Source organism: Cryptocyanus atlanticus LEGE 06306 (assembly GCF_056633155.1).
The window spans coordinates 1-55,707 of sequence record NZ_JBSJOZ010000014.1; the positions used below are offsets into that span (position 1 = coordinate 1).

The following is a 55,707-nucleotide window of genomic DNA, read 5'->3' on the forward strand; positions in this document are numbered from 1 at the left end:
CTATTGCATCCTTAACAGGCTGCCAGGGCGCGACGAAGATTTTTCGAGGTGCCCTCTACTTGATCGTCTACCAGGCATCGATTTAAAGCACCCGTTTTCAACCCGCTATTTGAAGATCTATACTTGTTAATATTGTCTCATGGCCCTCGAATTCTCAGACTTCAGGAGTGCCTAAAATGGGTGTAGATCGCTGAATTACTTGGTTAAAAATAGACCTAAGGCTCGTGGCTGAGCCGCCGCCAGTGGTCCGCTTGCCTCCGGCCCTGCGCACTCCAGGGGGCTCCGGGCAGGTCCAGGCCGAACAGCTGGTGCAGCTGATCCCCCAGCCCCAGGCAGCTCACCCCGAACCGGCGATGCAATTCGGCGCACAGGGGCAGCCGGTACGCCCCTGGCCCCACCAGCGCCAGGCTGAACGGCGTCTGCCCCTGCAACCGCTCCACCCCCTCCAGGCAGTGCTCCAGGCTCTGCTCGAACCCCTGGTGGGGTCGCCGCGGTGGCCTGGATTCCGGCGGTGCCAGGCAGCGCAGGCCGTAGGTCCCGATCTCCAGATCCTGATAGAGCCGCAGGCTGCGGCCGGATCGGTGCTGCTCCTCCACCGCTTCCGGCAACGGTCCGAGATACAGAATCTCTTCTCCCGCCATTCGTGCATGGAGCTTCTCCAGCGCCGGTGCGCGATGTACCCAGTGCAGCCGGCCGCTGCCTGCGGCGATCGCCTGGGCCAGGGGCAGATAGAGCCAGGGGGTGGTGTGGTTGTTTGCCCACACGGCCCCCTCCCCCCAGAGCGCCACGCGGGTGAGGCAGGCCAGCGCCCCCCGGCTCCAGCACTCCAGGCTCTCCAGGGGGGCGGAGCGGTTGGCGTAGAAGCCGCCCTCCAGCTGAAAGTGCCGCAGCGCCTGCTCCGTGTCGATCGCACCCAGGCCCATCGCCTGGTTGGCTTCGCTCCAGCCTGGCGGTCTGGCCTCGTCCTGCGCCAGACGATCGAGGGCCAGCCCCAGGGTTTCCGGTGCCAGCAGGACCCGCTGCAGCACGGCCAGCTCGATGGCGTCGAGCTCCAGGGCCAGCGGCTGGGGATCCAGGGGCAGGGGTGCGGGCGTAGGGCTCACGGGCGTTGCGTCCAGCCCGGCTGGCCCCACCAGACGCGTCCATTCCGTGGCTGCTGTTCCAACCTGTTCGAATTGCTCGAGGCTGAGCGCCTCGCCCAGGCGCCAGAGCAGATTCACCCCACGCATCAGGCTGGTGGTGGCCTCCTCCGCCTTCAGCTCGCCAGTGGGCTCGGTGGCGGACACCTCGCTGACGTAGCGATCCAGCAGTTGCTTCAGGGGGGCCGTGTCACCGCTTTTCAGCTGCTGGAGGTGGGGGGCAAGATTGCAGGCGAGGCGATCGGCGCTGTGCAGCACGGCCGCGGCCCCGGGCTGGATCACCAGAGCCAACCGCACCGGTGGAGCGCTCGTCTCATTCGTGACCGGCAGCTCGCGCAAGGCGTCCACGGCCAGCCGCACCCAGCGCGGGCAGGGCTGCAGGAGCTCGGTCAGCCGCTCGAACAGGTCGAGGGCCCGTTCGCTCGCGCCGGCCTCCCGGCCGATCAGCTCCCGCCAGTAGAGCGCGCCATCTTTGACGAACTGACCCTCCAGCACGGCCAACCAGCCCGGCGGCTCCACCGGCAGGCTGTGGTGCTCGCGCAGCAGCCGGTGCAGCTGCCAGCACAACTCGGCTCGCCGCAGCGGCGGCGGAGGATCGGTGCTGATGCGGGTGATCAGCGGGTGGATCCGGTGGACCAGCCGGTTCACCAGGGTTCCGTACTGCTCCCATCGCTTTGCCGTGAGCTCCGCCGAGCCGTCCGCCATGAGCTCGGGAATCCGGGTGCGCAGCTCCTCAAGCTGGGCCAGGGCCTCCTCCCAGCGTTGCTCCTCCACCGCCGTGCAGCAGCTCCGCTGAGCCTGCTGCAGCCACACCTCACGCTGCTGGAGCCCCTGCTCCCCTTCCATTCAGGCCGCGATCGGCAGGCAGACCCACTCTGTCTGGGGCTTGAGCTGCACGTGAACGCGGCTGGGGCTGGTGGCCAGGGCCTGGCGCCGCCGCTGGAACTCAGCCAGACGCCGCTCCAGGTCCGGAACGGCCGAGAGACGCTCGTTGAGACACAGCTCCGCCCGGCGGTAGAGGCTGAGATCCAGCTCGGTCACGAACAACCCGTGGGGGTTCTCCCCCGGCAGGCCGCCGCGGCCGTTCTGGCTGTTGGGGCGGGTGGTGTTCTTCGGTTCGGGGTAAGCCAGGTCCAGGGGCGTGCCCATCTGCTCCAGCAGGTGCTCGAGCGCCACGATCGATTCGTCGTACCGCTCCACCAGCCCCACGAACAGATCCTCCCGGCCCAGATCGATCAGCTCGGGGCGGGCGGCCCAGCCCTGGCGCAGCCGCCAGTCGGCCGGTTCCTGGGGCGACAGGTGCCGGGTCTGGAAATTGGCGAGCGTGGAGCGCACCATCCCGTCGATGTACTGGGCGAAGGGCATCGGCTTCACCGATTCCTGCACCGTGGTCTGGAAGCGGTAGGCGGAGGCGATCCGGGCCATCGGCTCCCGCAGGAAGGCCACCTTGAGGCGGGCCACGGCGCCGGGGGGCGGCATCGTGATCAGGTGCGAGGTGACCGCCAGAGGAGGACCATCTGGACCCGCCTGGGGGCCCAGGGCCTGGTCATTGATGTAATCCCGGGCCAGGCGCCAGTCGAGGCGATCACCCGAGGCCGGGGATTCCAGATAGAGCACGTTCCCCGCGGTGGCCCGCTCCAGCGACCAGATGAAGGTGGTGCCCGCGCACTTGAACCCGTGGAGGTGGAGGAGGTTTGCGAGCACCCGAGCCAACCCTGAAGATGGTGGATCTTAAACTGCAAGGAGTCCGGGGAATTGGTTCCTCCAACAGTAATTCTGAGAATTGGATGAAAGGGGATGTTTCGGCGTGTTCGATCCCGCTGGCTTTACGGCCTCGGCCTGAGTTTCACAGGGTTCATTCCACGCCGGCACCGTGGGAATGATTGGTGCATCAGGCAGCGTCGCTGTGGTGGTTCCGCCCCGAGCGTGGATCACCCCGTCAGGCTCCTTCGTCGTTCGGAAAAGGGCGGAACCAGTTGAAGCCTTCATCCGTCAGCGAAAGGATCTCTTCGGGCCGGGTTTCCGCCAGCCTGAGCAACGGTGCGAATCGCTCCAGGTCCGCCTCCAGTTTGCCGCCATCCGGGCAGGGATCCAGCGTGGCGAAGGTCTTCATCTGGAAGGGGCCAAACAGGTGCTCCAGCGTTCTGTTCCAGCTGGAGTCGGTTCTGAGGCGATGGGTATCAGCCACGCTGATGGGGAATGGGCGGCTGTCGACGGGGTCGAGCGCGGCCTGGAGCCCCATCTGGGTATACAGGCCTGGGTGGTAGCGCCCCAACCGGTTGAGGGCGCATTTGAGGAAGAGCAGATTGCCGCCGATCGAGGGGTTATGCTCGTACCGCACTGAACCATGGTGCAGATCGATCCCAGCATGGAGGCAAAAGTCGGCGATCACGTCCCCGTCGATCAGGGCGTCTCGGCTGAAACGACGGCACATGAGCGTGCCGATGGTGCCCCAGATGTTCACCCAGTTTGCCAATGAGTAGTGAGTGTTGCGAAGGGGTGCATATTCGGATAAGGCAAACAGATCATTGCAGTTCTGGACGCGTTGGCGAAATCCGGAACTGATGAAGTCAACATATTCGCGGACATAGGCGAACACGGTGATCTGATCAGGCTTGAGTAGATGAAGAAATGACTGGAGCGCCTGAATCTGTTCAGGTTGAATCAGATTGCCGAACGACTCGGACGAGAAGATCACGCGACCGTGCCTGGGCAGCTCAGCCCGGAGATCGTTCAACACCTGTTGCTGGAGTGCTCGATCTGCAATGGGATCGTTGCCGAGGAAGCTTTGCGCTAGGGGATGATGGGCGATCTGCTTCGTAAGCCGGCCGTTGCGGTGGAGGGTTCTTCCGGCATGGGGGTAGAAGACTCCCTGGGTTTGGTAGTGCTCCTCCTGACGATTGAGATAGGCCTGCAATGAAGACGTTCCACTCTTGTGGCGGCCGATATGCAGGATGATCTCCAGCCCCATCAGGGTTCTCCGGGTTGACCTCAGGCCGTGACCGGCTTGTGTTGGGCCACCTGATCAGCGGCCGTTCGATAGTCGGCGGGAAAAACCTTGCGCGCCACCAGATGCCGCTGCTGATGCAGCAGATCCGGCAGTTCGGCCAGATCGAAGCGCTTGGCCCCGCCTTGGCGATAGCGAAGATTGTCGCTGCACATCACATCGAGGAAGGGGTTCTCTTGGCTGAATAGACACATCGGCAGGATGATTTCGTCGGCGGAGAAGCAACCCTTCAGAACGGCTTTCAGCCGTGTCAGCAGGCTGGAGCTGACCAGCCACTCCACGATCGAGCGATGCAGAATCACCCAGCTGCGCCCGTAGTAAAACGGATGAATGGCCAGAAATTTCGCGCGCGTGCAGAGTTCCAAGGGGCTGAGTGGCCGGACCCAGTATCTGTTCTTGCTGGTTTCCGTGTAGCTCAGGCCGATGCGCTGGCCGATGTTCCGGGAGGGTTGCAGGGTGTGGGTCTCCACCAGCTCCCCCAGGGATGGGTCCACCAGGAGCTGGGCGCGGCCCTGGGCATAGGGGAGGCATTCCGGGAGTGGAGCGGCCGGCGCCTGGCTGGAGATCCAGTGCACGGGCCTGGCCAATCGGTAGCCCGTGCAGAAGCCCAGGCGCCCGTTGCGGGCCTCGTTGGCCAGCCGCTTGTGCATGGCTTGAGGAGGCATCAACGGGAGACAACTGCCGCTCAGATTCATGTAGTAGCTCCAGTCCGGGTGGTGCAGCGCCAGGGCCATGGATTCCAGGATCACCAACGCGCTCTCGAAGGAGCTCCAGGACAGCGGCGCGGAGCGACGGATTGAGAGGGCCTCCCCGGCACCGCCCAGGGTCTGGCGAATCTGCTCGAGGGTCTCCTCGGGGCCGTCAAAGGACAGATCGATCGAATCCCCCTCCGCCGCCAGCAACTCAACCAGGGCTGGCAGGGATTGACCGGAGCCGTGGTCCTGAATGGCGAAGTGGATCATGGGGCCACGGAGAGCCAGTTCTCGGAGATCCGTGTCTCCCCGCGCCACTCATCCTGGCCCGCCTGCTCCACGCCGAAGTAGCGATGCATCGTTTCGCCGCTGCAGAGGCACGTCACACCGTAGAGGCGTTGGACGGCTTCACACAGGGGAAGTCCGTAGCAGCCGCAGGCCGCCACGAAGACCTGGAAGGGCCGCTCCCGATGCAACCCCTCGATGCGCTCCAGGCACGCCTCCAGGCTGGCCACGAAGTCGCCCGCCGGCCGCTCCGGGTAGCGCGAGAGCGGGGCCTGCACGCAGCGCAGGCCGTAGGGCGCGATCGGCAGGTCGGAAAACAGCCGGAAGGCCCGTCCGCTGCGGTGCTGCTCCTCCACCTGGGCCGCCAGCGTGGTGGCGGCCACCACTTCCTTGCCGGCCAGAAACCGGTAGATCGCCGGGTCCGGGGGCCACTGCAGCAGCTCGGGCACCCGGCCGGTGCTCCCGTAGAGCTTCTGGGCCACCGGGTAGAACCCCGTGCTGGCGGCGGATCCGGCCACCTGGCCCCCCAGCAGCGCCTGGAGCACCCGCTGGCTCCAGTGCTGCAGGGTCTCAAGGGGGGCGTGGCCGCTGGCGTAGAAGCCCGCCTCCGTATGCAGCCGGCGCAGGGTCTCCTCCACAGCGCCGCCGCTGCCGGATCCCGGCTCGCCGCGGCGTCCCATCCAGTCCGGGTCGAGGTGATGGCGGCGGATGGCGGCCATCACCTCCTCGAGCGATCCGGCCTCGAACAGCACCGCCTGGAGCGCCGCCAGCTCCAGGGCCTGGGGGGCCAGCACACTGCGGCCCTCCCGCAGCTCCGCCACCGCTGAGCTGGAGGCCAGCGGGCGGGACCCCAGTGCCCCCGGGCCGCCGCAGCGGTTCCAGGTGGCCGTGGCCTCCACCATCCGCCGGAAGGTCTCCCGGCTGAGTGTGTCTCCCTGGCGCCAGAGCAGGCCCAGGGCCTCGTAGAGGCTGCTGGTGGGCTCCCGCAGGGTGAAGCCGGATCCCCGCTGCTGCTCGCGGATGGGCTCGAAGAAGGCCCCCACCAGCCGATCCCGCTGGATCTGGTCCTCCAGGCTGAGCAGGGGCGCCAGGTTGAGATCCAGCCGCTGGCCGTCGTGGGGCACCACACGGGCCCCGGGCACGCAGACCAGCCGCAGTTCCGCCGGCACCCGGCCGGGCGGATTCTCGTCCAGCCAGTGCGCCACGCTCTGGCGGATCCGTGCTTCCAGCTCGTCCGGGTCGGGGGGCTCGCCCTCGCCGCCCCCCGGCGGCAGCGCCTGGGTGTCCGCCCCAACGGCCGCCGCCGGCTCGAGAAGGGCGGCGAGTCGCCCGCTGAGGCCGTGCTCCAGCGGCTCCACCTGCGCCATCTGGGCGGCCCACTGGTGCAGCTGGTCGCGGCTGTCCTCCTCGAGCGGGCCCGCCGCCGCCGCGCTCTCCCCCGCGGCCACGGCCTCCAGCAGCAGCTCCCGGGCAAAGCGCACCATCCAGGGCTTGGGCGGCTGATGCAGCGCGCAGAGCCGCAGCAGCAGGGTGAGCGCCCGGGGGCGGGCCTCGGCGCAGCCGGGATCCGCCCGATGGCGATCCACCCAGAGCTGGGAGCCGATCTGGGTGAGCTTGGCTTCCAGGGGCGCCACCCAGTGGGGGAGCGTGCTGCCGCGGGAGCGCAGCCGCTCCATCAGCACGGGCACCTGCCAGCAGAGCTCGGCCCGCTCCGCGGCGGGGGCGGCCCCGTCACCGGCCAGCCGCACCCGTCTGCCGATCGCTGCCAGCACCTGGGCCAGCATCTCCCCCTCCTCGGCCTCCAGGGCGCGCCGCGCGTCGGCCAGGGCCACCCACAGCCAGCCGTAGGAGCGCAGCAGATCCGGGATCAGGTCCAGCGCCCGGCTGTCCTCGCCCCGGTCCAGGGCGTCGATCGTGTCGATCGCCAGCTGGCGCGAGCGGCTGAACAGCTCCTCCAGCGCCAGGGTCGGGTCCGTGGTCTCCAGTGGGGTCACTCCGGCATCACCTGATCCGGCCCGCATTCTCCGCTCTCCATCGCTGCGGTGGTGTCGCTGCGGTGTCAGCACCGCCGTTCAGCCAACGCCGGACGGCTTAGTTTCTGTGCGACCCGCCGTACCGACTCCGTGCCGATCAACCTGCCGACGGCCTTGCAGGGCCTGGCCCGCGGGTCGGTGGTCGGCGGCTTCGAGGGGTTCGCCGGCGGCGGTGCCCTGGAGGGCTGGGCCTGTCCCCTGGAGGGGGCCGAGGCCGCCGCGGGCCCGCTCACGATCCTGTTGCAGGTGGAGGATCTCCTCAACCCCGGCCCGGTGTGGAGCCTGGGGGAGGTGGAGGCCTCGCTGCCCCGCCCCGATCTCGATCAGCAGGGGCTCTCCCAGCCCTGTGGTTTCGCCTTCCAGGGGCGCAGCGGCATGGAGATCCCGCCCCGCTCCACCGGCCTGGTGGTGCGCGCCCTCGTGCAGGGCGATCCCGCCGTGGAACTGGCCGGCAGCCCCCTGCGCCTCGACGACGACCGCTACCGGGCCCTGGAGCAGCTCGGCCGCCGCGCCACCGGATCCTCCGTGCGTCTTGAGGCCCTGAACGGCCCGATCGTGGTGGGGTGGGCACCCCCGGGTCAGGAGCTGGAGTTTCGTGTGGATGGGGTGCCGGCCGGCCGGGTCGGCGCCGGGCCCGACGGGCAGCTCCATCTCTCCCTGCCCCCCGCCTGCTGCGATGGGCGGCCCCACCACCTCGCCCTCCACGACGGCGAGGGGGTCCTGCGGGCCGAGAGCCTGGAGATCACCCCCTTCCAGCTCACCCCCTGGGCCGCCCTCCAGGACCATGGCCGCGCCCCCTTCCCCGACCAGCTCAACCCCCTGGCCCGGGAGCACCTCCGCAGCCTCACCACCTGGCTCCACTGGGCCGACCACGACGGCACCCCCCTGCCCGCCGACCTGCCCCTGCTGCAGCGGCTGCTGAGCGGGCCGATCGAGCCGCCCACCAATGCCGCCCCCGGCCAGGAGGCCGGGCCCCACGGCGAGCCGGTGGCCCGCCAGCCGATTCACCTGCCGCTCAGCCCCGACCCCCGGGTGTCGGTGGTGGTGCCCGCCCACAACCAGTACGCCGTGACGCGCCGCTGCCTGGCCGCCCTGGCCTACGCCCCCACCCGCGTGCCCTTCGAGCTGATCGTCGTCGACGACGGCTCCTCCGACGGCACCAGCGAAGCCCTGGCCCGGGAGGCGCCCGGCGTGCGGGTGATCCGCCACGACTACGCCCGCGGCTTCAACCAGGCCTGCCACAGCGGTGTGGCCGCCGCCCGGGGCCCCTTCATCGTGCTGCTCAACAACGACACCGAGCCCTGTGCCCTCTGGCTGGAGGAGCTGCTGGCCCCGTTCGAGCTCTGGCCCGACACCGGCCTGACCGGCTCCCAGCTGCTCTATCCCGACGGACGCCTCCAGGAGGCGGGCGGGATCGTGTGGGGCAACGGGGAACCCTGGAACTACGGGAAGGGCCTGAACCCCCATGCCCCGGGGGTGAGCTACACCCGCCAGGTCGACTACGTGAGCGGCGCCGCCCTGGCCCTGCCCCGGGAGCTCTGGGCCCGGCTGGGCGGCTTCAGCCCCGAGTTCTCCCCCGCCTACTACGAGGACACCGACCTGGCCTTCAAGGTGCGCCAGGCCGGCCTCACGGTGCGCTACGCCCCCCTCTCCCGCGTGATCCACCACGAGGGCCTCAGCTGCGGCACCGACACCAACCCGGAAACCAGCGAGGGTTTCAAGCGCTTCCAGACCCTGCACGGGCCCACCTTCCAGCGCAAGTGGCAGCACGCCTTCGAGGGGGAACGGGAGCCCTCCTTCGAGGCCGCCGAGCGGATCAAGGACCGGGGCATCCTCGGCCGGGCCCTCTTCATCGACCACGCCACCCCCCGCCCCGACCGGGATGCCGGCAGCCATGCCGCCCTGGCGGAGATGGACCTGGTCCAGGCCCTCGGCTACAAGATCACCTTCCTGCCGGCCAACCTGGCCTGGCTCGGGCCCTACACCGAGGAGCTGCAGCGGCGCGGCATCGAGGCGATCCATGCCCCCTTCGTGCTCTCCCTCGACCAGTTCCTCAGCGAGCGGGGCGGCGAGTTCGACTTCATCTATCTCACCCGCTACACCACCGTGCGCGATTGCCTGCCCCTGCTCCGGGAGCATGCCGCCCAGGCCCGGCTGATCTTCTGCAACGCCGATCTGCACTACCTGCGGGAGCTGCGCCAGGCCCAGAGCGCCAACCTGAGCGGCGAGCCGGCCGAGGCGGCCCTGGCCTCCGTGCGGGAAACCCGGCGCCAGGAGCTCGAGGCCATCGCCGGCGTGGATCTCACCCTCACCTACAGCGAGATCGAGCAGGCGGTGATCGCCGCCGAGAGCCTGGGCCAGGCCGCCACCGCCCTCTGCCCCTGGGTGGTGGACCCGGTGGAGCAGCCCTCCCCCCTGGCCAGCCGCGGCGGCATCACCTTCCTCGGTAGCTACCAGCACCCGCCCAACCAGGACGCCGTGGAAAGTTTCCTCGCCACGGTCTGGCCCCTGCTGAACGAGCGCCTGCCCGATCTCGAATTCCATCTCTACGGCAGCGGGCTGGGCCCGGAGCTTCAGGAGAGCTGGCAGGCCATCCAGGGGGTGCGCGTCCACGGCTGGGTCACCGATGCCAGCGTGGTGTACGAGCGGCACCGGGTGTTCATCGCCCCGCTGCGCTCCGGGGCCGGCATCAAGGGCAAGGTGATCGCCGCCCTGGCCCACGGCATTCCCCAGGTGCTCAGCCCGGTGGCCGCCGAAGCCACCGGGCTGCGCCACGGCGCCGAGGTGTTCATCGCCCGCGACCCCGAGGCCTGGTGCGGCGCCATCACCGCCCTGATCGCCGACGACGACCTCTGGAGCCGCACCAGCACATCCGCCCGCGCCCATGCCCGGGCCCATTTCTCGCGCGACCATGGGCTCGACCTGATGGCCGACGCCCTCGCACGCCTCTCCCTGCCCTGCCGGCGATGAGCACTCCCCCCCTCTCCGGCGTGACGCCACCGGCGCTGATCGCCATCTCCCCCCGCCGGCCCCTGCTCTCGGTCGACGAAACGAACCGGCTGCTCCGGCAGCAGGGCGTCTGCCTGGCCCTGGCCCAGGGGGTGGTGCTCGATCGGGTCGTGCAGAGCATCAGCCTGAGCGCCGATGAGGAGAACGCCCTGATGCGCGCCTACCTGGAGGGCGAAGGCGTCAAGGACGACCAGTCCCTGGCCGCCTGGCTGGCCCGTCGGGGCTGGTCGTCGGCCGATCTGCGCTACTTCGCCACCAAGGCCGAACGGCTGCGCCGCTACAGCCAGGCCCGCTACGGCAGCGAGGCGGAGATCCGCTTCCTGGATCGCAAGCTCGATCTCGACCAGGTCACCTATTCCCTGCTGCGGGTCTCCGACCGCGACGAAGCCGAGGAGCTCTACCTCCAGCTGCGGGAGGGCGAGGCCGACTTCGCCGCCCTGGTGGCGGCCCATTCCGAGGGCCGTGAGCGCGTCACCCGCGGCCTGATCGGCCCGATCGCCCTCTCCGCCGGCCATCCCAGCCTCAGCGAGCGGCTGCGGGTGGGCAGCCCCGGCCAGCTCTGGCCGCCCTTCGAAGTGGCCGGTTGGTGGCTGTTGGTGCGGCTGGAGGAGCGGTTTCCTGCTCAACTCGATGACGCCATGCGCGCCCGGATGGTGGATGAACTCTTTCAGGTCTGGTTCAAGGAGCAGGTGAGCCTGCTCATGGCCGGTGAGGAGCTGATGCCCTTGCCCCGCGACCCCGATTCCGCCCACCGATGAGCCCTGCCTGAGCCGCCCGTGAGCCCCTCCCCCACCAGCCTGTCCGAAGGCCGCCAGCAGGGTCTGCTGGCCGGCTTCCGCCCCTTCGACCGCCTCCCCGCCGAGGTGCTGGCCGGTCTCGACTCCCTGCTGGACACCCGCCGCTTCCGCCTCGGCCAGACCCTGCTGCGCCGCGAGCGCCAGCCCGAGGGCCTGCTGCTGCTGCGCTCCGGCAGCCTGCGGGTGCTGGCCACCGACCCCCTCAGCGGTGACCTGGTCACGATCGACCGGCTCCAGGCCGGCGCCTGTGTGGGCTGGTGTTCCCTGCTGATCGGCGAGCCCTGCGAGCAGATCCGGGTGTCGGCGGAGGCGGAGGTGCTGGTGGTGCCCGCCCCCCTCTTCCAGGATCTGCTCGCCGACCACGACGCCTTCCGGCTCTGGTTCCAGACCACCCTGCCGGCCGCCGAGCTGCACCGGCTCCTGGTCGACCTCCACACCCAGAACCCCGGCTGGGCCGACGCCCTGCGGGGCTGGCCCGCCATCCGCCAGGCGGCCCGGGTGCGCAGCCTGCCGCCCTCCGACCAGGCCGAGGGCCCGCTCGCCCTAAGCGCCGAGCTCACCTGGTTCCACAGCAGCGGCGGCCCCCTCGGGCAGCCCTGGCCGATCGGCAGCGAGGCCGAGCCGCCGCGCTCCGGCGGGGCCTGGCTTCGTCTGGTGGGGCTCCCGTCCCAGGCCAGCGCCCCGTCGCAGGCGAGCAGCGGTGATCCCCACGCCCCCGTGGCCCAGGAGCCGCCGTCCGCGCCCGCCCTGCAGGTCGGCAGCGGTTCCGAAGCAGCGGCCCCGGACGCGGCGGCCGCCATGCCCACCCCGCCCGCCGGAGCCCTGGCCCCCCCCCCGGCCCCTGGCAGCGGAGCCGGCACCTATGCCCTCTCCCCCCCCTCGCCCGCCCCCCGCACAGACGGCCACGGCGACGAGGCCGAGCTGCGCCTGCAGCGCGCCACCGGGCCCCGCGAGGCTCCGATCGCGATCTGCACCGCCATCGCCAACTACTTCGGCGTGCCGATCAACCGGGATGCCCTGCGCGACCAGGTGCAGGCGGTGCTGGCCCGCCAGGGCGGGCTCAACCTGATCAACCTCGGCCAGATCCTCGATGCTCTCGGGCTGCGGGTGGTGCTCACCAAACTGCCCGCCGACCGGCTGGTGCGGGCCACCACCCCCGCCGTGCTCCATGCCCAGGGGCACTTCGCCATCCTCGAGGGGGTGGACGATGACGGCCGCCTGCGCCTGCTCGAACCCGAACTGGGTCCCCTGCTGCTCCCGGTGGCCCAGCTCGCCGGCGCCGGGGAGGACGGGGTGGAGCTGCTGCTGCTGCAGCGCAAGAGCGATGCCAAGGAGCAGACCTTCAGCTGGGGCTGGTTCCTGCCCTTCCTGCGGGAGCACCGCCGCCAGCTGGTGGAGGTGGTGGCCCTCTCCTTCGTGATCAACCTGCTGGCCCTGGTTCAGCCCCTGGGCCTGCGGGTGCTGATCGACCAGGTGGTGCGCCAGCGCAACATCAACACCCTGCTCACCATCTGCTTCGTGATGCTGGTGGCGGCCGTGGTGGCGGCCGTGCTCAAGACCCTGCGGGGCTACATCTTCACCGACACGGCCAACCGGGTGGATCAGGCCACCAAGAGCACCATCCTCGATCACCTGGTGCGGCTGCCCCAGGGCTTCTTCGACAGCCGGCCGGTGGGCCAGGTGATGTTCTACTTCGGCCAGCTCGACAAGCTGCGCGATTTCCTGCTCGGCAACAGCCTCACCACGGTGGTGGATCTGGCCTTCAGTTTCCTCTACCTGTTCGTGCTGTTCGCCATCAGCGTGCCGCTCACCTTCGCCACCCTCTCCACCCTGCCGCTGATGCTGGCCCTCAGCCTCTTGAGCAACCCGCTGGTGCGCGCCCAGATCAAGCGCAGCATGGGGGCCTCGGTGAAAACCTATTCCTACCTGAACGAATCGATCACCGGCATCCAGACGATCAAATCCCAGAACGCCGAGCTCAAGACCCGCTGGGAGTTCCAGAACCGCTACGCCCGCTTCATCGGCGAAGACTTCAAGCTCAAGATCAGCAAGGAATCGATCAGCAACCTGGCCAGCTTCATCAACGATCTCAACGGTCTGATCACGATCGGCGTGGGCGTTTTTCTGCTGATCCAGAACGAGCTCACCTTCGGGGCCTTCCTCGCCTTCCGCATCCTCAGCGGCTACATCACCCGCCCCCTGGTGCAGCTCACCACCACCTGGCAGCAGTTCCAGCAGTGCACCGCCTCGATCCAGCTGGTGGCCGATGTGGTCGACCGCCCCACCGAGCAGAGCGACGCCGAGGCGCTCAACATCCCGATGCCGCCGCTCACCGGCCGGGTGGAGTTCCAGAACGTGAGCTTCCGCTTCGGCGACGACAGCCCCCTGGTGCTGCATGGGATCAACCTGGAGGTGCCGGCCGGCTCCTTCGTGGGCATGGTGGGCGGCTCCGGCAGCGGCAAGAGCACCCTGCTCAAGCAATTGCCGCGCTTCTACCGGCCCCTGGAGGGCAAGGTGCTGATCGATGGCCTCGACATCAACAAGGTGGAGCTCTATTCCCTGCGCCGCCAGATCGGCGTGGTGCCCCAGGACAGCGTGCTGTTCGACGGCACCGTGCGCGAGAACCTGCTGCTGGTGAAGCCCGATGCCACCGCCGACGAGATGATCCGGGCCGCCCGGATCGCCTGCGCCCACGACTTCATCATGGAGCTCCCCAAGGGCTACAACTCCGATGTGGGCGAGCGCGGAGCCGGCCTCTCCGGCGGCCAGCGCCAGCGCCTCGCCCTGGCCCGGGCCGTGTTGCAGAACCCCCGCATGCTGATCCTCGATGAAGCCACCAGCGCCCTCGATGCCCGCACCGAACGCCAGGTCTGCATCAACCTGTTCGAAGCCTTCCGCGGCCGCACGGTGTTCTTCATCACCCACCGCCTCAGCACCGTCCAGCCGGCCGACTGCATCGTGATGATGGACAAGGGCGCCATCATGGAAACGGGCAGCCACCGGGAGCTGATGCGGCGCCAGGGGTGGTACTACGCCCTCCATTCCAGCCAGGGTCAGGAGGGAGGTCTCTGATGGCGACCAGCAGCGACCCCTCCAATTCCCTGGTGGATCTCTACGAGCGTGCCCTCGGCTGGCTGCGCTCCCCCCGTCGCCCCCGCCCCCGCCCGGATGAGCGGGTGGTGCCGGTGCGGGTCGACCTGGTCGGGGAGAGCGATCCAGCCAGCGCCGGCCACGGCCCCACCGGCCCGGCCACCGCGGACGCTTCCGCCCATCCTTTTTTGCCCTCCACCGATCCGGCCACCCCTGGCTCCAGTGCCCTGGTGCCCGCCGCCGACTGGCAGTTCAACCAGCCGGTGCTGCTGCGCAAGAGTGGGCGGGCCTCCAGCCTGATCGTCTGGACCGTGCTCGGGGGGGTGGGTGCCATCGGCCTCTGGGCCGTGCTGGCCCCCCTGGGCGAAACCATTGCCGTGCAGGGCAAGCTCCAGCCCGGCAGCAAGGTGAAGGCGATCCAGGCGCCCGTGCCCGGGGTGATCGAAGCGGTGCTCGTGAAGGACGGCGAGACCGTCCGCCAGGGCCAGGAGGTGATCCGCTTCGATCTGCGCGAGGCCCGCAGCCGCCTCACCGCCGCCGAGGCGATCCGGGAGCGCCTCATCAACGAGAACCAGATCCTCTCCGCCTCCCTGGGCGACACCCGGGCCAGCGGCCTCTCCGCCAACCAGCAGCTCCAGCTCAGGAACCAGAGTGAGGATCTGCGCACCCAGCGCCTGGCGGCCGACGAGCAGCTGCGGGCCAGCGAGGCCCGGATCGCCGGCCTGCGCACCAGCCTGGCCACCGCCCGCAACATTGCCGCCCGCTTCGAGGCCCTGGCGCGCACCGGCGCGGTCAGCGAGGTGCAGGCCCTCGAGAGCCGCAACCGGGTCAATGAGCTGGAGGCCAACCTCGCCAGCGAGGAGCGCACCGCCGCCAGCCTCAGCGCCTCGGCCCTCAACGCCGGGGCCGCCCCCGGCGCCGACCTGCGCGGCCGCATCGAGGAGAACCTGCGCCAGATCTCCGACCTCGACGGCCAGATCCGCCTGGCCCGGGTGCAGCTCCAGTACAGCGTGCTCACCGCCCCCAGTGCCGGATCGATCTTCGACATCGATGTCTCCCCCGGCTCGGTGGTGGAATCGGCCAAGACGCTGCTGCGGGTGGTGCCCGGCGACGCGCTCGAAGCCAAGGTGTTCATCCCCAACGATGTGATCGGCTTCCTCTCCCCGGGCCAGAACGCCGAGATCTCGATCAACACCTTCCCCTCCTCCGAGTTCGGCAGCATTCCCGCCACGGTGGAGCGGATCGGCTCCGATGCCCTCACCACCCAGGAGATGGCCGAAACGCTCCAGACCGAGCAGCAGGGCCTCTTCTATCCCGCCGTGCTGCAGCTGCGCCGCCAGAGCCTGGAGGGCAGCACCCGCCCCATTCCGCTCAAACCGGGCATGGCCCTCTCCGCCGACATCCAGTTGCGGCAGCGCACCTTCATCAGCCTGTTCACCAGCTTCCTCGATGACCGGCGCAAAGACCTCGAGCGGCTGCGCTGATGGCCCGCCGCTCCGCTCCCGATCCGGTGGCCGACTGGTCGGCCTATGTGCCCCGCGGCCAGCGCCGCAGCCTGCTGCTGAAGCGGGCCTGGCAGCGGTTCCGCACCACGCTGGCCACCCAGCGGGTGCTGATCGCGCTGATGGTGCTCTCCTATCTGGCCATCTGCCTCGGGCTCATCCTCTGGGGCGGGCCCAGCCTCGGCGTGCTGGCCCTGCTGCCCCTCCTGCTCGGTCCCCCGGTGGGCTACCTGGCCTACTGGCTGGTCTGGCGGGAGTTCCACGAATGAACGGGGCATGAACCGCCGCCCAGCCCTCAAGTGGGCTGGGCGGCCCGGGCCCGCAGAGTGGTGAGTTCCTGCAGCAGCCAGTCGGGCAGGAGGCTGTCGGCGGCGCTCAGGTTCACCTTGCCGGCGGGGTAGTAGAGCAGCGCGGCCATCAGGGCGTTGAGGGAGCGGGGATGGCGCATCGCCCCCACGATCGTGCCCAGCCGCCGCCGGGCCGCGTCTTCCTCGGGGGGCATGGTTTCCCGGGAGAACCCGGAGCCGATCAGGTTCTGGGTGAGCTGGCCGAACGGCGCCCGGTAGAGCGTCTGCAGTTGGTCGGGATCCACATCCAGCCAGATCTGGGCCACTTGGCGCCGCAGCACGGCCAGTTCACGCTTGAGTTCGGCGTCGCTCGGATCGATCGCGTAGAGATTGATCAGACCGCTCATCCGGCCCAGAAATTCATTGTCCTGAATCAGGGGCAGGCAGGCCTCGCCCCGCTTTTCCGAGAAGAGGGGCAGGGGGCCGCCATCCGCTTCGGCTTCCGTGGAGGGGATCAGCGGGCGCTCGCCGCTGGACCCGGCCGGGGCCAGCAGGGCGGGGGCCCCGGTGTTCCCGGCGCCGTTCCCGCCGGGTTGGCGCCGGCGCAGTTTCTGCAGCAGCTGGGGGTCGCAGCGCTCGGCATAGTCGCCGAGCAGCCATTCCGGGATCTGCCGCAGCGGATCGGCCACCTTCATGGCGTTGAGGTCGTAATAGGGCATCACGGCCAGCAGCAGATTGGTGGTTTCGTGGTGCCCGAAGGCCGTGAGCAGCCGCTGGGTGAGGCCCGCTTTCCAGCGTTCATCCTTCTCCCGCAGGGGCAGGGCCGGCAGCACGCCCCGCAGCATCAGCTTGTAGGCCTGCCCGATCGGGCCGGCATAGAGCATCTCCAGATAATCGACCGGAGCCGAGAGCCAGAACCGGGTGAAACAGGAGCGGGCGGCCTGGGCATCCTGCACGGTCTGCTGGTTGGGGGTCTGGTCGAGCTGGGTGAAGATCGTCTGCAGCCGCCGCACCGACCAGGCGGTGATCTCCATCGGCAGCTCCACCTCTCCCTGCGGCAACGGACTCACCAACCGGTTCACCTCCCGGGCCGGAGGGGGGGCGGACACCAGAGCAGGATCGGGTCCTTGTGCCTGCCTGGTGTGACTCGAGCGACCGAACAGACTCCGCAGGGAAGGCATCGATACGGCGGCGATAGGGAAGCGATCGAACTGTACCGAGTTCCTTCAGGATTCCTTTGTCTCCATGGCAGCCGCGCCTGATGCAGTGTCTGCTCCTTCATCAGGCCTTTCCGGCCCAGTTCCGTCCCCTCGCACTCCAGCTCCTGGCCTGCGGCCATGAGGTGCACGCCATCAGCTCCGATCCGGACCCCGGCAGCCCCGAGGGCTGGACGCTGCACCCCTACGAGGCCCCTCCGATCGAATCCCTGCCCACCGGGCTGATCGATCCCGGCCTCGAACGTGCCCTGATCCGGGGTGAACGGGTGGCTGAGCTGGCCCGGACCCTGAAACGCGACGGCCTCGAGCCCCGGCTGATCCTGTTTCACAGCGCCTGGGGGGAGGGCCTCTATCTGCGGGATCTCTGGCCCGAGGCCGTGCTGATCGCCTACCCGGAACTCTTCGGTGCTCCCGCCCTGCTCGGCGGCGCTGATCCGGATGCTCCTCCGATCACTCCGGAGCGGCTCAGGCTGCTGGTGCGCAACAACCTGATGGCACTCTCGGCACTGGCGGCGGCCGACGCGGCGCTCACCCCCACCCCGTTCCAGCGCGACAGCTTCCCGGGCCCCTGGCGCGGCCGGATCCAGGTGATCCATGAAGGCATCGACACGGCTCAGCTGCGGCCGGCATCGCCGCGGGGCCTGCGCCTGACGGCCGATCTGGTGGTGGATCCTGGAGCGCCGGTGCTCACCTTCGTGAGCCGGAATCTGGAGCCCCTGCGGGGGTTCGGCCGCTTGATGCGGGCCCTGCCTCCCCTCCTGCGCCACCACCCCGACCTGCAGGTGGTGCTGGTGGGGGGCCACGGCCACACCTACAGCCCGCCCAGCCCCCACCCCGGCGGGTACCTCGGCGCCCTGCTCGAGCAGCTGGGCGAGCGCATCGACCGGCGGCGGTGTCATGCCGTGGGCCTGCTCCGGCGTGACCAGCTCACAGCCCTGCTGCAGCGCAGCACGGTGCACGCCTATCTCTCCTATCCCTATGTGCTCTCCTGGAGCCTGCTGGAGGCGATGGCCTGCGGGGCGGTGGTGGTGGCCTCCGACACGGCTCCGGTGCGGGATGTGATCCGCCACGGTCACAACGGCCTGCTGGTTCCCCTGGAGGACCCGGCGGCCATCGCCGCCCGCATCGACACCGTGCTGCGCGATCCAGCCTCCCACCGCCCCCTGGGCCAGCGGGCCCGCGCCACGGTGCTGGAGCGCTACCGGCGCGACCACTGCATGGCGGCCTTCAGTCACTGGATCGATGCGCTGCTGCTGCTGCGCTCCAGCCGGTGAACGCCCCGAGCAGCCCCTCGATCGCGCTGGCCCAGTCGCCCGTTGCGCTCTGACGGAACAGGCGCAGGGAGCCATACCACGGGCTGTCCTCCCGCTGCCGCAGCCAGCGGGGATCGGCGCTCCAGGGCAGCAGGATCCAGCCGGGGGCTCCCATGGCGCCCGCCAGATGGGCCAGGGCCGTGTCCACAGTGATCACCAGATCCAGCTGGGCCACCACCCGCGCCAGATGGGCGAAGTCGTTCAGATCCAGCCGCGGCGCGGGCAGCCGGAACCCGAGGGCGGCCGCCAGCTCCCCATCGTGGCCGTACTGCAGCGGGATCACCGCCGCGCCGGCCCCCTGCAGCCCAGCGATCAGCTGCCAGAGGGCCAGGGGGGTCAGGCTGCGTTTGACGTACTCCCGGTGGGTGAAGGGATCCTCCCGCTTGCGCCCCGACGCCCAGACCAGTCCGACCCTGGGGCCCTCCGGGAGGCCCTCCGGGAGCAGGGAGGGCCCCGCGGTGCTCCAGAGCGGCGAACGCAGGCAGAGGCCGCCCTCCGCAGGGGCGTGGTCGGGGCCGAGCCGGTGGGGCAGGCTCATCAGCGGTCCATGGGCGGCCAGGGGCTGGAAGGTCAGGGTGTCCTTGCTCACCACCCGGGGTGGTGCCGCCATCCAGGCCAGGCCCTCCTGCAGGAGTCGCACCAGGTTGGCCTCCACCACCAGATGGAGCGGGCCGGTTCGCCTGGCCAGGGCAGGAATCCAGCGCAGATACTGCAGGGTGTCGCCGAAGCCCTGCTCGCTCCAGATCCAGAGGGGCTGGTCGGCATCGAGCTCCCCCTCACCGCCCGCGCCCCAGAACGGGGCCGGGCGGAAGGGGCTCCAGCCCGGTAGCGCGCAACGGGCCTCCGCGGCAGCGAAGGCCTCGGCGTGGCGCTCCAGACCGATCAGCACCTGGCTCAGCCCCCAACGGGCCTCGGCATCACCGGCCGCTTCGTAGAGGGGCAGGGCCTCCTCGAACCGGTTGAGATCCCGCAACGCGTTGGCCAGGCCGCAGAGCGCCGCGGGAGCGGGGGCTGAGCAGGCCAGCGCCTGCCGGTAGGCGGTTTCGGCCGCCTGGGGGAGGTCGGCCAGCCACAGGGCATGGCCCAGGTTGCCCCAGAGCCGCCCATCCCCGGGCTCGAGCGCCAGGGCTTCCCCATAGGCGGCCGCCGCGGCGATCCAGGCGTGGCGGCGCTCGAAGGCGGCGGCCCTGCGGAGGCAGGCCAGCAGCGGCTCGGACTCGGCCATCGGCTCATCGTTCACCAGCACAGCCCGGGGCGCCCGCCGCGACCCAGCATGCCCGTGTCAGGGGAAGACGACCGAAGCACCCGGCCAGACAGGACAGCCCTTGGATAGGAAGTACTGATAAGCAGTGCTGATGTATGAATCTGGTTAACATCAAGCAATGTGTCGAGCGCTGCCGAATCTGAGAGAAATCGGTAAGCAGCAAGCCATTTCACGGGGAATTCTGAGGGATCGGACACACCGGATTCGCCGCGAGATCAGAAAGGCCCCCATCAATTTGTGGTTTCCGATACCGGTTGAAGTCCAATCTCGCGAGACTTCCGCTGAGAGGAAAAGACAAGCCCTGACAAGGCTGATAACGTTCGACCACATCGGAAATCCATCCCAAGGATCTCCACTTCGCCTGAGCCCCGGCTCACTCTGAAGCTATGCCTACAACCCTATCTGTCAGCGGCGGTTATACCCAGTTCCTGGAGCGCCTGGAAGATCGACTGGAGGATGCCCCGGCCTCCTTCAAGGAGCAACTCGGTCCTTTCGACGACAAACTCGATAACTCCATCGATTTCCTGCAGGCCCGGGTCGATGAGAATGATGATCTCGTCATCGGTGATGCCCTGGCCCAGGAGCTCCTCTCGGCGACCAACGAATTCTTCCCCAGTGGGGATGCCTCCATTGCCCTAGGGGTCGATTTTCTTGGTTCCGAGCCCCACCCTTCCGAGTTTCCGCCGATTTCCGAAATCGTTGACTTCTTCGAGGATCGCGGCCAGTTTCCCGTGGTCTTCGGTGGCGACGAATCCGAGAATCCCTTTGCAGACCTGCTTGGCCTCTTTGACGACCTGCCGTCGGCCAGTGATCTCCGGGACCGCTTGGATGACCTCTTCCCGGGCGGACAGGGCTGATTCCCCGGCCCCAGGCTGACGGATCTCCGTCTCCCCGTTCCCTTGACGCCAGCACCAACCCTGGAGCTACCCGGCTCCAGGGTTTTTTTCTGGCCCAGCACCGGAAGGGAAATCCCAGCGGGTCGGCGCAGCAGCCGGGCCGGGCCTCCCTTCCCCCGCTAGGAGTGCGCCAGCACCAGTTCACGGCGGCTGGCCGGCTGGAAGCGCAGGCGGGGTGGGCCCTCCCCGGCACTGGTCACGTCCACGGCGATCGTGCTGCCTTCCGGGAAGCTGCCGGCCAGGATCGCCTTGGCAATGGGCGTTTCCAGCTCCCGCTGGATGGCCCGCTTCAGGGGCCGGGCGCCGTAGACCGGGTCGTAGCCCGCCGTCGCCAGCCAGTCGAGCGCGCCGTCCTCGAGTTCGAGCCCGAGTTTGCGGTCGTCGAGGCGGCGGCGCAGCCGCTCCACCTGGAGCACCACGATGCGGCGCAGCTCATCGGCGCGCAGGCTGTGGAAGATGATCGTTTCATCCAGCCGGTTGAGGAACTCGGGCCGGAAGTGGGCCCGCAGGGCCTCGTTCACCCGCTTCTCCATCTCGCCGTGGCGGGCCGGGTCGCCGGCCAGATCCAGGATCGAGGCGCTGCCGATGTTGCTGGTGAGGATGAGCACCGTGTTGGTGAAGTCCACCGTGCGGCCCTGCCCGTCGGTGACGCGGCCGTCATCGAGGATCTGCAGCATCACGTTGAACACGTCGGGGTGGGCCTTCTCCACCTCGTCGAACAGGATCACGGCGTAGGGGCGCCGCCGCACGGCTTCGGTGAGCTGGCCGCCCTCCTCGTAGCCCACATAGCCGGGAGGCGCGCCGATCAGGCGGCTCACGGCGTGCTTCTCCATGTACTCGCTCATGTCGATGCGCACCATGGCGTCGTCGCTGTCGAACAGCTGGGCGGCCAGGGCCTTGGAGAGCTCCGTCTTGCCCACGCCGGTGGGGCCGAGGAACAGGAAGCTGGCGATCGGCCGGTTGGGATCGGAGAGGCCGGCGCGGGAGCGCTGGATCGCGTCCGCCACCGCCGTGACGGCCTGCTCCTGGCCGATCACCCGGGTGTGGAGCTCCTCCTCCAGCTGCAGCAGTTTCTCCATTTCGCTCTGCACCAGCCGCGCCACCGGAATGCCCGTCCACTTGGCGATCACCTCGGCGATGTCATCCTCGGTGACTTCCTCCCGCAGCAGGCTTTTCTCCCCATCGGCGCTGGTGAGATCGGCCTCCTTGGCCGCCAGCTTCTTGTTGAGCTCCGCCAGGGTGCCGTACTCCAGCTCGGCGGCCTTGTTGAGGTCGTACTGGCGCTTGGCCTGCTCCACCTGGAGCTGCACCTGCTCGATCTCCTCCTTGATGGCGCTGAGCTCATCAATGGCGCCCTTCTCCTGCTGCCACTGGGCGTTGAGCCCACTCTGCTGCTCGCTCAGATCGGCCAGCTCCTTCTCCAGGCGCTCCAGCCGCTCCTTGCTGGCCGGGTCGGATTCGCGGCCCAGCGAGAGCTTCTCCATCTCCAGCTGCAGGATCTTGCGATCGATCTCATCGATCTCCTCCGGCTTGGAGGTGATCTCCATCTTGAGGCGGGCGGCCGATTCGTCCATCAGGTCGATGGCCTTGTCGGGCAGGAAGCGGTCGGCGATGTAGCGGCTGCTCAGCACAGCGGCGGCCACCAGGGCGTTGTCGGCGATGCGCACGCCGTGGTGCACCTCGTAGCGCTCCTTGAGGCCCCGCAGGATCGAAATGGTGTCTTCCACCGTGGGCTGATCCACGAACACCTGCTGGAAGCGGCGCTCCAGGGCCGGATCCTTCTCGATGTGCTGGCGGTGCTCATCGAGGGTGGTGGCGCCGATGCAGCGCAGCTCGCCGCGGGCCAGCATCGGCTTGAGCAGGTTGCTGGCATCCATCGAGCCGCCGGTGGCGCCGGCCCCCACCACGGTGTGGATCTCATCGATGAACAGCACGATCTGGCCGTCGGAGGAGGTGACCTCCTTGAGCACGGCCTTGAGCCGCTCCTCGAACTCGCCGCGGTACTTGGCGCCGGCGATCAGGGCGCCCATATCGAGGGACACCAGCTGGCGGTTCTGCAGGGCCTGGGGCACATCGCCGTTGACGATGCGCTGGGCCAGCCCCTCCACGATCGCGGTTTTGCCCACGCCGGGTTCGCCGATCAGCACCGGGTTGTTCTTGGTGCGGCGGCTGAGGATCTGGATCGTGCGGCGGATCTCCTCGTCGCGGCCAATCACTGGATCGAGCTTGCCTTCGCGGGCGGCGGCGGTGAGGTCGCGGCCGTATTTCTCCAGGGATTCGTAGGTGCCCTCGGGGTTCTGGTCGGTCACGTTCTGGCTGCCCCGCACGGCGTCGATCGCCTGCTTCAGCTTGGCGCCATCGAGGCCGGCCTGGGAGAGCAACTGGCGCCCGCAGCGGGGATCCGCGGCGAGGGCCAGCAGCAGGTGCTCGATCGAGACGAAGCTGTCGGAGAACTCCTGGCGGATCCCATCGGCCCGCTCCAGCGTCTCGTTGAGCGCCTTGCCCAGATAGAGGCTCTCGGCCACCGCGGCCAGGCTGGGCTGGGCGGCGATGTGGGCCTCCACGTTCTGGCTCAGCACGGCCGGATCCACCCCCGCCTTCTCCACGATCCGGCTCGCCAGCCCCTGCTGCTCCAGCAGGGCCGCCAGAAGATGTTCCGTTTCCAACTGGGGCTGGCGCCGCTGCTGGGCCAGCTGCTGGGCGGCCACCACGGCGGCCCAGGCCTTTTCGGTGAACTGTTCGGCGGTGGGATGCATCGGCTTCTCCGTTCTGGGGCGCTGGAGACAACGCTATGCAGCGCGGGTCTCCCCCCACAGGATGGGCAGGCCGAAACATTTGGCGAATCAACCGAACGACCTGTTGAGCCTGTCCTTAACTTCTGGAGATCCTTTGCCGGCCCTCTCCCGTTTTGATGCCTTCCTTCCGACGCTCCTGGTCTTGCTCCCGCCGGGCTGCCCTCGCCCCCGCCGGCCTGCTGCTCACCGGAGCGCTGCTGGCGTTGGCGGCCCCGCCGGCCGCCCGGGCGGCCCGGTGCACCTATCTGCCCGCCGTGGGTGGGGGTACCAGCGTCAGCAAGACGATTCAGCTCGATGGTCCCCTGGTGTTCCCGTTCGGGCGCACCAACTTCAACACCGACTTCACCGTCAACGAGCCCTTCTCCAGCTACAAGGTGAATTTCAAATCCACCTCCACGAAGGCTGGCCCCTATCCGATTCAGGCCTTCCTCAAGTTCAGCGATGGCAGCAACCTGCAGGTGGTCAACGAGACCCTTGACGCCGCCCCCGGGCAGTTCAAGCCCTTCGGCCCGTTCACGCCACCGGCCGGAAAGCTCGTGAGCCAGGTGAATGTGAAGGTGGGGTCGGGCTACAACGCCAACGCCACCGGATTCAGCTACACGATCTCGGTGTTCGGCTGCCGTTGAGCGGTGCGCTGCCGCTGGGCGGCCCGGGCCTCAGAGCTCCAGGCCCGGTGCGTTCGCCGGGCACAGCCGCAGGGGACAACCATCGGGACGGTAGATGGCATCGGAGCCGGACAGGCAGCCCGCGGCGTTCTTGCGCGGCACCTGCTCAGGCTCGATCCGCACCGGCTGAAACAGGGACTGCTGGCGGGGCACCACCAGTGGGCAGCTGGCCGCGCCGCCGGCCGTCGGCGCCAGCGCCAGCAGCAGAATCAGCGAAGCGAGGGTGCCTGGGAGACAGGAATGGCTTGCCATGATGGGAGCCTGTGACGGCCTGGCTTCCAGGGTAAAGATGGCACCTGATGATGGCTTGAACCGGGAGACCCTGGTGAAGCGGCTGGCCGAGGAATCCCGTGCCTTCGAAACGTCGTCCCGGGATCCGGAACGGAACTGCTGGATGGTGGTGCACCGCCATGCCCATGGGGTGCTTCCCAGCGAGTACGACATCCGGGAGGTTCCCGAGGATCTCTACCTTGAGGTGCTGGCCAGGCGGCGCCAACTGAGCTGAGCCTGGCGGCCGGGCACGGCCCCCATCAGATCCGCCACGGGTTCAATGCGAGCACGCTCGAGAAAACGGCTGGCGGCCTCCTCCTGGCGGGCCCGCACCAGATCGGCCCGGCAGAGGTGATAGCCCAGGCCATGGGCCCGGCTGATCAGTTCGCTCCAGCTGCGGCTGCCACGCAACAACTCCCGCAGGGCGGGCTGCCGTTCGGCATCTTCAACGAGACGCTGCAGTTGCGCGAGGGACATGGGAACAAGCGCAGGGTGGGGAGGGGGTGAAGGTCCACACAGGACGTGCCAGCACCATCGCGCCGGCGGGGAACGGGGGAAAGCCCCGCTTCACCGCCCTACACCACTGAAGCAGGGACTCAGGCCCAGCCCTTGGTAGCCATTTCCTCGACGTAGGCCGACACATCGGCGATGTCGGCCTCGGTGAGCTTGCCGAGGAAGGACGGCATGGCGGCCTTGCCCTTGGTGACCTGCATGGCGATGGCGGCTTCGTGGCCGCTGTCGTAATCGGCCAGATAGGCCTGCAGGGCCTCCTGCTTGAGGGTGCGCTCGGCGTTCACCACGTTGCCGCCACCCATGTGGCAGGCCGCGCAGTTGGCGGAGAAGATCTGACCGCCATGGGCGGCATCGGCGGCGAAGCTGGGGGCGGCACCCAGCAGCAACGCCAGGCAGACGGCGAAGAAGGAAAGCAAGCGGCGCATCGGGAAGCGGGCAACCGGATCAAACTAGGGTCCGGTCCTCGGACCTGCGCCGGAGCCGGCCCAGGATCGAAACAATTGCTGAAGGATCCGGCTATTCCACGATCACCGTGCCCACCATCCCGGCCCCCCGGTGGGGTTCACACCAGTAGGTGTAGCGGCCGGCTTCGGTGAAGGTTTCCTCCCAGGATTCACCGGGCGCAAAAGCAAGGGCGGTGTGGCTGAGGTCGTCGTGGCCGTCGAAGACGGCGTTGTGGGGGGCCAGTTTGTTGTTCACGAAGCGGATCGTGTCCCCGGTCGCGATCGTGACCGTGCTGGGCTCGAAGGCCAGCATGCCCTGGTCGGTGCCCAGCAACACGTCGATGGTGGCGGCCCGCACCGGCTGCGCCGCGCCGAAGCCGACCAGCACCACCAGGGCCCAGGCCATCGCTGCGGCGAGGAAGCGCCGGAACCGGGAGCGGATCGGCCGGGGCGAAGCCGGCTCCAAAGCGATTCGATGCCCCATCCTGCTGCCCTCACGCCTGGTTCCGATGGCTGGAGTGTATGGGGTCAGGGCCGCTGCCCCTGGGGCAGCCGGCCCCGGTGGGGCAGACCGGAGAGCTGGAACACCGCCTCCAGGGTCGGGGCATGGCTCACCAGGCCGAACCGTTCCGGCGGACTGATGGGCTCATGCACGAAGTGGCGCTGCTGGATGCTGAAGCGATCCCAGGCGTTCACCTCGATCGGCAGCACCCGGATCAGGCTTTCGATCAGCCCACCGTTGAGCGGCACCCCGAAGGGGGGGCGCCAGCGGCGGCGCCAGGCGCAGAGGCGTCCCACCGTTTCGTTCACCGTGACGGACGGCTGGCCGAGCACCAGCCGGCGCACCCGGCCGGCGGCGGCCACCGGGTTGCCGCAGTGGGGCCCGAGCGCCAGGTGGGCACAGACCAGGGCGATGTCGGCCGCGTGAATGAAGTGGAAGCTGGCGTCGGTGCGCAGCCAGCGGGCCAGCCACAGCCAGCGCACCGCCTCCAGCAGTCCGGCGGTGAGATAGCTGGTGGGGAAGGGATCACCCGCTCCGATCGAGCCGCCGAACACCAGGGTCGGAAACACCGCCACGATCCGATCGGCCAGCGGATGGGCCTCCAGCTGCTCCAGGCAGAGCGCCTTGGTCTGGATGTACTCGGTGCCGTGCAGCGCCGCCTCCGGCAGCAGCCGCAGCTGGCGGTCGAGGATGCTGGCGGTGGAGAAATAGAGGATCTGCTCGAGCCGGCCGGGATCAAGCCGCCCCAGCAGCTCCTTGACCGCCACCACGTTCACCTGGTGGGCCCGCTCCGGGTCGCCCCAGGCGGTGGCGGTGTGGATCACCCGGGTGGCCGAGGCGATGGCGGCGGCATGGGGGGCCTGATCACGCAGGTCCCCCACCAGCAGGGTGACGCGGGGATGGTCGGCGGGCACGGCCGTGAGCTTGCCGGGATCCCGCAACCACAGCAGCAGCTCGGCGTCCGAGTCGGCCAGCAGCCGGGCGGCGATTGCCTGGCCGACGCAGCCGCTGGCGCCGGTGATCAGGATGCGGGGGGACTCGGGCGGGTCGGGGCGGCCTCCGCTGGGGCCGCTCAAACGGCCGCTCCCAGCAGCTCATGGACGGATTTTCCGGCCTCGAAGAACACCCGCGCGTTCTCCTCCGGAGTGCCCGGCAGGATGCCGTGGCCCAGGTTGAGGATGTGGCGCCGCCCCCGGGCCTTGCGCACCGTGTCCACGATCCGCTCCCGGATCGCCTCGGGGGTGCCGAACAGCAGGCCGGGATCCACGTTGCCCTGCACCCCCAGGTGCCCGGGCAGCCGGGCGCAGCCGTCGGCCATGTCCACGGTCCAGTCGAGGGAGATGAAATCGACGCCGGTGCGCGCCATCCGCTCCAGCACCCCGGCACTGCCGGAGATGTAGAGGATCAGTGGAGTGTCGGGATGCTTCGCCTTCACCTGGTCCACCACCCGCTTCTGGTAGGGGGCGGCGAACACGTCGTAGTCGATCGGGCTGAGCTGGCCCGCCCAGGAATCGAACAGCTGCACCACCTGGGCGCCGCTCTCGATCTGATAACGCACGTAGGTGGCGATCGCGTCGGCCAGATGGCCCAGCAGCCGGTGCAGCAGGGCCGGCTGCTGGAACGCCATCGCCTTGATCACGGCGTAATTCTTGCTGCTCCGCCCCTCCACCGCATAGGCGGCCAGGGTCCAGGGGGCCCCCACGAAGCCGAGCACGGCGGCCTGATGGCCCACGCTCTGGCGCAGGCGCCCCAGCACCTCCCCCACGAAGGGCAGGCTGGTGGCCGGATCGAGCGGCCGCAGGGCCTCCACCTGGGCCAGGCTGCGGATCGGTGGGTCGATGATCGGACCCTTGCTCTCGATGATGTCGAAGTCGATCCCCAGCCCCGGCAGGGGGGTGAGGATGTCGGAGAAGAGAATCACCCCGTCGGGCTGGAAGGCCCGAAACGGCTGCATCGAGATCTCATAGGAGAGATCGGGCTGCTCGGAGCGCTCCCGAAAGCCTGGATGGCGGTCGCGCAGGTCGCGGTAGACCTTCATGTAGCGCCCCGCCTGGCGCATCATCCACACCGGAGGGCGCTCCACCTGCTCTCCTCGGGCGGCCCGCAGCAGCAGGGGAAGCGTGTCGGCCATGGAGAACGGAAGTGCCAGGGGCGAACCTACCCGACGGGAGCACCGGTTTCGGCGGCTTCGTCACAGAGGCTCTGGCTGCGTTCCGCATCCCGTTGCAGCACCAGCACGCTCAGCGGAGGCAGGCAGAGCTCGAGCGAATGGCTGTAGCCGTGCACCCCCCACTCCTCGGTGGCCTTGCCACCCATGTTGCCGAGGTTGCTGCCGCCGTAGCGGGCGCTGTCGGTGTTGAAGGTTTCGGCGTAGAAGCCCTCCAGGGGCACACCCACCCGGTAGTGGGAATGGGCCTGGGGGGTGAAGTTGGCCACCACCACCACCCAGCGGCCGGTGGCTTTCTCCCGCCGCATGAAACTGATCACCGAATGGCGGTTGTCGCTGCAGTCGATCCACTGAAAGCCGAACTGATCGAAATCGTCGCGCCAGAGGGCCGGTTCGTTGCGGTAGTAGCCGTTGAGGTCATCCACCAGGTTGCGCAGACCCAGGTGGGCCTCGAACTGCAGCAGATCCCACTGCAGGTCACCCCAGACGTTCCACTCGGAGCGCTGGCCGAACTCCATGCCCATGAAGATCGTTTTCTTGCCGGGGTGGGTCCACATGTAGGCGAGCAGGGCACGCACGTTGGCGAACTTCTGCCAGTCGTCACCGGGCATCTTGTGCAGAAGATGGCTCTTGCCGTGCACCACCTCGTCGTGGCTGAGCGCCAGCATGAAGTTTTCGGTGTAGTGATACCAGATCGAAAAGCTGATGTTGTTCTGGTGGAACTGGCGGAACCACGGATCCAGCTCGAAGTAATCGAGCATGTCGTGCATCCAGCCCATGTTCCACTTCAGGTTGAAGCCCAGGCCGCCCATGTGGGTGGGCTGCGTCACCATCGGCCAGGTGGTGGATTCCTCCGCGATCGAGAGCGCACCGGGAACATGGTGGAACAGCACCGAGTTGGCCTGCTGGAGGAACCGCACGGCCTCCAGATTTTCGCGGCCGCCGTGCTCGTTCGCCAACCATTCACCATCGGGGCGGAGGTAGTCGCGGTAGAGCATTGAGGCCACCGCATCCACGCGGATGCCATCGATGTGGAATTCCTCAAACCAGTAGACGAGATTCGCCACCAGGAAGTTGCGCACCTCGTTGCGGCTGTAGTTGAAGATCAGCGTGCCCCATTCCTTGTGCTCACCGATGCGGGGATCGGCGTGCTCGTAGAGGTGGCAGCCATCGAAGAAGGCCAGGCCGTGGCTATCCTTGGGGAAGTGGCCCGGCACCCAGTCGAGGATCACGCCGATGCCCTCGGCGTGGCAGCGGTTCACGAAGGCGCGGAACTCGTCCGGCGGGCCGAAGCGGCTGGTGGGGGCGTAGAAGCCCGTCACCTGGTAACCCCAGGAGCCATCGAAGGGATGCTCGGCGATCGGCATCAGCTCGATGTGGGTGAAGCCCCGGGCCTTCACGTAGGGAATCAGCCGATCGGCCATCTCGGGATAGGTGAGCAGCCGGGCCCCCGGTTTCAGATCGGCGGCCGCCACCGGCGGCCGGGCCGTGCCGTCGGCCTCCAGGTAGGGCTGGTCGGCCCCGGCATGCATCCAGCTGCCCAGATGCATCTCGTAAACCGAGATCGGCTGATCGAGGGGATCGCGTCCATCCCGCTCCGCCAGCCAGCTCTGATCACTCCAGCGGTACTGGCCGAGCCGGCTCACCACCGAGCCGGTCTGGGGGCGGATCTCGTGCTGGAAGCCGTAGGGATCGGCCTTCTGGTAGCAGTGACCCGCCTGGGAACGCACCTCGTACTTGTAGATGGTGCCGGGGCCCAGCCCGGGCACGAACAGTTCCCAGATTCCGCCGCTGCGCAGCTGCATGGGCAGGTGGCGGCCGTCCCAGCTGTTGAAATCCCCCAGCAGGGCCACGCTGCGGGCGTTCGGGGCCCAGAGGGCGAACTGCACGCCGCCCACTCCGCCCCGTTCGCAGGGGTGGGCCCCCAGGCGCCTCCAGATGTGATGGTGGTTCCCCTCGGCGAACAGATGCCGGTCGAGCTCCCCCATCCACTCCTCGCGGAAGGCCCAGGGATCGTGCTGGGTGTGCTCGATCCCGCCCCGCCGGACCCGGTAGCGGTAGTGCTGGCCGGGGTTCCCCTCCAGCTCAGCCTCGAACAGCCAGGGGTGGTGTGGGGTGCCCATCGCCGCCGCCGGCCCACCGCCCTCCGGCAGCAGTTCCACCTGTTCGGCCTCGGGCAACCAGGCCCGCACCACCCAGCCCTCACCCCTGGGTTGGGGCCCCAGCACCGCGAAGGGATGGTCGTGGCGACACTCAGCCAGCCGCAGGCTGTCCTGAACCATCCAGTCGAGGCTGGTGGGGGGCATGGAGGGGGTGCGGTCGGATCGGGAGCTTAGGCCGACCGTCTCACCCGACCCAAGGGGCGCCGCCTCAGGGGGCCGTGGCGCCGCCACGGATCTCCTCGGGGAAATCGACCCCGACGATGTGGCCGGTGTCGTCGAAAATGACGAACAGGTTGTCGGTGAGCCGCTCGAACTGGGTGGTGACCAGCACCAGTTGCTGCTGGCCCCCTTCACTGGCCACCACCGTGCCCCGCAGCCGTTGGAAGCTGCCGGTGAGCTTCTCCAGATCCTTCCAGCGGTTCAGCAGATCCTGGGGGCTGATCTGCTCCTGCAGGTCCCGCGAGAGCAGGCTGCGGGCCACCACCACCCGGCCCTCGGCGATCGAGCCGATGAAATCGGTGGCGACCTGGCGGATGGGGGTGTCGCTGAGATCGAGTTCCCAACCCAGCAGCCGGCCGCGGGGGTCGAGCACCAGCACCAGGGGCTGGGTCCCCCCCGCGCTGCGCAGTTCACCCTCCACCGTGCTGTCGTCGAAGCCGGTGCTCACCCCCGTGATGCGACCGCCCAGGATCGGGCCCTGCCGCTCCAGGCGTTCCTTCACCTTCTCCACGCTCGTGGAGCTCTGCAGTTCCGGTGCCAGCCGCTCGAACACGGCCTGGGCGTCGCCGCGGCGCAGGGCGTTGAGGATCGTTTCCGCGGCGCTGCGGGCCTCGGCGGGGGCCAGGGCCGACGTGGCCAGGGCCGGCCCTCCCTGGAGCCCGAAGGGCAGGGCCGCGCCCAGGGCCATGGCCAGCAGGAAAGCGCGCAGGGTCACGGACGGTGAGCTCGGACTGGCGCCAGTTTGCCCGAAGGCAGAGGGATCAGCCGCAGCTGGGCGGTGTCGAGCCTCAGCTGCAGCGTGATCACCCGGTGTCCGGCTTCCACCGCCCCGGCCCGCCCGCTGCCATCGCCGGGGTTGACGCCGATCTGGGGCCAGGCCGCCCCCGCCAGTGACAGGCGCAGCCGTTCCCCGGCCCGCAGCCGCACCCGCAGGGGCTGGAAGTGGAGCGGGCGCCGGCGCAGGCTCCGGCAGGAGGGGCCGAGCCAGCGGGCCACTCCGGTGCACAGCTGCAGCACCTGGTCGCCCTGGAGCACCGACAGGGCGCCGCAGAGATCGAAGCCCGGCTGGTCGGCCGCCAGCTCGAGGCTGAGTTCCGGCTGGCCGATCAGCTCCAGGTCCTCGGCCAGCGGGGGGGTGGTGAAGCAGGCCACATCGCCGCGCAGATCGAGATCGCCGCGCTCCACCAGCCCGGCATCGCGGCCGAGATGGCCGCCGCGACCGGGCACCGGACGCCAGGGATCGTGGACCAGCCAGAGGGAGTTCCCGCCGACTCCGCCTGGGCCGGCGCTCCCCTCCGGCAGCAGCACCCCCGCCGCCGCATCGATGGCGGCCAGCCCGCCCTGGCCCAGTCCCCAGCAGGGCTGCCCCCGTGGTTCGATCCCCGCACCGCCGCGCGATCCGGCCCCGAACCCCGCCCGGCTGTCGGCCAGCTCCGTGAAGGGGACACCCTCGAGGCCCTCGCGATCGCGCAGGTGGCGATCGAAGAAGGCCAGCTGGAGGCGGTCGAGCCCCCCCCGCCAGTTCAGATGGCTCCAGGCACCGATCCGCAGCCCCGGCTCCCCGCCGGCCTGCCGGGCCCGGCGGTGCAGATCCAGCACCCCGCCCAGGTGGGGGTCGTGCCAGCCGCCGATCAGCAGCATCGGACGGCGCAGCAGCTCCCGGGGCGGCTCATGGCCGGTCCAGCCCCGGGGGCTGGTGGGATCCCGCTCCAGCCAGCCCAGGCCCATCCCCCCGGGGTCGTGGCGGCGCAGCAGCTCCACCCCCTCCCGCAGGAAGGAACCGCTCTCGAGGCTGTGGCGGATCGCCCGCCAGGCGAGGCGGTCGCCCTGGCGTCGCACGGTTTCGGCCGCGAGCTGCAGGGCCCAGCCCAGGCCGGTTTCCCAGCGGTGGGCGCCTCCCTCGCTGGCCCAGTGGAGGCGCTCATCGAGCCCCGCCATCGCCGGTGCCAGGGCATCGGGGCCGGCGGCTCCCGGCTCCAGCAGCAGCTGGCAGAGGCCCTGATAGGAGAAGCCGTACCCACCCACCCGGCCGTTGCCGTAGGGGAGAGCCCGCACCCAGTCCCAGGCCGTGGCCCCGTCGCGGGCCTCCTGGGCGAATCCGCCGAAGCTCCCCTCCGATTCGCCCCGGCCCCGCACGTCCTGGATGGCCACCACGTAACCCTGGCTGGCATACCAGTGGGGGTGGGCGTAGGTGACGGTGGAGGCGATCGCCCGGCCGTAGGGCTGCCGCATCAGCAGCAGGGGCCAGCGGCCGGGTCCGCTGGGTTTCCACACCCGGGTGGCGAGCCGCACGCCGTCGCGGCAGGGCATCCACTCCTCCAGGGTCTCGACCGCCAGGGGCGCCGCCGCCGCGGCCATCTCAGTTCACGTCGGGGCAGTGGAGGCCCACCACATAGGTGGTGAGGATTTCAGCGTCGGTGCTGCTCAGGTTCAGCCGCCGCGCCACCATCTCGGTGGCCTGGGGGGAGGTGGAGCGGATGCCCTGCTCATTCATCCGCCGCAGCCGCCGGCAGAGGGTCTTGGCCAGTTGGGGGTTCTGCTTCACCCTTTCCAGCAGGGGCGAGGCCGCCCGGGCGGGTGGGGCGAACGCCGCCACGGAGAGCAACCCGGAGAGCGCCCCGGCGGCTCCGGCCATCAGGACCGTCACCGCCAGCCAGCGGAAGGGCGGGTGTCGGTGCGGCATCAACCGGCCACCTGCAGGGGGTCTGATTTCATTTCAAGGGAGCGACCCCCCCGGATCGCTGGCACCGGGTCAGTTTGGCGAGCGACCGGTGGCCCGGCCGGCCGAGGCGATCCAGGCCCGCACCGTGCCGGCGTCCACCGGAGGCAGGGCCTGGCCGGTCAGGGAACGCTGCAGCCGACCCAGGTGCCGCAACAGCTGCTGCGGGGACGCCTGGGCCAGCCCGTCGGGGCTGGCGATGCCGGCGTACAGCAGCAGGGCGGCCTCCTGGGGGGCCAGCCCCACCTGGGTGACCAGCCGGGCCTGGCCGCGCAGCTTCACCAGGCGCTGCTCGCTGGCCCCGGCCCGGGCGAGCCGCCGTAGGGCCCCATCCCCCAGGCCGGCCAGGGCGGACCAGTCGGTCACGCCGGCGGCCGTGAGCTGCCGTTGTTCGGAGCGGAAGTGGGCCGGCAGGACCATCAAGGCAGCACCGTGACGCTGCCATCACGGAGGCGGCGGGTCGCCTCCGCCAGCACCACCGGCCGGCTGAGCCCGCTCTCCAGCGGCTCGACCCGCCGCAGCCGCACGTGCACCAGCCCGTCGGCACTGCTGCGGCCGCTGCCGCGCAGGTTGCGGGCCACCTGTTCCACCGTGGGGGAGAAGGCCTCCGGGGGGAGCGTGGCGGAGGCGGTGGCCACCACCAGATCGGTGCCGTTGTCGAACACCACCGGAGCCGTGACGGCTCCCTCCACCTTCACCCGCGGGGCGTAGCTGATCGCGAAGGCCAGGCAGGAAAGCGACAGCAGCGCCGTGAAGCTGGTCACCCCCACCAGGCGGAAGCGGATGCCCCAGCGGGCCAGGAAACCGACCACCATCAGCACGGCCAGCAGGCCGCTGGCCGCCCCCAGCCAGATTCCGGCGTTGAGCAGCAGCGGATCAGCGGGCATGGGGGACTGGGGGACGGGGGGAAACACCTTTATATTGCGGCCTCCTCAGGCGGTGACCACAGCAAGCCGATGGGGTCGTCGCCTGGGGGAGAACCGGACGACCGCACGCCCGGCGCTCGTCGCCACACCGTCACCATTCTGGCCGTTGTTCTGGCTGGAGCCGGGGCCCTGGTCGCCACCGTCTGGGGGGTCGACCGGCTGGCCGAGCGGGCCTACGGGATGTCCAGGCCTCGTCTGGAGACGCTGATCGGCCGGGGCGTGGGCCATCCCGTGCGGCTGGGCCCCTACCGGGGTCTGCGCCCCTGGGGTCTGGCGATCGGACCGACCCGCGTGCTGGCCGGCCCCGCCGATGCCTCCACCGCGGCCGTGGCGGGGCTGGACGTGCGCCTGGATCCCCTGGCCAGCCTGGCGCAGGGGGCCGCGGTGCTGGACCTGCGCCTGGCCGAGGCGGACCTGCGCCTGCGCCGCAATGCCGCCGGGCAAGTCTGGGTGTTCGGCGCCGACACCGGCGGGCGGCCGCCCCGTCTCAGCCTGCGGGTGACGCTGGAGGACACGGCCCGGGTCCGCCTGGAGCCGGCCGGCCTGGCGCTGGCGGTCGACGGAGGCCTGGGTCTGCGGCTGCACGAGAACCGCCTCGACTGGAACGCCACCCTGCGCCAGCCCTCCGGTGGTGAGGCCCGGATCCGTGGTGAGGCGAACTGGGGCCGCGGTGACCTCCGCCTGGCCCTCGAGCCGAGACGCTGGAACCTGGCCCCCCTGGCCGGCCTGCTCCCCCCCCGTCCCGCCGTGCGGGGGGAGCGCCTGGCCGGCTCGATCACTGGCCGTCTGGACCTGTCCCGTCGTGGCGGGCGCGCCGACTGCCGTGGGGTGGTGCGCCTCGCCGATCTGCGCCTGCGGGACGCGGCGTTGCCGGCCCCGCTCAGCCTTGATCCCCTCTCCCTCCGCTGCAGCGGGGAGCGAATCACCCTGGGCGGCAGCACCTGGCGCATGGCCAACTGGCGGGGGCGGATCGGCGGCTCCCTGGCGCTGGAGCGCTCCTTCGCCCTCGACCTCACCGCCGTCGATCCGCGCCGTGGTGATCGCCTCGCCCTGAACCTGCGCGGCCCCTGGCGGCAGCCGCGGCTGAAGCTGGAGGGCCGCATCCCCCTCGGCCGGGACACACCGGCGTCGCCCGAGCCGCTCCGGCTGGAGGCCGATCTGGCCCTCGACTGGCGCCGGGACCTGACCGTGGGGCTGAACCGCCTGCGGCTGCGCACGGGTCGCTCCGAGCTGGTCGCCCGGGGCGCTCTCTGGCCCCGCCTTCAGGTCCGCAGCGACAGCCTTCGGCTCGATCCCTCCCTCTGGACCGCCTCCGGCGGTGTGGCCAGCGCCCTGCTCGGCCGCGGGGATCCCCTGCTGGGCCGCCTGAGCTCCGGCGGCACCCTGCTGGCTCCCGACCTGTCCCTCTCCCTCCGGCGGGGGAACCGACCGCTGCTGGAGCTGGCCGCCACGGGCCGGGCCGCCCCGGGCGCCACCGGACCGCTGGGACGCCTCGACCTGCGGCTGGCGGCGCCGGCGGGGATCTCCCTGGAGGGCACACCGGTGCTGGGGGCGGCCACGGCGCGGCTGCGCTGGAGTGATGCCACCCTGCGGCTGGAGTCGCTTCGGACGCCGGAGCTGGAGGCCAGCGGCAGCCTCCCCCTGCGCTGGCAGGCCCGCCGGGGCCTGGTGGCGGGTGACCTGGGCCTCAGCTTTCGACTCCAGCCCTATGGCCTGGGGCGGATCGGCCCCCTGCTGGGGGTGACCCTGCGGGGGGATCTCGCCGCCAGCGGTCGCCTGAGCGGCCCGCTGGGGGGCCTGCGCCCCGACCTGGCCCTGACGCTGAGCAACCCGGGCAGCGGCCCGATCCAGCTCACGGAAACCTGGACGGGCCGCCTGGGGCCCGGCGCGGCCGGTGGCCGTGAGCTGCGCATGACCTCCCGCTCCCCGGCCCCCCCCGGCAGCCTGGAGGCCCGGCTCGATGCCGCCTGGCTGCCGCGCCAGTTGAGCCTGCGGCGCCGGGAGGGCACGCTGGCCTTCGAGGGCACCGCCCGGCGCTATCAGTGGCGGGCCCGGGGCTTTCCCCTCGATGGCCTGGGGCTGGCCCTCGGGGCTCCGGCGCGCTACCGGGCCCTGCAGGGCGACCTCAGCGGCCGGGGCTGGCTCGACCTGCAACCCCTGGCGATGCAGGGGTCGGTGGAGATCGAGCGCCCGGTGCTGCTGGGGGTGCGCGGGCAGGGGCTGGTCGCCAGCGGCCGCTTTGCCGGAGGGGGGTTCCAGCTCGAGGGATCCCTGCGGCCGCTCCAGGGGGGGACGGTTCAGGTCACCGCTTCGGGCCGCCGCGGCGGCGCCCTCACCAGTCAGCTGGAGGGCCGGGATCTGCCGCTGGAGCTGTTCCGCCAGCTGGCGGAGGCGACCGGCCAGTGGCGTGGCTCCCCCGCGCTGCCCCGGGGACGGGCCAGCGATCTGGGCACGCTCATGATCGACACCCTCGGCCGCACGGTGGACGCGCAGCTGGAGGCCCTGCGCGCCGCCCATGAGCGGGTGAACCAGTTCCGGGTCGCCGCCGCGGCGACGCCGGGGGCCCGCCTTGAGGATCTGCGCGGCCGGATCGATCTCGACCTCACCCTGCGCGGTGCCTCGCTCGCGGCCCTGCAGGCGAACCTGGCCGCCAAGGGGCACCTCTGGCTGCGGGGGGAGGACCAGGACGAAGCCCTGCGGCTCGATCCGTTCATCGTCCGTCTGGACGGTCCCCTGAGCGGCGGTCGCGGCCGTTTCAGCCTGGAGAACCTGCCGCTGGCCCTGCTGGCCCTGCTCACACCGGTGCCGAACGGTCTGCGGGGGGGGCTCGACCTCGCCGGCCGGTACCAGCTGGGACCCTCAGGAGCGGGGGGGCGGCCCCGGGGAGGACGGAGCGGTTCCGCTCCCGCCTTCGAAACCAGCCTCAGCCTGCGCCAGGCCAGCCTCAACGGCACCCCGCTCACGATGGAGCAGGCCCAGGTTCGCCTGGAGGGGGACCTCCTGGCCCTGGATGCCTCCCTGCGCAGCGGCGGCGCCAGCGGCAGCGTCGACCTCAGTGGCGAGATCCCGCTCGACCCCACCCGGGATGGCCTGAAACTGCGTCTGTCCAGCCGCGGCGACGGCCTGAAATTCGTCACCGCCCTCGTGCCCAGGGGACTGGAGTGGCGCCAGGGCAGCGCCGACCTGGAACTGCTGATCCGGGGCAGCCTGCGCAGCCCCGTGGCCAATGGGTTCCTGCGCTTCCGCGACGGCGAGCTGCTGCTGGCCGGCCAGCAGGTGCGTCAGCTCAACGCCACGATCCTGTTCGATTTCCAGGAACTCCTCGTGCAGGAGTTCACGGCCCGCATGGGCGAGACGGGACGGCTCAACGCATCCGGCGGGCTGGGCCTCTTCCAGCCCACACCCCAGAGCCGCGCCCTGAGCCTGGAGGTGCGCCAGGCCCGCATCACCGTGCCCCGCCTCAACGCCCTCGCCGACGGCACCCTGGAGCTGCAGGGCAGCCTGCTGCGGCCCGTTCTCACCGGCCAGCTGCGGATCAGCAAGGGGACCATCAACGGCCAGCCCGGTTCCCTGGCCGTGGCTGACGCCAACGGGGCCCCCAGGCCTGTGCAGGTGCGGCAGCTTGCCGAGGAGTCGTGGAACTTCCAGCAGCCCCTGGTGCTGCTGGGCCCTGGGGTGGAGAGTTCCGCCGGCGTCGCCCTGCGCCAGGGGGTCCCGAATTTCGCCTATCTGCGCCTGCAGGACCTGCGCCTCAGCCTCGGCCCCGACCTGCAGGTGGTGGTGCCCGCGGTGGCGAACTTCCGCACCGGCGGGGCCCTCACCCTCAACGGACCGATCGATCCGTCCCTGCGGGCCAGCGGCGTGGTCCGGCTGCTGAGCGGACGGCTCAGCCTGTTCACCACCACCTTCACCCTCGACCCCGATGCCCCCAACGTGGCGGTGTTCACGCCCTCCCTGGGCCTGGTGCCCTACGTGGACATCGCCCTGCGCACCCGGGTCTCCGACAGCCTCGGCACCGGCCTGCGGGCGGGGCCCGTCGACGAGTTCGATCTGCGCGGCGGCTACACCCCGCTCGACCAGCTCAACCTGATCAAGGTGGTGGTGACGGTGAGCGGACCCGCCGACCGGATCGCCGAATCGATCCGGATCACCAGCACCCCTCCGCTCCCCCAGGACCGCCTGGTGGCGCTGATCGGGGGCAACAGCCTGGCCGGCCTCAGCGGCGGCAACGCCACCACCGCCCTGGCCACTGTGTTCGGCCAGTCGCTGCTCTCACCGCTGCTGAGCACCCTCAGCGATGCCTTCGGGCAGCGGGTCAGCTTCGCCCTCTATCCCACCTTCTTCTCCCCCACGGTGAGCGGCTCCAGCGAGACCATCACCCGCCGCATCCCACCCCAGCTGGTGCTCGGCTCCGAGATCGGTCTGGACATCACCGAGCGGTTCAACTTCTCGGTGCTGGCGGCCCCCAACCGCAGCGACATCCCCCCCCAGCTCACCCTGCGCTACCAGGCCAGCGAGACCCTCGGCCTGCAGGGTTCCTTCGACACCGAAGGACGCTGGCAGACCCAGCTGCAGGTCTTCTTCCGCTTCTGATCGTCCGCCATGCGCTCCCCCCACGCCGCCGAACTGATCGGGCTCGACCTGGGCGGCACGGCGATCAAGGTGGGCCGCTTCCTCCCCGACGGTCAGTGCCTGGCGGAGCTGGAATCCCCCACGCCCCAGCCGGCCGTTCCCGGCGCGGTGTCGATGGCCGTGCTGGAGGCGATCGAGGCCGTCGATCCCCAGCGCCGCGCCGCCCGGGTCGGCATCGGCCTGCCCGGCCCGGTGGACGCGGCCGGACGGGTGGCGCGGATCTCGATCAACCTGCCGCTCTGGCAGGACGTGCCGTTGGCGGCCTGGCTGGAGCCCCAGCTCCACCGGAGGGTGGTGCTGGGCAACGACGCCAACTGCGCCCTGCTGGGGGAGGCCTGGGCGGGTGCGGCCCGGGGCCACGACGATGTGCTGCTGCTGACCCTGGGCACCGGTGTGGGCGGCGGGGTGCTGCTGGGTGGCCGGCTGTTCACCGGCCGGACCGGGGCCGCCGCCGAACCGGGGCTGATCGGTGTCGACCCCGGGGGTCCCCCCTGCCGCAGCGGCAACCGGGGCTCCCTGGAGCAGTTCTGCAGCATCGCCGGCCTGGGCCGGCTCAGCCCGCTCGATCCGGCCGAGCTCTGCCGCCGCGCCGACGGCGGCGACCCCGCCGCCCTGGCGATCTGGGAGCGCTACGGCCAGGGGCTCGGCATCGGCCTCAGTTCGCTGCTCTACGTGTTCACCCCCGAGCTGGTGCTGATCGGCGGGGGGATCAGTGCCGCGAGCCGCCATTTCCTGCCGGCGGTGTGGCGGGAGGTGGAGCAACGGGTGCTGCCGGTGAGCCGCGAGGGACTGGCCATCCGACCCTGCGCCCTCGGCAATGGGGCCGGCCGGCTGGGGGCCGTGCGGATGGCCCTGGAGCGGCTGCCCGAGCCGGCTGAAATGATGGGGGAATGAACGCCAACGCCACCCCCAGGACCACCCCCCATGCGGCTGCACCGGTCGTTGAGCCCGGTCCGTTCGCCGGCCCCGTTCCGGAACCCTCTCCGGACCTGCTGCGGCGGGCCGCCGCCCTGCGCCGCTCGGCCATGGCGCTCGGTCGGTGCAGCGACCTGGAGCGCCAGGGCGCGCTGCGGTCGATGGCTGATGCCCTGGCCGCCGCCGCCGGGGCCATCCTGGCCGCCAACCGGGTCGATCTGGAGGCCGCCGCCGCCGATCAGCTGGCCCCGTCCCTGGTGGCCCGCCTGAAGCTCGACGACGCCAAGCTGGCGGCCGCCATCGAGGGCGTGCGGCAGGTGGCGGCCCTGCCGGATCCGATCGGTCGGCGCCAGCTCCACACCGAGCTCGATGCCGGACTGGTGCTGGAGCGGCTGAGCGTGCCCCTGGGGGTGGTGGGCGTGATCTTCGAAGCCCGCCCCGACGCCGTGATGCAGATCGCCGCCCTGGCGATCCGCTCCGGCAACGGCGCCATTCTCAAGGGTGGCCGCGAGGCCCGTGCCAGCTGCGCCGCGATTCTGGCGGCCCTGGAGCGGGGCCTGGCCGCCAGCGCCGTGGATCCGGGCTGCCTCACCCTGCTCACCAGCCGGGAGGAGAGTCTGGCCCTGCTGCGGCTCGACGGCCTGGTGGATCTGATCATCCCCCGTGGCTCCAAGGCTCTGGTGCGCTTCATTCAGGACCACACCCGCATCCCCGTGCTCGGCCATGCCGATGGGGTCTGCCATCTGCTGGTGGACCGGGAGGTGGACCTGGAGCAGGCCCTGCGGGTGGCGATCGACAGCAAGGTCCAGTATCCGGCCGCCTGCAACGCCATCGAGACCCTGTTGCTGCACCGCGCGATCGCCGCCCCTTTCCTCCGGAAAGCCCTCCCCGCCTTCGCGGCGGTGGGCGTCGAGCTGCGTGGTGATCCGGAGGCCTGCGCCCTGGGCGTGGCCCTCCCCGCCAGCGATGCCGACTGGGACACCGAGTACTCCGACCTGATCCTGTCGGTGAAGGTGGTGGGGGACCTGGAGGAGGGCCTGGAGCACATCGCCCGCCACGGCTCCCGCCACACCGACGCCATCTGCACCAGCGACACCGCGGCGGCCGAGCGGTTTCTGGCGGCGGTCGACAGCGCCGGGGTCTTCCACAACTGCTCGACCCGCTTTGCCGATGGCTTCCGCTACGGCTTCGGCGCCGAGGTGGGGATCAGTACCCAGACCCTGCCGCCCCGGGGTCCGGTGGGGCTCGAGGGCCTGGTCACCTACCGCTACCACCTCCGCGGCGCCGGCCACATCGCCGCCGACTACGCCGCGGGCACCCGTCGCTTCAACCACCGGAGCCTGGCGCTTTGAGCGGGGCCGGCGGGGAGAGTCCGGCCACGGCCGACGCGATCCACGTGCGCGGCCTGCGGCTCTGGGCCCACGTGGGGGTGTTGGAGCGAGAGCGGGAGCTGGGCCAGTGGTTCGAGCTCTCCTTCTCGCTCTGGCACGACCTGGCTCCGGCCGGCCGCGCCGACGCGCTGGCCCTCAGCCTCGACTATGCCGCCGGCATCGAGGCGCTGCAGGATCAGAGCCGCTCCCTGCGCTGCCTCACCCTGGAGCACTACGCCGAACGGGCGATGGACCTGCTGGAGAGCCTCTACGGGCCGGTGCCCCAGCGGTTGGAGTTGAGCAAGTGTGCCGCGCCCGTGGCCGGCTTCGGCGGGCGGGTGAGCGTCGAGCGCTGGCGGCATGCCCCCCGCCCCCAGCCCCCGGCAACGCCGTGACGGCCCCGGTCCGGCCGCCCCTGGTGCTCGTGCATGGGCTCTGGGACACGCCGAGGCTGTTCCAGCGCCTGCGTCAGAGCCTGGGCGGGGCCCGGGACCCCCTGCTGGTGCCCCACCTGCACCACCGGCTCGGACACACCCCGCTGATGCCCCTGGCCGAACGGCTGGGGGCGGCCATCGAGGCCGCCTTCGGCCCCGACCAGCCGGTGGATCTGCTGGGTTTCTCCATGGGTGGTGTGATCGGGCGCTGCTGGCTGCAGACCCTGGGCGGCCACCGGCGCACCCGGCGCTTTCTCAGTGTTGCCAGCCCGCAGCAGGGCACCCTCACGGCCCAGCTCTGCCCGGCCCCGCTGCTGGGAGGCATCGCCGACATGAAATGGGGCAGCCCCCTGCTGCGCCGACTCAACGCCGATCTCACCACCCTGGAGACGGTGGAGTGCCTGAGCTTCTACTGCCTCACCGACCCGGTGGTGGTGCCAGGCTGGAAGGCGGTGCTGCCGATCGGTCCGTCCCGTCCCCTGCCGGTGTGGCTGCACCACACGGTGCTCAGTGCCCCCCGTTCCCTGGCGGTGCTCCGCCACGAACTGTTGCGGCCCTGAGGGGATCGGCTCAGGCGGCCACCAGTCCCGAGTGGCGGATCAGCGCCTCCGGGGAAGGGTCACGGCCCCGGAAGGCCGCGAACACCTCGGCCGGAGGACGGCTGCCACCGAGGCTGAGCACGGTGTCGCGGAAGCGGCGGCCCGTGTCCCGGATCGGCCCCTCGTTCTCCAGACCCACCTCCTCGAAGGCGCTGAAGGCGTCGGCGCTGAGCACTTCGGCCCACTTGTAGGAGTAGTAGCCGGCCGCGTAGCCGCCGGCGAAGATGTGTCCGAAGGCGCAGAGGAAGGCGTCCTCGGGGATCGGGGGCAGCACCGTGGTGCCGAGGGCGATCTCACGGCGCAGTTGCTCGGGGGTCCGGCCGCCGTCCGGCGTCCACTGGCTGTGCAGCCGCAGGTCCACCAGGGCGAAATGCACCTGCCGCAGGGTGGCGCTGCCGCCCAGGTAGGTGCGGGCCGCCAGCAGCTTGGCGAACTCCGCCTCCGGCAGGGGGTCGCCGGTTCGCCAGTGCCGGGCCATGCCCAGCAGTGTGGCGCGGTCGTAGCACCAGTTCTCCATGAACTGGCTGGGCAGTTCCACGGCGTCCCATTCCACCTGGTTGATGCCCGCCGCCTGGGGACGCTCCACCGTGGTGAGCATGTGCTGCAGGCCATGGCCGAACTCGTGGAAGAGGGTCTCCACCTCCTCGAAGGTCATCAGGCTGGGGGTGTCCCCCAGCGGCGGGCTCTGGTTGCAGATCAGGTAGGCCACCGGCAGCACCGGCTGGCCTCCCACATCGATCGTGCGGCCCAGGCACTCATCCATCCAGGCGCCGCCGCGCTTGCTGCCCGGGCGGCTGTAGGGATCCAGATAGAAGGCGGCGATCGGGGCGCCCGCCTCGGGAGCGGCCCCGGAGCCCTCCAGCACGCGGAAGAAGCGAACATCCGGATGCCAGACGGGGGCCTCCCCGTCGGCGGCCTCGATCCGGATGCCGAACAGGCGGCCGCACAGGGCGAAGAGACCCTCCAGCACCTGGGGGAGCGGGAACCAGGGCCGCAGGGCCTCGCCATCGAGATCGAAACTCTCCTGCCGCAGTACCTCCCCCCAGTGGCTCACGTCCCAGGGCCGGAGCGCGGTGGCCTCCGGGGCCCCGTGGCGGCCAGCGCAGGCGGCCAGGGCCGCAAGCTCCCGCTCGGCGGCGGGGAAGGCGGCCGCGCGCAGCTGCTCGAGCAGCCGCTCCACCGTGTCCACGCTGTCGGCCATCTTGGTGGCCAGGCTGACACTGGCCCAGTCGGGGTAGCCCAGCCGCAGCGCCTGCTCCCGCTTCAGGGTGAGGATCCGCTCGATCAGGGGGGTGTTGTCATGGGCGCCGCCGGAGGCACGGCTCACCTGGGCGGTGTAGGCCCGCTCCCGCAGATCGCGGCGGCGGCTGTACTTCAGGAACGGCATCAGCCGCGGGGGGTCCAGCCCCAGCAGCCACGGTCCGGCCCCGGCGCTGGCCTCGCCCCCATCGAAACGGCGGTGGCCGGCCTGGCGGGCCGCCTGGGCCAGCAGCTCCCGCAGGCTCTCGGGCAGGCCGTCGGCCTCGGCGGGGCTCTCCAGCAGGAGGGTCCAGCCCTGGGTGGCGTCGAGCACGTGGTTGCCGAAGCGGGTGGCGAGCTCGGCCAGCTCCTGGCTGGCGGCGTTGAAGGCGCTCTGGGCCTCGCCCTCGAGGGCCACACCCCGCAGCCGCATGTCGAGCCGTTCGGCGTCCAGGATGCGCAGCTGGGTGGGGTCGAGCCGTTGGGGGCTGCCAGCGCTGGCCTGCTCGTGCTGCAGGCGGAGCCGCTCCAGGGCCCGGTAGACGCTGCGGCTCTGGCCGGCCCGGTTGCCGAACGCCACCACGGCCGGCTGCTGGCTCTGGTGGGCCTGGCGCAGATCGGGGCTGTTGCAGACCCCGTTCAGATGGCTCACCACCCCCCAGCTCCAGCGGAGCCGCTCACCCAGCTGCTGCAGGGGATCCATCACCATGTCCCAAGCCAGGGGCTCGGCCGACTCCAGGGCCCGATCCAAGTGCCGTTCCAGCCGGTCGAAGCTGGCGTTGAGCTCCTCCAGCAGGGTGGGGATCGCCTGGCGGACCTGGGCGGGGTCGATCGAGGGGTAATCGGGCAGACCCCGGCCCGCCAGCAGGGGGAGGGATCCGGCGCCAAGGAGGCTGGCGCCGGGCGGATCGCTGACGGGGGTGGGCATGGAGCGCGCTGCGGAGCTGGAACCATTCCAGCCGATCGGCCCCCCCGGCGGCGGGTCAGGCCAGAGCGGGTAGCCGCCCGATCGCCACCACGGCGTGGTCCGCCAGCCGCTGGGCCAGGGCATTGGTGGAGGAGCCGTAGAAGTCGATCGCCAGGCGAGGCCAGAAGCCGATCGCCAGGGTGGGCACCAGCAGGCAGAGCCCGATCACCAGCTCGCGGGGTTTCATGTCTCCCACCACGGCCAGGGCCGGAATCCTCGGGCCGAAGAACACCCGCCGGCACAGAGAGAGCAGATAGACGGGGGTGAGCACCAGGCCGATGGCGGCCAGCACCACCGTGATCACCCGGAAGCCGGTGGTGAACCCGTCGTTGCTGGTGATGCCCAGGAAGACGGTGATCTCACTGACGAATCCGCTCATGCCGGGCAGGGCCAGGGAGGCCAGGGAACTGGCCAGGAAGAAGGCGAAGGTGATCGGCAGCACCTTGGCCAGGCCGCCCATGTTGGGGATCGAGAGGGTCTTGGTGCGCTCGTAGAACACCCCGGTCACGAAGAACATCGAGGCGGCGATCAGCCCGTGGCTGATCATCTGGAGCATGGCCCCGCTCATGCCCAGGCTGTCGACGGCGCCGATGCCCAGGAGCACGAAGCCCATGTGGCTCACGGAGCTGCAGGCGATCCGTCGCTTGACGTTGTCCTGGGCGAAGGCGTTGAGGGCGCCATAGATGATGTTAACGATGCCCAGCACCACCAGGGCCGGAGCCAGCTGCAGGTGCACCTCCGGCAGCATCTGCACGTTGAAGCGCAGCAGGGCGTAGCCCCCCATCTTCAGCAGCACGCCGGCCAGCAGCATCGACACCGGCGCATTCGCCTCGCCGTGGGCGTCGGGCAGCCAGGTGTGCAGGGGGAACATGGGCAGTTTGACGCCGAAGCCGATCAGGAAGCCCAGGTAACAGAGCAGACCGAAACTGCCGCCGTAGGAGCGCTGGCTCAGCTCGGCGAGATTGAGGGTGAAGCCATCACCGCCCAGGGCCAGGGCCAGGCCGCTGATCAGGATCAGCAGGGAGGCGGTGGCGGTGTAGAGAATGAACTTGGTGGCGGCGTACTGGCGCTGGCTGCCCCCCCAGATGGCGATCAGGAGGTAGACCGGCACCAGTTCCAGTTCCCAGGCCAGGAAAAAGAGCAGGAAGTCCTGGGAGAGGAACACCAGCGACTGGGCCGAGGCCTGCAGGAGCAGCAGACCGAAGTAGAGCTGGGTCTTGCGGTTCACGTTCCAGCTGGCGGCCACCGCCAGCAGCGTCACCAGACCGCTGAGCACCACCAGGGGTGCGGAGAGCCCATCGGCCCCCAGGGACCATTCCAGGCCGAGCAGAGGCACCCAGGGCACCCGCTCGACCAGTTGCAGGCCGTTGAGGCCGCCGTCGAAGCGCTGGCTGAACACCCAGAGCATCAACAGCAGGTCGGCCAGCAGCACCGCCAGGGCGATGCTGCGGGGGCCACGGGGATCGGTGCCGTCGCCGGGGAGGAGGGGCATCAGCAGGGCCCCTGCCGCCGGCAGAAGGGCGATCAGGCTGAGCCAGGGGAACGACGCCGGAAGCATGGACGCGGCCGTGAGGGGCAGATTGGCGTCCATTGCGTGCTGCGAAGGAAATGGTTGTAGCCGGTCGACCCGACACCGTGCGGCTGAAACTAGCAGTTAGGTAGTTCTACTCAGCCGAATCCGGTCGAGTCGATCGCTCAGGTCCGGTCCGGCAGGGGGCTCCAGTGGCTGCCGCTCACCCGGGGGCTGAGCACCTCACCCCGGGAGGCCACCCCCTCCCGTTCCCAGGCCTGCACCATCGCCCGGCTCACCGCCCCGGCCCGTTCGGGGGGGGAGAGCGCCAGCAGGCTGGGCCCCGCACCGCTGATCACGCACCCCCAGGCCCCCGCCTCCAGCGCCGCCTCCCGCACCTGGCGGCCCCCCGGGATCAGCCCCCAGCGGTAGGGCTCGTGCAGGCGGTCATGCATGCCATCGGCGATCAGGTCCCCGTTGCCGGTGCGCAGACCCTGCAGCAGCAGGGTGAGCGCCCCCAGGTTCACCACGGCGTCGGGCACCGGGATCAGCTTGGGCATCACGCGCCGGGCTTCGCTGGTCGACAGGCGGATGCCCGGAATCGTCACCACCGCCTTCACCGCGTCGTTCCATTCGCAGCGCACCACCCGCCAGCGATGGGAGGCCGCCTTGGCGGTGAGGCAGAGGCCCCCCAACAGGGAGGGCACCACGTTGTCGGGATGGCCCTCGATGTCGATGGCCAGCTCCAGCAGCTTCTCCTTGCTGAGGGGCTCTCCGACCAGGGCGTTGGCACCGAGCAGGCCGGCCACGATCGCCGTGGCGCTGCTGCCCAGCCCCCGGGCGGGGGGCACCGCCAGACGCACCCGCGCCTCCATCGCCACCGGCTCCTCGCCGGCCTCCTTCCAGACCCGCTGGGCGGAGCGGTAGACGAGATTGTCGGGCCCGCCCCGCAGATGGGAGCCCTCACTGCCTTCGATCAGCAGGTCGAAGCGCTCGCCGTCCCCCTCGATGCAGCGGAGCTCAAAGCGGTTGTTGAGCTCCAGGGCCGCCCCCAGACAATCGAAGCCGGGGCCCAGGTTGGCGGTGGTCGCCGGCACGTCCACCCCCACGCCCTGCCCGATGCGGGGCCTCACCATCACACGCGCTCTGCTCGCGTCAGTGTCCCATCTCCCCCGCGGCCGCTTCTGCGGCTCCTGGGGAGGCGGCGGTGGGCGGGGCCAGCTTCAGCCCAGCAGCATCCGGGCCCGGCAGGCGGCGCTGAACAGACCGGCCTGGGGATCAGCCAGGGCCCGCAGCGGCATGGCCCTCAGCACCGGCGAGAGGCGGCCCTTGGCGGCGAAGGGTTCCAGGAAGGCGGCGGAGCGGAGCTGGGGCAGCAGCTTGCCCGCCGTTCCGCCCCCCAGCCAGAGGCCACCGCGGCAGAGGCTCTGCAGGGCCACATCACCGGCGACGGAGCCGTAGGCCCCCAGCCAGAGGGCCAGGGCGCCCGCCGCCAGGGGATCGGCCTCCCCGGTCCCAGACCCCCCGGTCCCTGCCGCCGCCACCAGTGCCGGCAGGTCCGGTCGCTCGGTGCCCCCCCGTCGCTCCGCCTCGGCCCAGCAGCGGGCCGGCTCCGTCAGGGGGTGATGGCCCTCGGGATCGTGCTCCGCCAGGAGCCAGCGGGTCACATGGCCCAGCCCGGTGCCGCTCACCACCCGCTCGATCGAGACCCGCTCCAGCTCCAGGTCAGCCGCCAGCCAGCGCTTCAGCCGCCACTCCTCCTCCGTGCGGGGGGCGAACTCGCCATGGGAGGCCTCGCTGGCCACCGCGATCAGGCCGCCGGGTCCCGGCACGCCGAAGGCCACACCCAGCCCGGTGCCGGCCCCGAGAATCGCCACCGGCCCGGGCTGCTCCACCCCCGGCCGCAGGCACACCTGCTGGGCCGCGCTCAGGTGGGGCAGGCCGTAGATGAGCACGGCGAAATCGTTGACGATCTCCACCTGACGCAGCCCGCAGGCCACGGCGAGGCTGGCCCCGTCGAGCTGCCAGGGGAGATTGGTGAGCGTCGCACGACCGGCCACCACCGGGCCGGCGACGGCGAAGCAGGCATGGGTGGGTCGCTCCCCTCCCCAGGCCGCCTGAGCCTCCGTGCCGGCCAGATGGTGCTGCACCAGGCGGGTCAGGTTCTCCCAGTCCGCCGACACATAGGTGGCGCAATAGTCCTGCTCGAGGCCACCGTCTTGAACCCGATAGCTGGCCAGCAGGGTCTTGGTGCCGCCGATGTCGCCGGCGAGCAGGGTGGTCATGCCGCCTGGAGCAGGGTCGCCCCCCGCGTGGCGTTGGCCTGGACGGCCGCCGCCACCAGATCGGCCACGGCCACCGGCCCCAGATCCCCGTCGCGGCGCGAGCGCAGGCTGACGGTCCCCAGGTCGGCCTCCTGGGCGCCGATCACCCCCAGCACGGGAATGCGGGCCTGCTCGCCGTTGCGGATCAGCTTGCCGAGTCGATCGCCGCTGGAATCCAGGCTGGCCCTCACCCCGGCGGCCCGGAGCTGGTCCAGCAGCCCGCGGACATAGGGCAGCACCGTATCGGTGACGGGCAGGAGCCGGATCTGCTCGGCGGCCAGCCAGAACGGGAAATCACCGGCGTAGTTCTCCACCATGATCCCGAAGAAACGTTCCAGGGAACCGAAGATGGCGCGGTGGATCATGATCGGTCGCTGGCGACTTCCGTCGGCGGCCACATAGTGAAGATCGAACCGCTCGGGCAGGTTGAAGTCGAGCTGGATCGTGGAGCATTGCCACATCCGCCCGATCGCATCCTCGATCTTGATGTCGATCTTGGGGCCGTAGAAGGCCCCGCCGCCCGCATCGATCTTGTAGGGCCAGCCCTTCCGATCCAGTGCCTCGATCAGACCGGCGGTGGCGAGCTCCCACACACCATCCTCCCCGATCGATTTCTCCGGCCGGGTGGAGAGATTCACCTCATAGGTGTGGAAGTCGAAGCTGGAGAGGATCGTTTCGGTGAGATTGAGCACCCCCAGGATCTCGTCACCGATCTGCTCGGACAGGCAGAAGATGTGGGCGTCGTCCTGGGTGAAGCCGCGCACCCGCATCAGCCCGTGCATCACCCCGGGACGCTCATAGCGATACACGGTGCCCAGCTCGGCCCAGCGGATCGGCAGGTCGCGGTAGGAGCGCAGGGTGCTGGCGTAGGTGAGCACGTGGAACGGACAGTTCATCGGCCGCAGCTGGAACTGTCGCTCGTCCACATCCATCGGGCCGAACATGCTCTCTTTGTAGAAGTCCAGGTGGCCGGAGGTCTTCCAGAGGCTGAGATCGGCCACGTGCGGGGTGTAGAGCAGCTCGTAGCCGGCGGCGAAGTGGGCCTGGCGCCAGAAGTCCTCGATCAGCAGGCGCATGCGGGCGCCGCGGGGATGCCAGAACACGAGGCCGGCTCCGGCCTCATCCTCGATCGAGTACAGATCCAGATCGATGCCCAGCCTCCGGTGGTCGCGGCGCAGGGCCTCCTGCCGCCGCCGCTGGTGTTCGGCCAGCTGCTCCGGGGTCTGCCAGGCGGTGCCGTAGATGCGCTGCAGCTGGGCCCGGGTCTCATCGCCGCGCCAGTAGGCGCCGGCCACGCTCTCGAGTTCGAACGCCCTCGGGTCCAGTTCGGCGGTGTTCGCCACATGGGGGCCGGCGCAGAGGTCCCACCACTGGTCCCCAAGGGTGTAGAGCGTGATCGGGTCCTCCAGGCCGGCGAGGATTTCGAGCTTGTAGGGCTCGTTCTGGGCCCGGATCCGGGCCTCGGCCTCGGCCCGGCTCACCGTGATGCGCTCCAGGGGAAGCTTGCGGCCGATGATCCGCACCATCTCCTTGCGGATCGCCTTGAGATCCGCCTCGGTGAAGGGCTCGGGATGGTCGAAGTCGTAGTAGAAGCCGGATTCGGTCCAGGGGCCGATCGTGACCTGGGCCCGGGGGAACAGCTTCTGGACCGCCATGGCCAGCACATGGCTCATGGAGTGGCGGATCCGGAGCAGCTCGGGGCTCTCGCTGGTGGCGGGCAGCTTCAGGGCGGGCGTACCGGTGCCGGGAGCGGAGCCCGCACCGGCGGGGCGCACACCCGGGCTGCGGGGGGCATCGGCGGCCGTCCGGGGTGCAGGCACTGGGTTCGGCGGGCGTGACGGCGATCCTACGCACCGCACCCGGCGACTCCGGCAGCCGTCCTTCCCGTCGCTTTCTAGGCTGTTCGGGTGAGCGATCGACCCGTCCCCCCCGGATCCATCCCCGGCCCGAATCCCCGGCCCGAATCCGCCGGCCAGCTGCTGGATCAGCTGCTGGAGTCCCTGCTGCGGGACTTTGAGTTCTGGTTTGAGCGCGGATTGGTGCTCCTGGAGCACTGTCCCGACGCGCTCCAGACGGAGGCGGATCGCCGGGCCCTGGCCGAGCAACTGAGAACGGCCCGTCTGGAGATCGTGGCCGCCCGCAGCCTCCGGGCCGCGGCTCCGGTGAGCATGGCCCTCGAGATGGAGGCCATGGCCCCCTGGCACTGGCTGGTGATGCGGGTCTGGGCGCTCTCCGCGAAGCTTCGGCAGGCTGGAGTGGCTCTGCCGGAGCTGCCGATTCCCCCCCCTCCGTGACCACCCCTCCACCCGTGCCGACACGATCGGCTTCCGCTGCGCCCCAGCGTCGCGATGTGGCCATCGCCTACCTGCTCTGGCTGGGGGGGCTGTTCCTGATCTGCGGGCTGCAGCGCTTTTACACCCGCCGGCCCCTGAGCGGCACCCTCTGGCTCTTCACCTTCGGCCTCTGCGGCGTGGGTCAGCTGGTGGATCTGTTCCTGGTCCCGGAGCTGGTCACCCTGGCCAACCGGAACCAGCCGCTGCTGGAGCCGGCCCCGCCGCTGGATCGCCAGCTGCTTCTGCTGGCCCGCCGGTCAGGGTCCGCCGGCTTCACCTACAACGACGCCCTGCTCGATTGCCAGTTGGAGAACGGGACCCCCCGGGACCGGGTCCGCCAGGAGATCGAGCGGTTGCTCCAGGAGGATCTTCTTCACGTCGGCAACGACGAGCGTGGCCGCGTTGTCTACCGCGAGCCCTGAGGCCCGCGCCCGTCGTCAGCTCAAGGCGCCGTCGATCCCGCCGAGCGGGGAGGCCTCCTTCTCCCGCAGGATCCGCTGGTAGAACCGCTGCAGGTCCACGGCGCTCTTGGCCGGTTGGCCGTAGGCGCTGTTGCCGCAGAGCATCGGAAAGGAGGCCCACTCGGGGGCGAGCCGGGCCATGGTCTCCGCATCGAGGCCCTGGCGATCCACCGCCTCCAGGGCGCCGCGCTGGTCGACCAGGTAGAGGGCGGCCTGGTCCTGGTTGGCCGGACCAAAGCCCCGCAGGTGAAGCCGGCGGGAGGCGGCTTCCCAGGTGGCGGGGAGGAACTGGTAGGCCCCGGCCGCCGCGCTGGCATAGCGCCGCACCACCACAGTGTCGGGGTGTCGCTCCAGGCTGGCGAAGCGGCCCCCGCCGTAGAGCGTGCGATAGCCCTCGGCGCGCCCGTCGGCCCAGGTGCCCTCCGCATAGCGGATGGTGGCCAGCAGGGCCCGGCGCCGGGGGGTGAGGGCGTAGGTGGCCGCGCTGGCGGCCGGAGGGGTTGCGGCGGTGGCGCTCCGGCCCGGCTGCCCCCCGGTGGGTCCGGCGGCGGCCTGGCTGGTGCCGCCGGAGGGCTGCTGGCCGCTGGCCACCAGCAGGGGCAGGACGATCAGGGTGGGGGTCCACCAACGCATGGGGCGCATCAGTCGAAATACTTACGAGAGTGTGAAGACTCACGAAGTGCTTCCGGTCGATCCGTCTGACCGTCCTGGACAAATGGGCCACCATGTGCGTAGTCCCGCACGCCTCAGCCGAGACTCAGGTGCCAGTGGGGCAGGATCCAGTCGGTGCCAGCCCGCACCGCCCTCGGCGCGCCAGCCTCCCTGGCGCCGCCCCCGGCCGGGGCCGGGCCGTTGACCGATCAGCGCCGCTGATCTCCCCGGGCGCTGGGATCAGTGTGGGCTCAGGAATCCCATGGCCCGCCGGACCCGCTCCAGCGTCAGCTGGGCCACGGCCGTCGCCCGCTCCCGTCCGTCGCGCAGCACGCTCTCCAGATGGCCCGGCTCCGCCCGCAGGGCCCCATAGCGCTCCTGCAGCGGTCGCAGCGCCTCCACGGTCGCCTCCGCCAGCAGCGGTTTGAACTGGCCCCATCCCATGGCGGCGCATTCGCGGCTCACGGCCTCCCGGCTGGAGCCGCTCAGCAGGGCGTAGAGCCCGAGCAGGTTGTCGGCTTCGGGCCGTTCGGGATTGCCGAACTCGAGGCCCCGCTGGGGATCGGTCTTGGCCCGTTTGATCTTGCGCACGATCAGCTCGGGGGGATCGAGCAGCTGGATGCGGGACGCCTCGTTGGGGTCGCTCTTGCTCATCTTGCTGCGGCCGTCGGTCAGGCTCATCACCCGGGCCCCGGCGGCGAGGATCAGGGGCTCCGGCACCTTCAGCAGTGGGCTCTCCTCCGGGGCGAAGCGGGCGTTGATCCGCTGCTGGGCGATGTCGCGGGCCAATTCGAGGTGCTGTTTCTGGTCCTCCCCCACCGGCACCAGGTCGGCGTCATAAAGAAGGATGTCGGCGGCCATCAGCACCGGATAGTCCAGCAGGCCCACCGACACGTTCTCGCCCTGCCTGCGGGCCTTCTCCTTGAACTGGATCATCCGCTCCAGCCAGTTGAGCGGGGTGACGCAGTTCAGCAGCCAGGTGAGCTCGCTGTGGGCCGATACCTGGCTCTGCACGAAGACGCTGGAGCGGCTGGGGTCGATGCCGCTGGCCAGATAGAGGGCGGCGGTGCGGCGGGTGCTTTCGGCCAGCAGCGCCGGATCGTGGGGGACGGTGATGGCGTGCAGATCCACCACGCAGAAGAAGGGGTCGTGGGTGTCCTGCAGGTCGACCCAGTTGCGGATGGCCCCGAGCCAGTTGCCCAGGTGCAGGGAGCCCGTGGGCTGAACACCGGAGAGAACCCGGGGCCGCGGGCTCACGGCTGGCTCTCGCTCTCGGTGGCCGGGGCTTCACCCTCCGAGATCACCACCTCCACCAGGGCGGCGTCGGCGTCGGGGTCGACGCCCTCGGCGGCGGGCGGTGCCGGGCTGGCGGGTTCCGGGCTGGCGGGTTCCGGAGCGGAGAGCGGCGGACGGCTCGGCCGGGCGAAGGGGTCGACCGGCCTGGGCCTGCGGTCATCGCGGCCCCCGCCGCCGGCGTTCCGGCGAACCCGCCCACCCTCCCGCGGGGTGTCACCGCGGGGCGCGGCCTGGGACCGCTGGCTGGCCACCAGCCCATCGAGCTGTCCCTGCTCCAGCAACTGGGCGATCGTGCGGATCGAGAAGCCGAGGGCCGCCACGGGGGAGCGCAGCTGAAAGGCCTCCTGCACGGCCTGGGCGGCCCTCATCTCGTGATCACTCAGGCGGATGCGGAAGCCGCCGCTGTCGCGCTCCCGTCCTCCCTTCCGGCCGGTCTCCCGGCCTTCGGGGGTGGGGGGGGGCGGGTCGGACTGCGGGTCCGGGTGAGGCTCTCCTGGGAGGGGAGCGGCTGCGCTGTTCTCGTCGGCCATCGCCGGAGCCTTCAATCAGGGGGCAAGTGTGCCGCATCAATGCCGCCCGAGGCGACCAGCCAGTGGAGCTCATGGTCGCCTCGGTCACCGCCGCCACGGGCCAGCACGATCAGGGGCAATGGCTTGGGGCCGCTCGCCTCGATCCGCACGCGGTACTGCCCCAGCAGGTCCAGATAGGTTTCCAGGGTCCAGCCGTGGTGGCCCCGCTCCCGGGCCTCCCAGTGGCGCCGCAGGGCCGCCCGGCAGGCCTGGGGTCCGAATTCCTCCCAGCAGCGGGCTTCGGCGGCCAGGACGCCCAGTCCCGCCCGGCGCCAGTGGCGGAAGCGCTCCAGTTCCGGGGCCGCCGCGGTGGCGTCGGGGGGCAGCCGCTGGGCCAGCCGCTCCACCGGCACCGATTCCAGCCGCAGCCAGCAACGGTTCAGCAGCAGCACCGGCAGCTCCCCGTCCCAGCGCTCCCGTCGCTGCTGCTGCTCGAGGGCGCCGGCCAACTGCCCTTGCTGGCGGGGGGTGAGGCTGGGCAGGTAGCGGGCGTGCGGACCTGCCCATGGCCCGTGGAAGGGAGATCTGGGCACGGAAGGACTCGCCACGGACGGGTCAGGGGAGGCCTGTCCAGGCTGCCGTGGATCCGCCCCCTGCGGCGCCGCGGTGGCCACACCGGCACGAACGGATCGCCCCCGCGCCGCCCCGCGGCTGGGCAGCCCCGGTCGGCTGAGCTAGAGATGCACTGCTTCCGGCCGCGGTGCACGCTGTTGACGACCCCCGCCGATCCGAGCCCCACCGCCAGCGGAGTGGGTCTGGGGCCGATCCGGCTGGGGGTCCTGCCCTGGAAGCCGCTGGCCCTGGTGCTGGCCGGTGGCTGGGTGCTGGGCGACAGCCTGCACGGACCCTGGTCCGGGGCGTTGACCGTGGCGGGGGCGGCCGGTCTCTGGTGGTGGCTGGGTCGGGGCCAGCGCACGATCCGTCCCCGCCTCCCCTCCTCCTGGAGCGGCTGGATCAGCCGCTGCGACACCCTGCTCAGCCAGTTCGAACGCCTGGAGCCGCCGGCTGAGGCTTCGGAGGTCCGCGCCACCCAGCTGGCGCGGCGGACCCGGCTCGAGCAGCTGCGGCTGCGGGAGGGGCGGGAGCGGATCGAGGTGGGCCTCGCCGGCGTCTCCATGCCGCCGCAGACACTCCGGCCGGCCCTGCTGGAGGCCCTGCGCGGTCCCCGGAGCCTTCATCTGCACTGGGGTCATCCCCTGCCCGCCGCCAGTGCCGGCTGGTGCTGGCCCCAGCCGTTCGTGCAGTGCGACCTGCTGCTGGTCTGGCTGGAGGCTCCGCTGGGGGCCGCTGAGCTGCGCTGGCTGGACACCCTGCCGGAGCGCCAGTGGGTGGCCCTGCTGGTGCGGCTGGAGGCGGGGCCGACGCGGGACCTCCGGGACCGGGAGATCCGCGCCCAGCTGCCCGTCCGACTGGTCCCGCACCTGCACGTCTGGTCCGGCGGCCCCGAAGCCCTGACCCAGGCCCTGGCTCCGCTGGGCGGGCAGCTCCGCCAGGCGGGCCGTCAGACCCGGATCCAGACGGAGCTGCGCTGTCTGGAGGCCCTGCACGGCGAGTGGCAGGGCCAGCTGGAAGCGCTGCGGCGCGAGCGCTGGCGCGGTCAGCTGCAGCGCACCCAGTGGCTTGTGGCGGCCGGCGTCTTCGCGGCTCCCCTGCCCAGTGTCGATCTGCTGGTGCTGGCAGTGGCCAACGGTCTCCTGCTCCAGGAGATGGCCCGGCTCTGGGAGTGCCCCTGGGGCCCCGACCAGCTGCGGGAGGCGGCCACGGAGCTCGCCCGGGCGGCCCTGGCGCTGGGGATCACCGAGTGGACCAGCCAGTCTCTGCTGGCCCTGATGCGCCTCGAGGGCAGCGCCTGGCTGGTGGGGGGAGCCCTGCAGGCGCTCAGCGCCGCCTATCTCACCCGGGTGGTGGGCCATGCCATGGCCGATGTGCTGGCCCTCTCCAGCGGCGTGGCCCAGGCGGATCTGGCCGAGCTGCGCCGCCAGGCCCCCCTGCTGGTGGCGCGGGCGGCAGACCAGGAGAAGCTGAACTGGGGCGGATTCGTCGCCCAGGGTCGGCAGTGGCTGCTGGAGCAGGCGAGGCCGGGCGAACCGGGTGCGGGAGCCGCGCTTGACACAGCTTCATGACAATGTCATGAACAGCTTCATGATGAAGGCTGAAGCGACGCAACGTTTCGTCTGATCGGTCGGCTTGCAAACGTCTCGTCCCTAGCGTTATGGGGTCGAAACCTGTGTCTGCACCTCTGGAGTGCGCCTGGCATGGAGTTCTCGATGTTCATCCCGTCCTCATACCTCCAATGACCACGGCCGTTCGCAGCGGACGCTCTGGCTCCTGGGAAAGTTTCTGTCAGTGGGTCACCTCCACCGACAACCGCATCTATGTCGGTTGGTTCGGTGTGCTGATGATCCCCTGCCTCCTGGCAGCCACGATCTGCTTCATCATCGCCTTCATCGCCGCTCCCCCCGTCGACATCGACGGCATCCGCGAGCCCGTCGCAG

Annotated in this window: 46 protein-coding genes and 1 pseudogene; 18 read left to right on the forward strand and 29 right to left on the reverse strand. The window is 70.5% G+C overall.

The window, feature by feature from the left end; genetic code table 11:
• Positions 1-215 precede the first annotated feature (215 nt).
• From ACWJI7_RS12365 to ACWJI7_RS12385, 5 genes are all read right to left on the reverse strand, one after another.
• Complete coding sequence (locus tag ACWJI7_RS12365; protein ID WP_479938278.1) at positions 216-1,985, reverse strand: hypothetical protein; 1,770 nt, start codon at positions 1,983-1,985, stop codon at positions 216-218.
• A complete protein-coding gene (locus ACWJI7_RS12370) occupies positions 1,986-2,843 on the reverse strand; it encodes a sulfotransferase family protein (protein WP_479938279.1) in 858 nt (285 codons plus the stop codon).
• Positions 2,844-3,078: 235 nt separating this feature from the next.
• A complete protein-coding gene (locus ACWJI7_RS12375; protein WP_479938281.1) occupies positions 3,079-4,110 on the reverse strand; it encodes a hypothetical protein in 1,032 nt (343 codons plus the stop codon).
• 20 nt (positions 4,111-4,130) lie between these two features.
• The gene (locus ACWJI7_RS12380; RefSeq protein WP_479938283.1) at positions 4,131-5,108 is read right to left on the reverse strand and encodes a hypothetical protein; all 978 of its coding nucleotides are present in this window, start codon (positions 5,106-5,108) and stop codon (positions 4,131-4,133) included.
• The gene (locus ACWJI7_RS12385; RefSeq protein WP_479938285.1) at positions 5,105-7,117 is read right to left on the reverse strand and encodes a hypothetical protein; all 2,013 of its coding nucleotides are present in this window, start codon (positions 7,115-7,117) and stop codon (positions 5,105-5,107) included. Before ACWJI7_RS12385 ends, ACWJI7_RS12380 begins: the two co-directional genes overlap by 4 nt.
• 129 nt (positions 7,118-7,246) lie before the next feature.
• Here ACWJI7_RS12385 and ACWJI7_RS12390 point away from each other — a divergent pair, with 129 nt between their 5' ends.
• The 5 genes from ACWJI7_RS12390 to ACWJI7_RS12410 are packed head-to-tail and all read left to right on the forward strand — an operon-like array spanning position 7,247 to position 15,823.
• A complete protein-coding gene (locus ACWJI7_RS12390) occupies positions 7,247-10,126 on the forward strand; it encodes a glycosyltransferase (RefSeq protein ID WP_479938286.1) in 2,880 nt (959 codons plus the stop codon).
• A complete protein-coding gene (locus ACWJI7_RS12395) occupies positions 10,123-10,923 on the forward strand; it encodes a peptidylprolyl isomerase (RefSeq protein WP_479938288.1) in 801 nt (266 codons plus the stop codon). The genes ACWJI7_RS12390 and ACWJI7_RS12395 overlap by 4 nt, the downstream gene beginning before the upstream one ends.
• A gap of 18 nt (positions 10,924-10,941) precedes the next feature.
• The gene (locus ACWJI7_RS12400) at positions 10,942-14,034 is read left to right on the forward strand and encodes an ATP-binding cassette domain-containing protein (RefSeq protein ID WP_479938290.1); all 3,093 of its coding nucleotides are present in this window, start codon (positions 10,942-10,944) and stop codon (positions 14,032-14,034) included.
• Positions 14,034-15,536 carry a beta-barrel domain-containing protein gene (locus ACWJI7_RS12405; protein WP_479938292.1) on the forward strand — a complete coding sequence of 501 codons (1,503 nt, stop codon included), beginning with the start codon at positions 14,034-14,036 and terminating at the stop codon, positions 15,534-15,536. Before ACWJI7_RS12400 ends, ACWJI7_RS12405 begins: the two co-directional genes overlap by 1 nt.
• The gene (locus ACWJI7_RS12410) at positions 15,536-15,823 is read left to right on the forward strand and encodes a hypothetical protein (RefSeq protein ID WP_479938294.1); all 288 of its coding nucleotides are present in this window, start codon (positions 15,536-15,538) and stop codon (positions 15,821-15,823) included. Before ACWJI7_RS12405 ends, ACWJI7_RS12410 begins: the two co-directional genes overlap by 1 nt.
• Positions 15,824-15,849: 26 nt before the next feature.
• Here the strand turns inward: ACWJI7_RS12410 and ACWJI7_RS12415 are convergent, their stop codons facing one another.
• Positions 15,850-16,950 (reverse strand): hypothetical protein, encoded by a 1,101-nt coding sequence (locus ACWJI7_RS12415; protein WP_479938296.1) that lies wholly within the window; start codon positions 16,948-16,950, stop codon positions 15,850-15,852.
• Between the two features lie 152 nt (positions 16,951-17,102).
• Between ACWJI7_RS12415 and ACWJI7_RS12420 the strand changes: the two genes are divergently transcribed.
• Positions 17,103-18,332, forward strand: coding sequence for a glycosyltransferase (locus ACWJI7_RS12420; protein WP_479938298.1), 1,230 nt, complete (start codon positions 17,103-17,105; stop codon positions 18,330-18,332).
• Here the strand turns inward: ACWJI7_RS12420 and ACWJI7_RS12425 are convergent.
• On the reverse strand, positions 18,286-19,596 hold the full coding sequence (locus tag ACWJI7_RS12425; protein ID WP_479938300.1) for a glycosyltransferase family 9 protein: 1,311 nt from the start codon (positions 19,594-19,596) through the stop codon (positions 18,286-18,288). The genes ACWJI7_RS12420 and ACWJI7_RS12425 overlap by 47 nt on opposite strands.
• 425 nt (positions 19,597-20,021) lie before the next feature.
• Between ACWJI7_RS12425 and ACWJI7_RS12430 the strand changes: the two genes are divergently transcribed.
• Positions 20,022-20,492 (forward strand): hypothetical protein, encoded by a 471-nt coding sequence (locus ACWJI7_RS12430; RefSeq protein WP_479938302.1) that lies wholly within the window; start codon positions 20,022-20,024, stop codon positions 20,490-20,492.
• Between the two features lie 158 nt (positions 20,493-20,650).
• Here ACWJI7_RS12430 and clpB read toward each other — a convergent pair whose 3' ends face one another.
• Positions 20,651-23,287, reverse strand: coding sequence for an ATP-dependent chaperone ClpB (gene clpB, locus ACWJI7_RS12435; RefSeq protein ID WP_479938303.1), 2,637 nt, complete (start codon positions 23,285-23,287; stop codon positions 20,651-20,653).
• Between the two features lie 155 nt (positions 23,288-23,442).
• On the opposite strand from clpB, the gene ACWJI7_RS12440 reads away from it, so the two are divergent.
• Positions 23,443-23,952 (forward strand): hypothetical protein, encoded by a 510-nt coding sequence (locus tag ACWJI7_RS12440; protein WP_479938305.1) that lies wholly within the window; start codon positions 23,443-23,445, stop codon positions 23,950-23,952.
• Positions 23,953-23,982: 30 nt separating this feature from the next.
• Here ACWJI7_RS12440 and ACWJI7_RS12445 read toward each other — a convergent pair whose 3' ends face one another.
• A complete protein-coding gene (locus tag ACWJI7_RS12445; RefSeq protein ID WP_479938307.1) occupies positions 23,983-24,243 on the reverse strand; it encodes a hypothetical protein in 261 nt (86 codons plus the stop codon).
• Between the two features lie 37 nt (positions 24,244-24,280).
• Between ACWJI7_RS12445 and ACWJI7_RS12450 the strand changes: the two genes are divergently transcribed.
• Positions 24,281-24,496 (forward strand): hypothetical protein, encoded by a 216-nt coding sequence (locus ACWJI7_RS12450; protein WP_479938309.1) that lies wholly within the window; start codon positions 24,281-24,283, stop codon positions 24,494-24,496.
• On the opposite strand, the gene ACWJI7_RS12455 is transcribed toward ACWJI7_RS12450, so the two are convergent.
• From ACWJI7_RS12455 to ACWJI7_RS12505, 11 genes are all read right to left on the reverse strand, one after another.
• Positions 24,457-24,738: a hypothetical protein gene (locus ACWJI7_RS12455; RefSeq protein WP_479938311.1), complete on the reverse strand. Its 282-nt coding sequence runs from the start codon at positions 24,736-24,738 to the stop codon at positions 24,457-24,459. The genes ACWJI7_RS12450 and ACWJI7_RS12455 overlap by 40 nt on opposite strands.
• 119 nt (positions 24,739-24,857) lie before the next feature.
• Positions 24,858-25,199 carry a c-type cytochrome gene (locus ACWJI7_RS12460; RefSeq protein WP_479938312.1) on the reverse strand — a complete coding sequence of 114 codons (342 nt, stop codon included), beginning with the start codon at positions 25,197-25,199 and terminating at the stop codon, positions 24,858-24,860.
• Between the two features lie 91 nt (positions 25,200-25,290).
• A complete protein-coding gene (petE, locus tag ACWJI7_RS12465; RefSeq protein ID WP_479938351.1) occupies positions 25,291-25,659 on the reverse strand; it encodes a plastocyanin in 369 nt (122 codons plus the stop codon).
• An 86-nt stretch (positions 25,660-25,745) separates the two neighbouring features.
• Positions 25,746-26,795 (reverse strand): NAD-dependent epimerase/dehydratase family protein, encoded by a 1,050-nt coding sequence (locus ACWJI7_RS12470; protein WP_479938314.1) that lies wholly within the window; start codon positions 26,793-26,795, stop codon positions 25,746-25,748.
• Positions 26,792-27,850 (reverse strand): uroporphyrinogen decarboxylase, encoded by a 1,059-nt coding sequence (gene hemE, locus ACWJI7_RS12475; protein WP_479938316.1) that lies wholly within the window; start codon positions 27,848-27,850, stop codon positions 26,792-26,794. The genes ACWJI7_RS12470 and hemE overlap by 4 nt, the downstream gene beginning before the upstream one ends.
• A gap of 26 nt (positions 27,851-27,876) precedes the next feature.
• Positions 27,877-30,192, reverse strand: coding sequence for a 1,4-alpha-glucan branching protein GlgB (gene glgB / locus ACWJI7_RS12480; RefSeq protein ID WP_479938318.1), 2,316 nt, complete (start codon positions 30,190-30,192; stop codon positions 27,877-27,879).
• A gap of 64 nt (positions 30,193-30,256) precedes the next feature.
• Positions 30,257-30,982 carry a DUF3887 domain-containing protein gene (locus ACWJI7_RS12485; protein WP_479938319.1) on the reverse strand — a complete coding sequence of 242 codons (726 nt, stop codon included), beginning with the start codon at positions 30,980-30,982 and terminating at the stop codon, positions 30,257-30,259.
• Positions 30,979-32,625, reverse strand: a complete 1,647-nt coding sequence (locus ACWJI7_RS12490; protein WP_479938320.1) for a CocE/NonD family hydrolase — start codon at positions 32,623-32,625, stop codon at positions 30,979-30,981. Before ACWJI7_RS12490 ends, ACWJI7_RS12485 begins: the two co-directional genes overlap by 4 nt.
• A 1-nt stretch (position 32,626) precedes the next feature.
• Positions 32,627-32,950, reverse strand: coding sequence for a hypothetical protein (locus ACWJI7_RS12495; protein WP_479938322.1), 324 nt, complete (start codon positions 32,948-32,950; stop codon positions 32,627-32,629).
• Between the two features lie 69 nt (positions 32,951-33,019).
• Positions 33,020-33,406: a DUF4332 domain-containing protein gene (locus ACWJI7_RS12500; RefSeq protein WP_479938323.1), complete on the reverse strand. Its 387-nt coding sequence runs from the start codon at positions 33,404-33,406 to the stop codon at positions 33,020-33,022.
• Positions 33,406-33,873, reverse strand: a complete 468-nt coding sequence (locus ACWJI7_RS12505; RefSeq protein ID WP_479938324.1) for a Ycf51 family protein — start codon at positions 33,871-33,873, stop codon at positions 33,406-33,408. The genes ACWJI7_RS12500 and ACWJI7_RS12505 overlap by 1 nt, the downstream gene beginning before the upstream one ends.
• A gap of 69 nt (positions 33,874-33,942) precedes the next feature.
• Here ACWJI7_RS12505 and ACWJI7_RS12510 point away from each other — a divergent pair, with 69 nt between their 5' ends.
• The 5 genes from ACWJI7_RS12510 (at position 33,943) to ACWJI7_RS12530 (ending at position 41,823) form a co-directional block, all read left to right on the forward strand.
• Entirely contained in the window at positions 33,943-38,505 is a 4,563-nt protein-coding gene (locus tag ACWJI7_RS12510) for a translocation/assembly module TamB domain-containing protein (RefSeq protein ID WP_479938326.1), read from the forward strand.
• Positions 38,506-38,514: 9 nt separating this feature from the next.
• Positions 38,515-39,438, forward strand: coding sequence for an ROK family protein (locus ACWJI7_RS12515; RefSeq protein WP_479938327.1), 924 nt, complete (start codon positions 38,515-38,517; stop codon positions 39,436-39,438).
• 131 nt (positions 39,439-39,569) lie between these two features.
• Positions 39,570-40,811 carry a glutamate-5-semialdehyde dehydrogenase gene (locus tag ACWJI7_RS12520; RefSeq protein ID WP_479938353.1) on the forward strand — a complete coding sequence of 414 codons (1,242 nt, stop codon included), beginning with the start codon at positions 39,570-39,572 and terminating at the stop codon, positions 40,809-40,811.
• A complete protein-coding gene (locus ACWJI7_RS12525) occupies positions 40,808-41,224 on the forward strand; it encodes a dihydroneopterin aldolase (protein WP_479938329.1) in 417 nt (138 codons plus the stop codon). The genes ACWJI7_RS12520 and ACWJI7_RS12525 overlap by 4 nt, the downstream gene beginning before the upstream one ends.
• A complete protein-coding gene (locus tag ACWJI7_RS12530; protein ID WP_479938330.1) occupies positions 41,221-41,823 on the forward strand; it encodes an esterase/lipase family protein in 603 nt (200 codons plus the stop codon). The genes ACWJI7_RS12525 and ACWJI7_RS12530 overlap by 4 nt, the downstream gene beginning before the upstream one ends.
• Positions 41,824-41,833: 10 nt before the next feature.
• Here the strand turns inward: ACWJI7_RS12530 and ACWJI7_RS12535 are convergent, their stop codons facing one another.
• The 5 genes from ACWJI7_RS12535 to thrS all read right to left on the reverse strand — a co-directional run bounded on the left by ACWJI7_RS12535 (position 41,834) and on the right by thrS (position 49,575).
• Positions 41,834-44,029 (reverse strand): M3 family metallopeptidase, encoded by a 2,196-nt coding sequence (locus tag ACWJI7_RS12535; protein ID WP_479938331.1) that lies wholly within the window; start codon positions 44,027-44,029, stop codon positions 41,834-41,836.
• Between the two features lie 55 nt (positions 44,030-44,084).
• Positions 44,085-45,659: an NAD(P)H-quinone oxidoreductase subunit 4 gene (locus ACWJI7_RS12540; protein ID WP_479938333.1), complete on the reverse strand. Its 1,575-nt coding sequence runs from the start codon at positions 45,657-45,659 to the stop codon at positions 44,085-44,087.
• Positions 45,660-45,763: 104 nt separating this feature from the next.
• Positions 45,764-46,714: a homoserine kinase gene (gene thrB, locus ACWJI7_RS12545; protein ID WP_479938335.1), complete on the reverse strand. Its 951-nt coding sequence runs from the start codon at positions 46,712-46,714 to the stop codon at positions 45,764-45,766.
• Positions 46,715-46,801: 87 nt separating this feature from the next.
• A complete protein-coding gene (locus ACWJI7_RS12550; RefSeq protein ID WP_479938336.1) occupies positions 46,802-47,863 on the reverse strand; it encodes a glucokinase in 1,062 nt (353 codons plus the stop codon).
• The gene (gene thrS / locus ACWJI7_RS12555) at positions 47,860-49,575 is read right to left on the reverse strand and encodes a threonine--tRNA ligase (RefSeq protein WP_479938355.1); all 1,716 of its coding nucleotides are present in this window, start codon (positions 49,573-49,575) and stop codon (positions 47,860-47,862) included. The genes ACWJI7_RS12550 and thrS overlap by 4 nt, the downstream gene beginning before the upstream one ends.
• Positions 49,576-49,809: 234 nt before the next feature.
• Between thrS and ACWJI7_RS12560 the strand changes: the two genes are divergently transcribed.
• On the forward strand, positions 49,810-50,196 hold the full coding sequence (locus ACWJI7_RS12560; protein ID WP_479938337.1) for a DUF2605 family protein: 387 nt from the start codon (positions 49,810-49,812) through the stop codon (positions 50,194-50,196).
• A complete protein-coding gene (locus ACWJI7_RS12565; protein ID WP_479938339.1) occupies positions 50,193-50,657 on the forward strand; it encodes a TM2 domain-containing protein in 465 nt (154 codons plus the stop codon). Before ACWJI7_RS12560 ends, ACWJI7_RS12565 begins: the two co-directional genes overlap by 4 nt.
• 15 nt (positions 50,658-50,672) lie before the next feature.
• Here the strand turns inward: ACWJI7_RS12565 and ACWJI7_RS12570 are convergent, their stop codons facing one another.
• The 4 genes from ACWJI7_RS12570 to ACWJI7_RS12585 all read right to left on the reverse strand — a co-directional run bounded on the left by ACWJI7_RS12570 (position 50,673) and on the right by ACWJI7_RS12585 (position 53,745).
• Complete coding sequence (locus tag ACWJI7_RS12570) at positions 50,673-51,338, reverse strand: glycoside hydrolase family 24 protein (RefSeq protein ID WP_479938341.1); 666 nt, start codon at positions 51,336-51,338, stop codon at positions 50,673-50,675.
• 249 nt (positions 51,339-51,587) lie between these two features.
• On the reverse strand, positions 51,588-52,604 hold the full coding sequence (gene trpS / locus ACWJI7_RS12575; RefSeq protein ID WP_479938343.1) for a tryptophan--tRNA ligase: 1,017 nt from the start codon (positions 52,602-52,604) through the stop codon (positions 51,588-51,590).
• Entirely contained in the window at positions 52,601-53,011 is a 411-nt protein-coding gene (locus ACWJI7_RS12580; RefSeq protein WP_479938345.1) for a hypothetical protein, read from the reverse strand. The genes trpS and ACWJI7_RS12580 overlap by 4 nt, the downstream gene beginning before the upstream one ends.
• Positions 53,012-53,184: 173 nt before the next feature.
• A complete protein-coding gene (locus tag ACWJI7_RS12585) occupies positions 53,185-53,745 on the reverse strand; it encodes a hypothetical protein (protein ID WP_479938347.1) in 561 nt (186 codons plus the stop codon).
• Between the two features lie 177 nt (positions 53,746-53,922).
• Between ACWJI7_RS12585 and ACWJI7_RS12590 the strand changes: the two genes are divergently transcribed.
• Both ACWJI7_RS12590 and ACWJI7_RS12595 read left to right on the forward strand, forming a co-directional pair.
• Complete coding sequence (locus ACWJI7_RS12590) at positions 53,923-55,335, forward strand: DUF697 domain-containing protein (RefSeq protein ID WP_479938349.1); 1,413 nt, start codon at positions 53,923-53,925, stop codon at positions 55,333-55,335.
• Between the two features lie 170 nt (positions 55,336-55,505).
• Positions 55,506-55,707 (forward strand): annotated as a pseudogene (locus ACWJI7_RS12595) (photosystem II q(b) protein); the annotation flags it as partial.

What these genes read in the sequence shown, in the direction of transcription:
- ACWJI7_RS12515 (WP_479938327.1), top strand. Translation starts at nt 38,515, where the DNA reads ATGCGCTCCCCCCACGCCGCCGAACTGATCGGGCTCGACCTGGGCGGC.
- ACWJI7_RS12540 (WP_479938333.1), bottom strand. Translation starts at nt 45,659, where the DNA reads ATGGACGCCAATCTGCCCCTCACGGCCGCGTCCATGCTTCCGGCGTCG.
- ACWJI7_RS12455 (WP_479938311.1), bottom strand. Translation starts at nt 24,738, where the DNA reads ATGTCCCTCGCGCAACTGCAGCGTCTCGTTGAAGATGCCGAACGGCAG.
- thrB (WP_479938335.1), bottom strand. Translation starts at nt 46,714, where the DNA reads ATGGTGAGGCCCCGCATCGGGCAGGGCGTGGGGGTGGACGTGCCGGCG.
- ACWJI7_RS12490 (WP_479938320.1), bottom strand. Translation starts at nt 32,625, where the DNA reads ATGGCCGCGGCGGCGGCGCCCCTGGCGGTCGAGACCCTGGAGGAGTGG.
- ACWJI7_RS12535 (WP_479938331.1), bottom strand. Translation starts at nt 44,029, where the DNA reads ATGCCCACCCCCGTCAGCGATCCGCCCGGCGCCAGCCTCCTTGGCGCC.
- ACWJI7_RS12395 (WP_479938288.1), top strand. Translation starts at nt 10,123, where the DNA reads ATGAGCACTCCCCCCCTCTCCGGCGTGACGCCACCGGCGCTGATCGCC.
- ACWJI7_RS12570 (WP_479938341.1), bottom strand. Translation starts at nt 51,338, where the DNA reads ATGCGCCCCATGCGTTGGTGGACCCCCACCCTGATCGTCCTGCCCCTG.
- hemE (WP_479938316.1), bottom strand. Translation starts at nt 27,850, where the DNA reads ATGGCCGACACGCTTCCCCTGCTGCTGCGGGCCGCCCGAGGAGAGCAG.
- ACWJI7_RS12445 (WP_479938307.1), bottom strand. Translation starts at nt 24,243, where the DNA reads ATGGCAAGCCATTCCTGTCTCCCAGGCACCCTCGCTTCGCTGATTCTG.
- ACWJI7_RS12550 (WP_479938336.1), bottom strand. Translation starts at nt 47,863, where the DNA reads ATGACCACCCTGCTCGCCGGCGACATCGGCGGCACCAAGACCCTGCTG.
- ACWJI7_RS12410 (WP_479938294.1), top strand. Translation starts at nt 15,536, where the DNA reads ATGGCCCGCCGCTCCGCTCCCGATCCGGTGGCCGACTGGTCGGCCTAT.
- ACWJI7_RS12580 (WP_479938345.1), bottom strand. Translation starts at nt 53,011, where the DNA reads ATGAGGGCCGCCCAGGCCGTGCAGGAGGCCTTTCAGCTGCGCTCCCCC.
- thrS (WP_479938355.1), bottom strand. Translation starts at nt 49,575, where the DNA reads ATGAGCCATGTGCTGGCCATGGCGGTCCAGAAGCTGTTCCCCCGGGCC.
- ACWJI7_RS12365 (WP_479938278.1), bottom strand. Translation starts at nt 1,985, where the DNA reads ATGGAAGGGGAGCAGGGGCTCCAGCAGCGTGAGGTGTGGCTGCAGCAG.
- ACWJI7_RS12460 (WP_479938312.1), bottom strand. Translation starts at nt 25,199, where the DNA reads ATGCGCCGCTTGCTTTCCTTCTTCGCCGTCTGCCTGGCGTTGCTGCTG.
- ACWJI7_RS12425 (WP_479938300.1), bottom strand. Translation starts at nt 19,596, where the DNA reads ATGGCCGAGTCCGAGCCGCTGCTGGCCTGCCTCCGCAGGGCCGCCGCC.
- ACWJI7_RS12430 (WP_479938302.1), top strand. Translation starts at nt 20,022, where the DNA reads ATGCCTACAACCCTATCTGTCAGCGGCGGTTATACCCAGTTCCTGGAG.
- ACWJI7_RS12380 (WP_479938283.1), bottom strand. Translation starts at nt 5,108, where the DNA reads ATGATCCACTTCGCCATTCAGGACCACGGCTCCGGTCAATCCCTGCCA.
- ACWJI7_RS12510 (WP_479938326.1), top strand. Translation starts at nt 33,943, where the DNA reads ATGGGGTCGTCGCCTGGGGGAGAACCGGACGACCGCACGCCCGGCGCT.
- glgB (WP_479938318.1), bottom strand. Translation starts at nt 30,192, where the DNA reads ATGCCCCCCACCAGCCTCGACTGGATGGTTCAGGACAGCCTGCGGCTG.
- ACWJI7_RS12375 (WP_479938281.1), bottom strand. Translation starts at nt 4,110, where the DNA reads ATGGGGCTGGAGATCATCCTGCATATCGGCCGCCACAAGAGTGGAACG.
- clpB (WP_479938303.1), bottom strand. Translation starts at nt 23,287, where the DNA reads ATGCATCCCACCGCCGAACAGTTCACCGAAAAGGCCTGGGCCGCCGTG.
- ACWJI7_RS12405 (WP_479938292.1), top strand. Translation starts at nt 14,034, where the DNA reads ATGGCGACCAGCAGCGACCCCTCCAATTCCCTGGTGGATCTCTACGAG.
- ACWJI7_RS12450 (WP_479938309.1), top strand. Translation starts at nt 24,281, where the DNA reads ATGGCACCTGATGATGGCTTGAACCGGGAGACCCTGGTGAAGCGGCTG.
- ACWJI7_RS12500 (WP_479938323.1), bottom strand. Translation starts at nt 33,406, where the DNA reads ATGGTCCTGCCGGCCCACTTCCGCTCCGAACAACGGCAGCTCACGGCC.
- ACWJI7_RS12420 (WP_479938298.1), top strand. Translation starts at nt 17,103, where the DNA reads ATGCAGTGTCTGCTCCTTCATCAGGCCTTTCCGGCCCAGTTCCGTCCC.
- ACWJI7_RS12495 (WP_479938322.1), bottom strand. Translation starts at nt 32,950, where the DNA reads ATGCCGCACCGACACCCGCCCTTCCGCTGGCTGGCGGTGACGGTCCTG.
- ACWJI7_RS12505 (WP_479938324.1), bottom strand. Translation starts at nt 33,873, where the DNA reads ATGCCCGCTGATCCGCTGCTGCTCAACGCCGGAATCTGGCTGGGGGCG.
- ACWJI7_RS12440 (WP_479938305.1), top strand. Translation starts at nt 23,443, where the DNA reads ATGCCTTCCTTCCGACGCTCCTGGTCTTGCTCCCGCCGGGCTGCCCTC.
- ACWJI7_RS12520 (WP_479938353.1), top strand. Translation starts at nt 39,570, where the DNA reads ATGGCGCTCGGTCGGTGCAGCGACCTGGAGCGCCAGGGCGCGCTGCGG.